The organism is Streptomyces sp. NPDC058469 (assembly GCF_042721125.1).
Taxonomy (GTDB): domain Bacteria; phylum Actinomycetota; class Actinomycetes; order Streptomycetales; family Streptomycetaceae; genus Streptomyces.
On sequence record NZ_JBHXME010000038.1, the window covers coordinates 1 to 56,180 of the forward strand.

The 56,180-nt window shown below is 70.8% G+C and carries 50 protein-coding genes and 3 pseudogenes (1 of these 53 running past the window's edge); 34 read left to right on the forward strand and 19 right to left on the reverse strand.

Annotated elements, in window-relative coordinates:
• The 4 genes from ACFWP5_RS18585 to ACFWP5_RS18600 form a co-directional block, all read left to right on the forward strand.
• A partial coding sequence (locus ACFWP5_RS18585) for an alpha-glucosidase C-terminal domain-containing protein (protein WP_384157100.1) occupies nt 1–637 on the forward strand: 637 nt, incomplete at its 5' end.
• Between the two features lie 28 nt (nt 638–665).
• Nucleotides 666–2,033, forward strand: coding sequence for a maltokinase (locus ACFWP5_RS18590; protein WP_384157103.1), 1,368 nt, complete (start codon nt 666–668; stop codon nt 2,031–2,033).
• A 5-nt stretch (nt 2,034–2,038) separates the two neighbouring features.
• A complete protein-coding gene (gene glgB / locus ACFWP5_RS18595) occupies nt 2,039–4,234 on the forward strand; it encodes a 1,4-alpha-glucan branching enzyme (protein ID WP_384157106.1) in 2,196 nt (731 codons plus the stop codon).
• Nucleotides 4,235–4,246: 12 nt separating this feature from the next.
• Nucleotides 4,247–5,929, forward strand: a complete 1,683-nt coding sequence (locus tag ACFWP5_RS18600) for an ATP-binding cassette domain-containing protein (protein WP_384157109.1) — start codon at nt 4,247–4,249, stop codon at nt 5,927–5,929.
• A 108-nt stretch (nt 5,930–6,037) separates the two neighbouring features.
• Here ACFWP5_RS18600 and ACFWP5_RS18605 read toward each other — a convergent pair whose 3' ends face one another.
• On the reverse strand, nt 6,038–7,423 hold the full coding sequence (locus ACFWP5_RS18605) for an aminotransferase class V-fold PLP-dependent enzyme (RefSeq protein ID WP_384157112.1): 1,386 nt from the start codon (nt 7,421–7,423) through the stop codon (nt 6,038–6,040).
• A 167-nt stretch (nt 7,424–7,590) separates the two neighbouring features.
• On the opposite strand from ACFWP5_RS18605, the gene ACFWP5_RS18610 reads away from it, so the two are divergent.
• The gene (locus ACFWP5_RS18610) at nt 7,591–9,495 is read left to right on the forward strand and encodes an AMP-dependent synthetase/ligase (protein WP_384157115.1); all 1,905 of its coding nucleotides are present in this window, start codon (nt 7,591–7,593) and stop codon (nt 9,493–9,495) included.
• Nucleotides 9,496–9,510: 15 nt separating this feature from the next.
• Here ACFWP5_RS18610 and ACFWP5_RS18615 read toward each other — a convergent pair whose 3' ends face one another.
• A complete protein-coding gene (locus ACFWP5_RS18615) occupies nt 9,511–10,335 on the reverse strand; it encodes a methyltransferase domain-containing protein (protein ID WP_384157118.1) in 825 nt (274 codons plus the stop codon).
• 249 nt (nt 10,336–10,584) lie between these two features.
• Here ACFWP5_RS18615 and ACFWP5_RS18620 point away from each other — a divergent pair, with 249 nt between their 5' ends.
• The 4 genes from ACFWP5_RS18620 (at nt 10,585) to ACFWP5_RS18635 (ending at nt 15,171) form a co-directional block, all read left to right on the forward strand.
• Complete coding sequence (locus tag ACFWP5_RS18620) at nt 10,585–11,961, forward strand: NAD(P)/FAD-dependent oxidoreductase (RefSeq protein WP_384157121.1); 1,377 nt, start codon at nt 10,585–10,587, stop codon at nt 11,959–11,961.
• Nucleotides 11,962–12,008: 47 nt separating this feature from the next.
• On the forward strand, nt 12,009–14,264 hold the full coding sequence (locus tag ACFWP5_RS18625) for an FUSC family protein (RefSeq protein WP_384157124.1): 2,256 nt from the start codon (nt 12,009–12,011) through the stop codon (nt 14,262–14,264).
• A 28-nt stretch (nt 14,265–14,292) separates the two neighbouring features.
• Nucleotides 14,293–14,472, forward strand: coding sequence for a hypothetical protein (locus ACFWP5_RS18630; protein ID WP_384157127.1), 180 nt, complete (start codon nt 14,293–14,295; stop codon nt 14,470–14,472).
• Between the two features lie 249 nt (nt 14,473–14,721).
• Nucleotides 14,722–15,171, forward strand: a complete 450-nt coding sequence (locus ACFWP5_RS18635; protein ID WP_384157129.1) for a cyclic nucleotide-binding domain-containing protein — start codon at nt 14,722–14,724, stop codon at nt 15,169–15,171.
• 2 nt (nt 15,172–15,173) lie between these two features.
• Here the strand turns inward: ACFWP5_RS18635 and ACFWP5_RS18640 are convergent, their stop codons facing one another.
• Together ACFWP5_RS18640 and ACFWP5_RS18645 are read right to left on the reverse strand one after the other, a co-directional pair.
• Nucleotides 15,174–16,484, reverse strand: a complete 1,311-nt coding sequence (locus ACFWP5_RS18640; RefSeq protein ID WP_384157132.1) for an MFS transporter — start codon at nt 16,482–16,484, stop codon at nt 15,174–15,176.
• 79 nt (nt 16,485–16,563) lie between these two features.
• Nucleotides 16,564–17,175, reverse strand: coding sequence for a LysE/ArgO family amino acid transporter (locus ACFWP5_RS18645; RefSeq protein WP_384157135.1), 612 nt, complete (start codon nt 17,173–17,175; stop codon nt 16,564–16,566).
• A gap of 69 nt (nt 17,176–17,244) precedes the next feature.
• Between ACFWP5_RS18645 and ACFWP5_RS18650 the strand changes: the two genes are divergently transcribed.
• Nucleotides 17,245–18,144, forward strand: coding sequence for a LysR family transcriptional regulator ArgP (locus tag ACFWP5_RS18650; protein ID WP_384157268.1), 900 nt, complete (start codon nt 17,245–17,247; stop codon nt 18,142–18,144).
• On the opposite strand, the gene ACFWP5_RS18655 is transcribed toward ACFWP5_RS18650, so the two are convergent.
• A complete protein-coding gene (locus ACFWP5_RS18655; protein ID WP_384157138.1) occupies nt 18,110–18,835 on the reverse strand; it encodes a TetR/AcrR family transcriptional regulator in 726 nt (241 codons plus the stop codon). The two genes, ACFWP5_RS18650 and ACFWP5_RS18655, sit on opposite strands and share 35 nt — an antisense overlap.
• A 149-nt stretch (nt 18,836–18,984) precedes the next feature.
• On the opposite strand from ACFWP5_RS18655, the gene ACFWP5_RS18660 reads away from it, so the two are divergent.
• Nucleotides 18,985–20,205 carry a saccharopine dehydrogenase family protein gene (locus ACFWP5_RS18660; protein WP_384157141.1) on the forward strand — a complete coding sequence of 407 codons (1,221 nt, stop codon included), beginning with the start codon at nt 18,985–18,987 and terminating at the stop codon, nt 20,203–20,205.
• A gap of 78 nt (nt 20,206–20,283) precedes the next feature.
• Here the strand turns inward: ACFWP5_RS18660 and ACFWP5_RS18665 are convergent, their stop codons facing one another.
• The 5 genes from ACFWP5_RS18665 to ACFWP5_RS18685 form a co-directional block, all read right to left on the reverse strand.
• Nucleotides 20,284–22,110: a sensor histidine kinase gene (locus ACFWP5_RS18665; RefSeq protein ID WP_384157143.1), complete on the reverse strand. Its 1,827-nt coding sequence runs from the start codon at nt 22,108–22,110 to the stop codon at nt 20,284–20,286.
• Nucleotides 22,107–22,805, reverse strand: coding sequence for a response regulator (locus ACFWP5_RS18670; protein WP_384157146.1), 699 nt, complete (start codon nt 22,803–22,805; stop codon nt 22,107–22,109). The genes ACFWP5_RS18665 and ACFWP5_RS18670 overlap by 4 nt, the downstream gene beginning before the upstream one ends.
• Nucleotides 22,806–22,823: 18 nt before the next feature.
• The gene (locus tag ACFWP5_RS18675) at nt 22,824–23,570 is read right to left on the reverse strand and encodes a L,D-transpeptidase family protein (RefSeq protein WP_384157149.1); all 747 of its coding nucleotides are present in this window, start codon (nt 23,568–23,570) and stop codon (nt 22,824–22,826) included.
• 41 nt (nt 23,571–23,611) lie between these two features.
• Entirely contained in the window at nt 23,612–25,069 is a 1,458-nt protein-coding gene (locus tag ACFWP5_RS18680) for a M1 family metallopeptidase (RefSeq protein ID WP_384157152.1), read from the reverse strand.
• 87 nt (nt 25,070–25,156) lie between these two features.
• Nucleotides 25,157–25,633: an RrF2 family transcriptional regulator gene (locus tag ACFWP5_RS18685; RefSeq protein WP_384157155.1), complete on the reverse strand. Its 477-nt coding sequence runs from the start codon at nt 25,631–25,633 to the stop codon at nt 25,157–25,159.
• A gap of 227 nt (nt 25,634–25,860) precedes the next feature.
• Between ACFWP5_RS18685 and ACFWP5_RS18690 the strand changes: the two genes are divergently transcribed.
• The 6 genes and pseudogenes from ACFWP5_RS18690 to ACFWP5_RS18715 all read left to right on the forward strand — a co-directional run bounded on the left by ACFWP5_RS18690 (nt 25,861) and on the right by ACFWP5_RS18715 (nt 30,770).
• Nucleotides 25,861–26,337 (forward strand): nuclear transport factor 2 family protein, encoded by a 477-nt coding sequence (locus tag ACFWP5_RS18690; RefSeq protein WP_384157158.1) that lies wholly within the window; start codon nt 25,861–25,863, stop codon nt 26,335–26,337.
• A gap of 187 nt (nt 26,338–26,524) precedes the next feature.
• Nucleotides 26,525–26,872, forward strand: a pseudogene (locus ACFWP5_RS18695) (NADPH-dependent F420 reductase); the annotation flags it as partial.
• Nucleotides 26,872–28,374: pseudogene (locus tag ACFWP5_RS18700) on the forward strand (tetratricopeptide repeat protein); the annotation flags it as partial. The pseudogenes ACFWP5_RS18695 and ACFWP5_RS18700, both read left to right, overlap by 1 nt.
• 19 nt (nt 28,375–28,393) lie before the next feature.
• Nucleotides 28,394–28,696: pseudogene (locus ACFWP5_RS18705) on the forward strand (PP2C family protein-serine/threonine phosphatase); the annotation flags it as partial.
• Between the two features lie 23 nt (nt 28,697–28,719).
• Entirely contained in the window at nt 28,720–30,063 is a 1,344-nt protein-coding gene (locus tag ACFWP5_RS18710) for a hypothetical protein (protein ID WP_384157161.1), read from the forward strand.
• A gap of 119 nt (nt 30,064–30,182) precedes the next feature.
• Nucleotides 30,183–30,770: an FHA domain-containing protein gene (locus ACFWP5_RS18715; RefSeq protein ID WP_384157164.1), complete on the forward strand. Its 588-nt coding sequence runs from the start codon at nt 30,183–30,185 to the stop codon at nt 30,768–30,770.
• A gap of 39 nt (nt 30,771–30,809) precedes the next feature.
• Here the strand turns inward: ACFWP5_RS18715 and ACFWP5_RS18720 are convergent, their stop codons facing one another.
• Nucleotides 30,810–32,780, reverse strand: a complete 1,971-nt coding sequence (locus ACFWP5_RS18720; protein WP_384157167.1) for a potassium transporter Kup — start codon at nt 32,778–32,780, stop codon at nt 30,810–30,812.
• Between the two features lie 225 nt (nt 32,781–33,005).
• Entirely contained in the window at nt 33,006–34,124 is a 1,119-nt protein-coding gene (locus tag ACFWP5_RS18725; RefSeq protein WP_384157170.1) for an FAD-dependent oxidoreductase, read from the reverse strand.
• 53 nt (nt 34,125–34,177) lie between these two features.
• Here ACFWP5_RS18725 and ACFWP5_RS18730 point away from each other — a divergent pair, with 53 nt between their 5' ends.
• Both ACFWP5_RS18730 and ACFWP5_RS18735 read left to right on the forward strand, forming a co-directional pair.
• A complete protein-coding gene (locus tag ACFWP5_RS18730) occupies nt 34,178–34,870 on the forward strand; it encodes a TetR/AcrR family transcriptional regulator (protein ID WP_384157173.1) in 693 nt (230 codons plus the stop codon).
• 278 nt (nt 34,871–35,148) lie between these two features.
• Nucleotides 35,149–35,547, forward strand: coding sequence for a VOC family protein (locus ACFWP5_RS18735; RefSeq protein WP_384157176.1), 399 nt, complete (start codon nt 35,149–35,151; stop codon nt 35,545–35,547).
• Between the two features lie 310 nt (nt 35,548–35,857).
• On the opposite strand, the gene ACFWP5_RS18740 is transcribed toward ACFWP5_RS18735, so the two are convergent.
• Nucleotides 35,858–40,114, reverse strand: a complete 4,257-nt coding sequence (locus ACFWP5_RS18740) for a CHAT domain-containing protein (protein ID WP_384157179.1) — start codon at nt 40,112–40,114, stop codon at nt 35,858–35,860.
• Nucleotides 40,115–40,157: 43 nt separating this feature from the next.
• Here ACFWP5_RS18740 and ACFWP5_RS18745 point away from each other — a divergent pair, with 43 nt between their 5' ends.
• Together ACFWP5_RS18745 and ACFWP5_RS18750 are read left to right on the forward strand one after the other, a co-directional pair.
• Nucleotides 40,158–40,502, forward strand: coding sequence for a hypothetical protein (locus tag ACFWP5_RS18745; RefSeq protein WP_384157182.1), 345 nt, complete (start codon nt 40,158–40,160; stop codon nt 40,500–40,502).
• A 4-nt stretch (nt 40,503–40,506) separates the two neighbouring features.
• Nucleotides 40,507–41,418, forward strand: a complete 912-nt coding sequence (locus tag ACFWP5_RS18750; RefSeq protein ID WP_384157185.1) for a hypothetical protein — start codon at nt 40,507–40,509, stop codon at nt 41,416–41,418.
• A gap of 121 nt (nt 41,419–41,539) precedes the next feature.
• On the opposite strand, the gene ACFWP5_RS18755 is transcribed toward ACFWP5_RS18750, so the two are convergent.
• Entirely contained in the window at nt 41,540–41,710 is a 171-nt protein-coding gene (locus tag ACFWP5_RS18755) for a hypothetical protein (protein ID WP_384157188.1), read from the reverse strand.
• A gap of 289 nt (nt 41,711–41,999) precedes the next feature.
• Here ACFWP5_RS18755 and ACFWP5_RS18760 point away from each other — a divergent pair, with 289 nt between their 5' ends.
• Nucleotides 42,000–42,944: a serine protein kinase RIO gene (locus ACFWP5_RS18760; RefSeq protein WP_384157191.1), complete on the forward strand. Its 945-nt coding sequence runs from the start codon at nt 42,000–42,002 to the stop codon at nt 42,942–42,944.
• Here ACFWP5_RS18760 and ACFWP5_RS18765 read toward each other — a convergent pair.
• On the reverse strand, nt 42,826–43,350 hold the full coding sequence (locus ACFWP5_RS18765) for a helix-turn-helix domain-containing protein (RefSeq protein ID WP_384157194.1): 525 nt from the start codon (nt 43,348–43,350) through the stop codon (nt 42,826–42,828). The two genes, ACFWP5_RS18760 and ACFWP5_RS18765, sit on opposite strands and share 119 nt — an antisense overlap.
• Here ACFWP5_RS18765 and ACFWP5_RS18770 point away from each other — a divergent pair.
• From ACFWP5_RS18770 to ACFWP5_RS18790, 5 genes are all read left to right on the forward strand, one after another.
• Nucleotides 43,339–43,620, forward strand: a complete 282-nt coding sequence (locus tag ACFWP5_RS18770; RefSeq protein WP_384157271.1) for an FAD-dependent monooxygenase — start codon at nt 43,339–43,341, stop codon at nt 43,618–43,620. The two genes, ACFWP5_RS18765 and ACFWP5_RS18770, sit on opposite strands and share 12 nt — an antisense overlap.
• A 55-nt stretch (nt 43,621–43,675) precedes the next feature.
• On the forward strand, nt 43,676–43,801 hold the full coding sequence (locus tag ACFWP5_RS18775; RefSeq protein WP_384157197.1) for a hypothetical protein: 126 nt from the start codon (nt 43,676–43,678) through the stop codon (nt 43,799–43,801).
• Between the two features lie 189 nt (nt 43,802–43,990).
• The gene (locus ACFWP5_RS18780) at nt 43,991–44,575 is read left to right on the forward strand and encodes a dihydrofolate reductase family protein (protein WP_384157200.1); all 585 of its coding nucleotides are present in this window, start codon (nt 43,991–43,993) and stop codon (nt 44,573–44,575) included.
• Entirely contained in the window at nt 44,572–44,985 is a 414-nt protein-coding gene (locus ACFWP5_RS18785) for a VOC family protein (protein WP_384157203.1), read from the forward strand. Before ACFWP5_RS18780 ends, ACFWP5_RS18785 begins: the two co-directional genes overlap by 4 nt.
• A gap of 325 nt (nt 44,986–45,310) precedes the next feature.
• Nucleotides 45,311–45,661 carry a DUF488 domain-containing protein gene (locus tag ACFWP5_RS18790; RefSeq protein WP_384157205.1) on the forward strand — a complete coding sequence of 117 codons (351 nt, stop codon included), beginning with the start codon at nt 45,311–45,313 and terminating at the stop codon, nt 45,659–45,661.
• 47 nt (nt 45,662–45,708) lie between these two features.
• Here the strand turns inward: ACFWP5_RS18790 and ACFWP5_RS18795 are convergent, their stop codons facing one another.
• Entirely contained in the window at nt 45,709–47,382 is a 1,674-nt protein-coding gene (locus ACFWP5_RS18795) for an FAD-binding dehydrogenase (protein ID WP_384157208.1), read from the reverse strand.
• A gap of 88 nt (nt 47,383–47,470) precedes the next feature.
• Nucleotides 47,471–48,109: a TetR/AcrR family transcriptional regulator gene (locus ACFWP5_RS18800; RefSeq protein WP_384157212.1), complete on the reverse strand. Its 639-nt coding sequence runs from the start codon at nt 48,107–48,109 to the stop codon at nt 47,471–47,473.
• Between the two features lie 153 nt (nt 48,110–48,262).
• Here ACFWP5_RS18800 and ACFWP5_RS18805 point away from each other — a divergent pair, with 153 nt between their 5' ends.
• The 3 genes from ACFWP5_RS18805 to ACFWP5_RS18815 all read left to right on the forward strand — a co-directional run bounded on the left by ACFWP5_RS18805 (nt 48,263) and on the right by ACFWP5_RS18815 (nt 51,030).
• A complete protein-coding gene (locus ACFWP5_RS18805; RefSeq protein WP_384157215.1) occupies nt 48,263–48,892 on the forward strand; it encodes an alpha-ketoglutarate-dependent dioxygenase AlkB in 630 nt (209 codons plus the stop codon).
• Between the two features lie 143 nt (nt 48,893–49,035).
• Nucleotides 49,036–49,785 (forward strand): MBL fold metallo-hydrolase, encoded by a 750-nt coding sequence (locus tag ACFWP5_RS18810; protein ID WP_384157218.1) that lies wholly within the window; start codon nt 49,036–49,038, stop codon nt 49,783–49,785.
• Nucleotides 49,786–49,794: 9 nt separating this feature from the next.
• Entirely contained in the window at nt 49,795–51,030 is a 1,236-nt protein-coding gene (locus tag ACFWP5_RS18815; RefSeq protein ID WP_384157221.1) for a DUF4032 domain-containing protein, read from the forward strand.
• A 6-nt stretch (nt 51,031–51,036) separates the two neighbouring features.
• Here ACFWP5_RS18815 and ACFWP5_RS18820 read toward each other — a convergent pair whose 3' ends face one another.
• Nucleotides 51,037–52,074, reverse strand: coding sequence for a LacI family DNA-binding transcriptional regulator (locus ACFWP5_RS18820; protein ID WP_384157224.1), 1,038 nt, complete (start codon nt 52,072–52,074; stop codon nt 51,037–51,039).
• Nucleotides 52,075–52,250: 176 nt separating this feature from the next.
• Here ACFWP5_RS18820 and ACFWP5_RS18825 point away from each other — a divergent pair, with 176 nt between their 5' ends.
• Both ACFWP5_RS18825 and ACFWP5_RS18830 read left to right on the forward strand, forming a co-directional pair.
• Nucleotides 52,251–53,036 (forward strand): TIM barrel protein, encoded by a 786-nt coding sequence (locus ACFWP5_RS18825; protein WP_384157227.1) that lies wholly within the window; start codon nt 52,251–52,253, stop codon nt 53,034–53,036.
• Nucleotides 53,037–53,093: 57 nt separating this feature from the next.
• Nucleotides 53,094–54,116, forward strand: coding sequence for a Gfo/Idh/MocA family oxidoreductase (locus tag ACFWP5_RS18830; RefSeq protein WP_384157230.1), 1,023 nt, complete (start codon nt 53,094–53,096; stop codon nt 54,114–54,116).
• Nucleotides 54,117–54,127: 11 nt separating this feature from the next.
• Here ACFWP5_RS18830 and ACFWP5_RS18835 read toward each other — a convergent pair whose 3' ends face one another.
• Entirely contained in the window at nt 54,128–55,009 is an 882-nt protein-coding gene (locus ACFWP5_RS18835; protein WP_384157233.1) for a universal stress protein, read from the reverse strand.
• 61 nt (nt 55,010–55,070) lie between these two features.
• Between ACFWP5_RS18835 and ACFWP5_RS18840 the strand changes: the two genes are divergently transcribed.
• Nucleotides 55,071–55,424 (forward strand): VOC family protein, encoded by a 354-nt coding sequence (locus ACFWP5_RS18840; protein WP_384157236.1) that lies wholly within the window; start codon nt 55,071–55,073, stop codon nt 55,422–55,424.
• 389 nt (nt 55,425–55,813) lie between these two features.
• On the forward strand, nt 55,814–56,180 hold the 5' portion of the coding sequence (locus ACFWP5_RS18845) for a hypothetical protein (RefSeq protein ID WP_384157238.1). Its footprint extends 8 nt past the window's final position; the window shows 367 of its 375 coding nt (coding positions 1–367); its start codon is at nt 55,814–55,816; its stop codon lies beyond the right edge, outside the window.

Sequence of the window (56,180 nt, forward strand, 5' to 3'; positions counted from 1 at the left end):
CCGACGGGGGCTGGCCCCCCTGCTGGACAACGACCGCAACCAGATCGAGCTGTTCACAGCCCTGCTCCTCTCCCTCCCCGGCTCACCGATCCTCTACTACGGCGACGAGATCGGCATGGGCGACAACATCTGGCTCGGCGACCGCGACGCCGTCCGCACCCCGATGCAGTGGACACCCGACCGGAACGCGGGCTTCTCCTCCTGCGACCCCGGCCGGCTCTTCCTGCCGGCCACCATGGACCCCGTCTACGGCTATCAAGTCACCAACGTCGAGGCGTCGATGTCGTCGCCCTCCTCGCTGCTGCACTGGACCCGCCGCATGATCGAGATCCGCAAGCAGAACCCGGCGTTCGGGCTCGGCTCGTACACGGAGCTCCAGTCGTCGAACCCGGCGGTGATCGCGTTCCTGCGCGAGTACGAGGACGACCTCGTCCTGTGCGTGCACAACTTCTCGCGGTTCGCGCAGCCCACCATGCTCGATCTGCGGGAGTTCGACGGCCTGCATCCCGTGGAGCTGATCGGCGGGGTGCGTTTCCCCGCCATCGGTGAACTGCCGTATCTGCTGACGCTCGCGGGGCACGGCTTCTACTGGTTCAGGCTCTCGCGAGCCGCTTCCCGCATCGGCCGACGACTTTGAGGATGTGCCGGCGAAAGGACGCGTCACCATGTCGAAGACCGCACCCCTCCGACTGAGCAGCCCCGGCGTCGACAGGCCTCCGGCCACGCTCGCCGGGCTGCTGCGCGAATGGCTGCCCGGGCAGCGCTGGTTCGCCGGCAAGGACCGGCCGGTGGCCGACCTCGACGTGCTGTCCACGACAGAACTCTTCCCGGGCTGCCTTCACTTGCTGGTCCACGCCTCCCACAACGGGGTTCCCGCACCGGGCGGCACTCCCCCACCCGGCGACTGCTACCAACTCCTGCTCGGCGTACGGGAACACGTCTCACCGCGCCTCGCCCGGGCCTTCATCGGCCGTGTGCAGGAAGGTCCGTTGGCCGGTCTCGCGGTGTACGACGCGTTGCAGGACCCGCGGTCGGCGGAGCTGTTGCTGGAGCGGTTGCGGCATCCCGGTACGACGGGTCCCCTGCACTTCGAGGCGGACCCGTCGACATCCGTGCCCGCCGGACTCGCGCCTCGGCTGCTGGGCGCCGAGCAGTCCAACTCCTCACTGGTGTACGGCGATCGGTTCATTCTGAAGGTGTTCCGGCGCATCCAGCCCGGCGTCAACCCGGACCTGGAGCTGCCGGGCGCGCTGGCCGCGCAGGGTTGCAAGCGGGTCCCGGCGCCGGTCGCGTGGTTCCGGACGGCTGAGCCGCGGGCCGCGACGCTCGGTGTGCTCCAGCCGTTCCTGCCGGACGCCTCCGACGGCTGGGCGCTCGCGCTGCGCGCACTCGCCGACGGTGACGCATTCACCACCGAGGCCCACGAGTTGGGGCAGGCCACCGCCGATGTCCATCTCGCGCTGGCCGCGGCCTTTCCGTCCGGCAGCCAACCCGCCGCCGAGAACGAGCGTACGGCGGCGGCGATGACCGAGCGTCTGGAGGCCGCCGCACACTCCGTGCCCGCGCTGCGCCCGTTCGTACCGGGGCTGCGGACCGCGTTCGGCGCGCTCATCGGCCGCGATGCCGGGCCGCCCGCCCAACGCATCCACGGCGATCTGCATCTCGGTCAGGTGCTGCGGGCCGGCCGCGACTGGTTCGTCATCGACTTCGAGGGCGAGCCGTCCAAGCCGCTGGCCGAGCGGCGCTCCGCGCAGTCCCCGGTGCGGGACATCGCCGGCATGCTGCGTTCCTTCGACTACGCGGCCCGGCAGCGCCGCCCCTGGCGCCCGGAGTGGGCGCGCCGCTGCCGGGAGGCCTACTGCGCGGGCTATGCGGCCCGGGCGGGCTGGGACCCCCGCACCAAGCACGCCCTGCTGCGCGCGTACGAGACTGACCGCGCTGTGTATGAAGTGCTGTACGAGGCCAGACACCGTCCGGACTGGCTTCCCGTACCCATGGCGGCGATCGAGCGTCTCGCCGTCCGAGGAGGCTGAACTCCGTGGCCCTGCGCGACACTTCACCTCAGGAGGCGGGTGGTCCGTCCACGACCGCTCCCCTGGACCCGGCCGACCGCGACCGCCTGCTCGCGGGCGCCCACCACGACCCGCACGCGCTGCTCGGCGCGCATCCGGTGCCGGGCGGGATCGTCTTCCGGGCGCTGCGTCCGTACGCCCGTGCCGTGAGCGTCGTGACCGACGGAACGCGCAGCCCGCTCACCTCGGAGGGCGGCGGCCTCTTCTCCGCCGTACTCCCGCTCGACGCGCTCCCTGCGTACACGCTGCTGGTGTCGTACACCGAGGGTGACGAGCACGAGGTCCACGACCCGTACGGCTTCCTCCCCGCCCTCGGTGAACTCGACCTGCACCTCATCAAGGAGGGGCGGCACGAGGAGTTGTGGAAGGCGCTCGGCGCGGAGCCGATGACGCACGGCGGGGTGGCCGGCACCCGCTTCACCGTGTGGGCGCCGAACGCCCAAGGGGTGCGCGTCGCCGGGGACTTCAGCTCCTGGGACGGTACGGCCTTCCCGATGCGGTCGCTCGGCTCGTCGGGCGTGTGGGAGCTGTTCCTGCCGGGTGTGGGCGAGGATGCCCGCTACAAGTTCGAGATCACCTCCCGGTACGGTGAGCGCTTCCTCAAGGCCGACCCGATGGCCCGCCGTACGGAGGTGCCGCCCGCCACGGCGTCCATCGTGACGGCCTCGCACTACGAGTGGGGCGACGAGGACTGGCTCGCACGGCGGACGGAAGCCCCGGTCCACGAGGCGCCCTTCTCGGTCTATGAGGTCCACCTCGCCTCCTGGCGACCGGGCTTGACGTACCGTCAGCTCGCCGCCGAGCTCCCCGCCTACGTGAACGAACTGGGCTTCACCCACGTCGAGTTCATGCCGGTCGCGGAGCACCCCTTCGGCGGTTCCTGGGGTTACCAGGTCACCGGGTTCTACGCACCGACCTCCCGCCTGGGCACGCCGGACGACTTCAAGTTCCTGGTCGACGCGTTCCACCAGGCCGGTGTCGGCGTGATCATGGACTGGGTTCCGGCGCACTTCCCCAAGGACGACTGGGCGTTGGCCCGGTTCGACGGGGAGCCGCTGTACGAGCCCGGGGACACGCGGCGCGCCGAGCATCCGGACTGGGGGACGTACGAGTTCGACCTCGGGCGGACCGAGGTACGCAACTTCCTTGTGGCGAACGCCGTCTACTGGTGCCAGGAGTTCCACATCGACGGCCTGCGCGTGGACGCCGTCGCCTCGATGCTCTACCTCGACTACTCACGCGACTCGGGCCAGTGGACCCCGAACGTCCATGGCGGGCGCGAGGACCTGGACGCGATGGCCTTCCTCCAGGAGATGAACGCGACCGTGTACCGCAGGGTGCCCGGAGTCGTGACGATCGCCGAGGAGTCCACCGCCTGGGACGGCGTGACCCGGCCGACCGACACCGGCGGGCTGGGCTTCGGCTTCAAGTGGAACATGGGCTGGATGCACGACTCGCTCGACTACATGTCGCACGAGCCCGTCCACCGCAAGTTCCACCACCACGAGATGACCTTCTCCATGGTGTACGCCTACAGCGAGAACTACGTCCTGCCGATCTCCCACGACGAAGTCGTCCACGGGAAACAGGCGTTGGTGTCGAAGATGCCGGGCGACTGGTGGCAGCAACGCGCCGACCACCGCGCGTATCTGGGATTCATGTGGGCCCACCCCGGCAAACAACTCCTCTTCATGGGCCAGGAGTTCGCCCAGGGCGCCGAGTGGTCCGAATCCCACGGCCCCGACTGGTGGCTCGTCGACCCGGCCTACGACGCCGCGCCCGACCACCAGCGCATCCAGGACCTCGTCCGCGACCTCAACACGGCCTACCGCGCGACCCCCGCCCTCTGGCAGCGCGACACCGACCCCGGCGGCTTCCGATGGGTGGTTGGCGACGCGGCCGAGGACAACGTCTTCGCGTTCTTGAGGTTCGACGCGGAGGGCTCCCCTCTCCTCGCCGTCAGCAACTTCTCCCCAGTCGTGCGCCATGACTACCGTCTCGGTGTCTCCGACGAGATCCCCGCCTGGCGGGAAACCCTCAACACGGACGCCGCGGTCTACGGCGGAGGCGATGTCAGGAACCCCGACCCGATCAAACCCGAAGACGGCCACATCCGGCTCACGCTCCCGCCCCTCTCGACAGTGTGGCTGACACCGGGGTGACATCCTGCTCGTATGTCTACGCCCATACGCCCTGACACGACCACCGCACCTCAAATCGACGGCCTGCACCTGACGTTGCGGGACGTCACACAGGAAGTGCGGGGCGCCGGGCGGGTGTTGGACGACGTGTCGTTCGAGGTCGAGGCCGGGCGGCTGATGGTCATCGCGGGGAGCAGCGGCGCGGGCAAGACGGTGCTGTTGCAGACCCTCGCGGGGCTCCAGAGCCCGACCTCGGGGGACGTACTGCACGACGGCGCCCAACCGGGGCCGCCGGGACCGGAGTTCGGGTTCGTGCCGCAGGAGGACGTGATCCACCGTGAGCTGCCGTTGCGGCGCACGCTGGAGTACGCGGGACGGCTGCGAATGCCGGGCGAGACGGTGTCGGCGCGGGTGTCAGAGGTCCTCGACGCCCTCGGTCTGGCCCAGTGTGCCGACACGCCGGTGCGGGCGCTGAGCGGCGGGGAGCGCAAACGGGCGTGCATCGCCGCCGAGTTGCTGACCCGGCCCCGAGTGCTCTTCCTCGACGAGCCCACGTCCGGGCTCGATCCGGTGACGGGCGCCGCCCTGCTGGCCACCCTGCGGAGCCTGGCCGAGACCGGCACCACCGTCGTCCTCACCACCCACGTGCTGGCCGATCTGCCGCGCTGCGACCAGGTCGTGTTCCTGTCGCCGGGCGGGGCGGTCGCGTTCGTGGGGGCGCCGGACGCGCTGCTCGGAGCGTTCGGGGCACAGACGGCGGAGGACGTGTACGCGGCGGTGGCGGAAGGGAAGCGCGCCGAGCGGACCGCCCCGGTGCCGCGCGCGGAGCGGGTCCCGGCGCCTGTCGCGCACCGTCCGCCGCGCGTCGGCGCCGTACGCCAGTGGGCGCTGCTGACCCGTCGTACGACGGCGTTGTTGGTGCACAACCGGCTGTCGGTCGCCGTGTTCGTGGGGTCGCCGGTGATGATCGTGGCGATGTTCGCGGTGTTGTTTCGGGCGGGTGCGTTCGATCGGGCAGCGCCCGATCCGGGGTCCACGGCGATGATCATGTTCTGGATCGCGTTCGGGGCGTTCTTCTTCGGGCTGACGTACGGACTGCTGCAGATCTGCACGGAGTTGGCGGTGCTGCGCCGCGAGTGGCTGGCCGGGGTACGGATCGGACCGTATGTCGCCTCGAAGTTGACCACCGTCCTGCCGGTGCTGGCCGCGGCGGACGCGCTGCTGCTGGCGGTGCTGCGCGCGCTGGACCGGTTGCCGGCGGCGGGCTGGGACACGTACGCCTCGCTGTTCCTCACCAGTGTGCTGGCCTCGGCCGCCGCGCTCGCCCTCGGGCTGCTCACCTCGGCGGCGGTCACGGACCCCGGGCAGGCGACCCTGATGCTGCCGCTGCTCTGCTTCCCCCAGGTGCTGTTCTCGGGGGCGTTCGTGCCGGTGCCGAGGATGGCATCGGCCGGGGAGGCGATCAGTTGGGCGATGACCAACCGCTGGGCGTTCGAGGCACTGGGCAGCGCGATCGGCCTGGAGAGCCTGTGGCGCGACGGCAACTCCCCTGCGGGACCACCACTGTTGCGCTCGTACGGCGACTCGTTCGCGCATCCGGCCGGACGCGGCTGGCTGATCCTGGCGGGCTTCACCGTGCTGTTCCTGGCGGCGACTTGGGCGGTGCTGGTACGCAAGTGCCGTCAGGGGGTGGCTGCGGCGCGCTCCGGGCGGTGAGACGCGCCGGCCGTCCTGCCGGTCCCGGCGACCCGGCAGGCTACCGTCCCGCCGTCCCGCCGTGCCGCTCCGCCTCCCAGCCATCACGCCGTCACGTCGTCACGCCGCTCAGCAGCCCGCCCGGTCCGCGAGGCCGGCCACCGTTGGTACGCGGTCCCGGTAGGTGTCCGCGACGAACTCCAGAAACGTTTCCACGTCTTTGGGTTGTGAGGAGACACCGACCGAGACCCGGACCGCGCCGGCGGACGGCAGCCCCAGCACGTCCAGGTACTCCTCCAGAGAGCCCAGGGGTTTGCGGGCCGCCGAGCGCAGGCTGCGTAGCGGCAGGGCGAACGCGGCTTCCCCCGCGCCCGGGTTGCAGAAGCAGCCGAAGCGGAGCGATATGCGGCGCTCGGCGCTGTCCTGGGAGACGACCCGTTCGTCGATCACCCGGCCGTCCGCGCCGAGGAGGTTGAGCGCGACGGTGCCTCCGCGTGCGGGTCCGCTGTCGGTCGGGCCGTAGACCCGCGTCATCGGGGAGCCGTCGCCGTGCCGTAACTGGGCGACGCCCGCGAGGAGTTGGCCGGTCAGTCGGGCCACGTGGTCGTGGACCCGGTCCATGCCGATGGTGTCGATCCACTCCAGGCCGGCCGTGATGTCGGGTATGGAGAGGAAGTTGACGGTGCCGTCCTCGAAGGCCGCCTCGCCGTCGGCGAGGACGTGCCACTGTGCCTGGGCGCTCGCGGCGTAGATGGTGCCGCCGGAGAACCAGGGGCGGCGCAGCCGGGCGAGGGCCTCGCGGCGGACGATCAGGCTGCCTATGCCGGTGGGGTAGCCGAACACCTTGTACCAGCTGACCACGGTGAAGTCCGGGTGGTACCGGGACAGGTCGAGGGGGTTGGTCGGCACGAACGCGGCGGCGTCCAACAGGACGTCGTAGCCGTGTTCGTGGGCTGTGGCGATCCAGTCCAGGGAGTGCCGTACGCCGGTGAAGTTGCTCTGCGCCGGGTAGGCGAGGAGTCCGCGTCGGCGCCTGCGGGCGGTGAGCGCGGTGCGCAGTCGCTCCTCGTCGATCGCCAACTCCCGGCCGTGGACCGGGACATACTCGGTTTTCGCGCCGCCGGCCCGCGCGTACTCCCGTAGTCCGTTCACGGAGTTGTGGTTGTCGAGGAGCATCACGAGCCGGCTGCCGGGGGCGAACGGGTACGACTCGCCGACCAGGCGCAGCGCGGCCGTCGCGTTCGCGGTGAACACCACCGTGTACTCGGCCGGGTCCGCGTGGAAGTGCCGGAGCACCGCGGCGCGGGCGTGGGTGAGCAGGTCGCCCGAGGCGCGGGAGGCGGGGCTCTCCGAGTGGGGATTGCCGAAGACGCTTCCGGTTATGCGCTCGGCGCTGGCCCGGACCAGAGAGGTCGGGGCGAGTCCCGCGCCCGTGTAGTCGAGATACGTGTGTCCTTCGGCGTCCAGGTAACCGAAGTCGTGCGCCCTCAACTCGCCGAGATCCACCGCGCTCATGTACTCGTACCCCCCGCTTTGTCAGATCGGTCCCACTCAACCATCAAACTCCGCAAGGGCACTTCCCGGTTCCCCTCACCAAACGCTCACACCTGGGCTACATTCGAGCACCGTCGATAACAGCAATGATCGGCAGAGTCACGCCCCGTACAACCCAGGAGCAGCGCATGCGCGACTTCGCCGTCGCTCCACCCCCCACCTCCACCCTCAACGGCGGCCTCGCCGACAGCATCTTCGAGACCGCGGTCCTCAATCCCACCCTTCCGCTGATCGCACGCAAGCCGGACCCGTCCTCCACGTTGTGGGAGGAGGTGACGGCCGTAGAGCTGCGGGACGAAGTCGTCGACGTGGCAAAGGGGTTGATCGCCTCCGGGATCTCACCGGGCAGCCGGGTCGCGATCATGGCCCGCACCCGGTACGAGTGGACCGTGCTCAGCCACGCCCTGTGGGCGGTCGGTGCCGAGGTCGTGCCGGTACATCCGACGTCCTCGCGCGACCAGGTCGAGTGGATGCTGCGGGACGCCGGCTGTGTGGCCGTGGTCGTGGAGGACGAGCAGGGCATCATGACGGTCGGCACGGTGTGTGCCGCGCTGCCGCTGCTGCGGCACGTCTGGCAGCTGGACTCCGGGGCGCTGGCCCAACTCGTGGAGCGGGGCACGTACATACCGCAGACCACGGTGGACTCGCTGCGCCGGATCGTGATGCCGGACTCGACCGCGGTCGTCGCCTACACCTCGGGCACCTCGGGCCGCCCCATGGGCTGCGCGCTGAGCCACCGCAGTCTCGCCAGCCCTTGCGACACGCTGCTCGCGGGCTGGTCGCACACGGCGGCGCCCCCCGGGGAGCAGCCGGCCGTGCTGGCCTTCCTGCCCTTCTCGCACGTGTACGGGCTGATGATCCAGGGGCTGTGCATGCGCGGCGGCTGGGTGATGGCCCACGAGCCGGAGATGACCGAAGCGGCGCTGGTGTCGGCGCTGCGGTCCTTCCGGCCCACGTACCTGTACGCCGTGCCGTCCGTCTTCGAGAAGATCTACAAGAACTTTCTCCGTACGGCCCAACAGACGGGCCGCGGCGCCCTGTTCGAGCGGGCCGCCGCGACCGCGCGGGACTTCGCGGCGGCCGAGGAGCGGCAGAGACTCGGCCGGGGTTCGGGCCCCGGTTTCGATCTTCGGCTCCAACACGCCGTGTTCGAGCGGACGGTGTACCGCAAGCTGCGTTCGGGGCTCGGTGGCCGGGTGGTCCGTGCGACGTCGGGCGGCTCTCCCCTGAACCGTGAACTCTCCTTGTTCTACTCGGGTATCGGCATCTTCGTGCACGACGGCTACGGGCTGACGGAGACGGCCGGCGGTGTCACGATGCAGCCGCTGGGCCGGGAGAAGATCGGTACGGTGGGGCAGGCGCTGCCGGGCACGGAGATCCGGGTCGCGGAGGACGGGGAGATCCTCGTGCACGGGCCGTCGGTGTTCCAGGGCTACATCCACGACGACCGGGCGACCCGGGCCGCGGTGCACGCGGGCTGGCTGGCCACCGGGGACATCGGGCGGCTGGACACCGAGGGGTATCTGACGATCACCGGCCGCAAGAAGGACATCATCATCACCAGCAGCGGCAAGAGCGTCGCGCCGGCCGCGCTGGAGAACCGGCTGCGGATGCATCCGCTGATCCATCAGGCGGTGGTCGTCGGCGACGACCGTCCCTGTGTGGGGGCGCTGCTCACCCTGGACCCGGAGTTCGTGGCGCACTGGCGGGCCGGGCTGGCGCTGCAGAGCGACGCGCGGGGCCGGGAGGCGCGGGAGGAGAACGCGCTGCGGGAGGAGATCACGCGGGCCGTGGCCGCCGCCAACAGCCCTGTGGGGCGCGCCGAGTCGATCCGGGTGTTCCGGGTGCTCCCGCAGCCGTTCGACGTCGTCAACGGGATGCTGACGCCGTCGATGAAGCTGCGCAGGGACGCGATCGTGCGGCACTACGCGTTCGAGATCGACGCGATGTACCAGGCACGCGCGCGTGCCCCGCAGCAGTCGGCGGAGGAACAACTCGCGGGCTGGGACGACGCGGACAACGTGTTCCGCTAGGTCACCGGCCGGGGGTCACTCCGGGCGGTGGGCGACGACGGCGAACATCGTCACGGACATGTGCAGCGCGCCCCGCTCGGCGGCCTCGGCGAGGTCGGCGTAGGCGCGGTCGCGCTGGTCCTCGGTCAGCGCGCCGCGGCGCACCGCGGACTCGCCGAGCATGCGGATCAGCGGCCAGGCCACCGACCGGTGGTCCTGGAGCAGTGCCTGCGAACCGCGGTCGTCGACGACGAGTCCGCCGGCGCTGAGCTGGCCGACGAGCCGGCGTCCCGAGTAGGGGTTGGCCGCCCCGGTGAGGGCGCCGGAGGTGAACGCGGCCGTGACCTCGGGGTCGCCCGGGTGCAGGATCGTGGTCGCCCAGTCGGTGTCGAGGAGGGCCACGCGCCCGCCGGGGCGCAGTACGCGGGCCATCTCGGCGACCGCCTTGTCCGGTTCCGCGAGGTGCTGGAGCACCCGTTCGCACCAGACGACGTCCACGGAGGCGTCGGGCACGGGCAGGGACAGCGCGTCGCCGTCCGTGAAGCGGGCCGGGCTGCCGGCCGCCGCGGCGCGTTCCTCGGCGACCGCGCGCAGTCCGGGGTTGGGTTCGACGCCGAGCGCCGACCCGTTCGAGCCGACGGCCGCGGCCAGTTCACGGGTCGTCGAGCCGGTGCCGGCCCCGACGTCGAGGGCGTGTTCCCCGCTGCCCGGGGCGAGTGCCTCGTGCGCCCACGCGCGCAGTCGTCGTACGCCTGGATTGGCTTCCTGGATGTCGAGCGCGGCCACCAGCCGCGTCACGTTGCCGGCGTCGATGTTCTGGGTGCGGAAGCCTGACCCCGGATCGGGCTGAGTGTGCGACATGGCGTGCACTCTACGGTCCACAGCGATCGTCGACGGGGTGGTCAAAGGTCATTCAGGGACGCCATTTGTTCACGCGTCCGCGGCGTACGGAGGGCGTCGGCGGGGCATGCTGGTGCTCCACGCGTACGTCTGCCTGCCGCGCTCAGCTGGCGGAACGGCTCCCGGCACGGTGGGATCGATTGTGGTGCGAAGCAGCGATCCAGGGCAGGCGTACGGCGTCGAGGCAAACCGCCTGGAGCCGCAGAAGGGATGAACACCGTGACACGACCGAGGATCCTGGTGGTTGGCGCAGGCTTCGCAGGAGTGGAGTGCGTTCGCCGCCTGGAACGGAAACTGACCCCGGAGGAAGCCGACGTCACGCTGGTGACGCCGTTCTCCTACCAGCTCTATCTCCCCCTGCTGCCCCAGGTCGCCTCCGGCGTCCTGACCCCGCAGTCGATCGCCGTCTCGTTGCGCCGCAGCAGCAAGTACCGCACCCGGATCCTCCCGGGCGGCGCGATCGGTGTGGACATCAAGGCCAAGGTCTGTGTGATCCGCACGATCAACGACGAGATCGTCAACGAGCCCTACGACTACATCGTCCTTGCCCCCGGCAGCATCACCCGCACCTTCGACATCCCCGGGCTGACCGATCACGCCTTCGGGATGAAGACCCTCGCGGAGGCCGCCTACATCCGCGACCACGTCATCACGCAGCTGGACCTCGCGGACGCGAGCGACGACCCGGTGGAGAAGGCGTCGCGGCTGCAGTTCGTGGTGGTGGGCGGTGGTTACGCCGGTACGGAGACGGCCGCCTGTCTGCAGAAGCTGACGCACGCCGCGGTCAAGCGCTACCCCCGGATCGACCCGGGTCTGATCAAGTGGCACCTCATCGACATCGCGCCGAAGCTGATGCCCGAGCTGGGCGACAAGCTCGGCCGCAGCGCGCAGGAGATCCTGACCAAGCGCGGTATCGACATCTCCCTGGGCGTCTCGATCGCGAAGGCGGGCCCGGAGGAGGTCACCTTCACCGACGGCAGGGTGGTGCCGACCCGCACGCTGATCTGGACGGCCGGTGTGGTCGCCAGCCCGCTGATCGCCACGCTCGGCGCGGAGACGGTGCGGGGGCGGCTCGCGGTCACCGCCGACATGAACCTGCCCGGACACGACGGGGTCTTCGCGCTCGGTGACGCCGGCGCGGTGCCGGACGAGGCCAAGGGCGGGGACGGCGCGATCTGCCCGCCGACCGCGCAGCACGCCATGCGGCAGGGCAGGGTGGTCGCCGAGAACGTGATCGCGACCCTGCGCAACCAGCCCCTGAAGCCGTACGTGCACAAGGACCTCGGGCTCGTCGTGGACCTCGGCGGCAAGGACGCGGTGTCCAAGCCGCTGGGCATCGAACTACGCGGTTTTCCCGCCCAGGTCGTGGCCCGCGGCTATCACTGGTCGGCGCTGCGCACCGGCGTCGCCAAGGTCCGCGTCGCGACGAACTGGACGCTCAACGCGCTGGCCGGCGACGACTTCGTGCGCACCGGCTTCCAGGCCCGCAAGCCGGCCACGCTGAAGGACTTCGAGTACACCGACTCGTATCTGTCGCCGGAGCAGGTACGGGACCGCGTCGAAGGGGCCGGGACCCAGGAGCCGTAGCATCGGTCTCACGGATCTTGGTGTGAACCTGGGGAGAGTACGGCGGCGTGAGGACAGCGGGACGGGCGGCGTGGGCACGGGTGTGGGATCGCGTCGCGGCGTCCGATCCCGGACTGCTGCGGCTGGCGGCCGGGCTGCGGACGGTGTGCTCGATCGCGCTCACGCTGGCCGTGCTGTCCCTGTTTCAGGCCTCGGTGCCGCATCTGGTGGCCGGGGCGATGTCGGCGATGGTGTCCACGTTCGCCATCCGCGAGAAGCAGCGCGCGCAGCAGGCGGTGACGCTCGCGCTGGGTCTGCCGGTGGCGCTGGCCTCGGTGTCGCTGAGCGCGCTGCTGAACTCGCGGGTGGTCGCCGGTGACGTCTTCTTCGTCCTGCTGATCTTCGGCGCGGTCTACAGCCGCCGGTTCGGCGACCGCGGCACGGCGCTCGGCCTGATCGGCTTCCAGATCTACTTCCTGTCCCTGTTCGTCGGCGCGACCGTCTCCGCGCTGCCGCGGCTGTACGGCGTGATCGGCGTGGCCTTCGTGTGCAGTGCGCTGGTGCGGTTCGCGCTGGTGCCGGAGACGCCCACGGGGACGCTGGACCGGCTGCGGCGGGCGTTCCGGGCGCGGTTCGCCCAACTGGTGACCGCGCAGCTCGCGTTGCTCGACGCCGGCCCCGACGACATGGAGAAGGCCCTCGACGACGTACGCGAGGGCACCGCGCGACTGCACGAGACGGCACTGCTGATCCAGGGACGGCTGGAGGACGGGACCTCCGACGAGACCGTGGCGCGGCTCGTGCAGCGCCGTATCGCCGACGCCGAGGTCGCCGCCGAACGGCTCGGGCTCCTGCTGCTGACCGCGCGCAGCACCGAGCGGGGCCACACGCTCACCCTGCATCTGCCGGGCGCTCCCGTGCCCTCCGGCGACCGGTTGCCGGTGCGGGACGAGACGACCGACACGCTGCACCGCGACCTGGAGGCACTGCGCCTGCTCGTCCTGCGGCCGTCGGGCACGGACTCGGGCACCGGGCTGGCCCATGTGCGCAACCGGCTGCTGGGCTACCGCGAGGAGGAGAACCTGCCGCCCGCCTCGGACGCCGTCCAGGACGTGTTCCGGGGCATCGGGGAGGCCGGGCGTGCGGTGCTGGGGCTGCGGATCGCCGTGGACGGGCCGCAGGACGAGTCGGAGGACACGCCCGCGACGACCCGCTCGCGCGAGGAGCTGGACGCGGAGGACGTCGCCATCGCGGGCAGCGGGGAGAGCGAGTCCGAGGACGCGGAACGCACCGGACTGCGGCGCCCGACGACACGGGCCGCGGTGCAGGTGGCGGTGGGGTCGTCGCTGGCCATCATCGGCGGCGAGTTCCTGTCGAGTCAGCGCTGGTACTGGGCGGTGCTGACCTGCTGGATCGTGTTCCTCAACACCTCGTCCACCGGCGAGATCCTCGTCAAGGGCTACCGGCGGCTGCTGGGCACGGTCCTGGGTGTCGTGGCCGGTATCGGTCTCGCGGGCCTTGTCGGGCACCACACGTGGACGGCGTTCGCGCTGGTGCTGCTGTTCATCTTCGCGATGTTCTACACGGCACCGCTGTCGTACACCCTGATGTCGTTCTTCGTCACCGCGATGCTGGGCCTGCTCTACACGCTGCTGCACACCTACAGCGCGTCGGTGCTGGTGCTGCGGGTCGAGGAGACGGCGCTCGGCGCGGTCTGCGGGGTGGTCGCGGCGGCGCTGGTGCTGCCGGTGCACACGGACCGCCGTACGAACGAACTGCTCGGCACCGTGCTGGAGCGGCTCACGGACGTCACCGAGGCCGCCGTGGACCAGCTCAGCGGCGGGGCCGCGGCCGAACTGCTCGACAAGGCACGGGACTTGGACCAGGCGCTGGCCGACCTGAGCGCCTCGACGCAGCCGCTGACGCATCCGATCACGCCGTTGCGGGCGCGCCGGGACACGGCCCGGTACGTCGTCGCGCTGCTGGAGACCTGCGCGTATCACGCGCGGTATCTGGCGGCGACCGCCGAGCTGCTGCCCACGCATCCGTCGATAGCGGCCGATCCCCGGCTGCGTGAGGCGGGTCGCCGGATCGTGCACAACATCGGGGTGATCGGCGCGTACGTCGCCGACGGGGACGGGGATGGCGTCGGCGAGATCGAGACCGGGCCGAGTATCGCGTCCCTGCTGCGGCCCGGGACGCCCGGGACCCCGCGCTACGGGCGGGTCACCGACCGCGTGCTGCGGCATCTGCAGCGCCTCGACGAGGCCGTGGTCGGCCTGGCCCGGCCGCTCGACGTACCGATCGCGGCACCGGCGCGGTGAACTCCGCACGTCGGGGTAGGTGAGAGACATGGCTGATGTCGTGGATTCGGACGAACTGTTGCGGCGCATCCAGCGGGCCCGGGCCTTCGCCGCCCAGGAGGTGCACACGTGGTCGCAACAGGGCGACGCCGTGAGGGAGGTGGCCTACGAGGTCGTCCTGCGGGTGCTGGACGAGATCGTGGACCCCGGTCGGCATGTCACGAAGTGAAACCGGTCACGCGACCGGTTGAGTTGGGTACGAAATGCCCGTGGATGGTTTACGGTTCATTCATACGTGGTCTCGGAGTCGACCGTACCGTCCTCCGGCGCCACCGCTTACGGCCCTGGCTGGTCTCCCCCGTCCAGCCAGGGCTTTTTCATGCCCGATTCCGGTCCCCGAGGTGCCCGGGACGTCGGCAGAGGCTGAAATGGGCGTAGGGAGAATTCCGGATCCGCTGCCGGCGAGGAGCCCTGTGTCATGACCCAAGCGATAAAACTGCTGACCGCCCTGCCCCAGACCCAGCGCGAACGGCTGATGGAGCTCGCGCAGGAGGTCTCGTTCGCCGAGGACTCCAGGATCTTCGAGGCGGACGGCACGGCCGACCGCTTCTGGGTCGTCCGCTCCGGCGCCGTCTCGCTCGACCAGCAGGTCACCCCGCAGCAGCGGGTCACCGTGGCCACCCTCGGCGCGGGCGACCTGCTCGGCTGGTCGTGGCTGTTCCCGCCGTACAAGTGGGACTTCGGCGCGGAGGCGTTCAGTGCCGTGCGGGCCTACGAGTTCGACGCGGCGGCCGTCCTCGCCCTGTGTGTGGAGGATCCACTGCTCGGGCTGTCCCTGGTCCGGATCGTCGCGGAGATCCTCGCGCACCGGCTGGCGATGACCCGCAGCAAGCTGATGGAGCACTACGCGCTCCATCGGCCCGTCTGAGGTCAGATGCGGTAGCGGCGCAGCGCCGGGACCGTGGCGGCCAGGGTCAGCATGATGACGATGACCAGGATGCCGCCGCCGGCGACCGCCGTACGCGGGCCGAGGGCCGACCCGGCCGTGCCGTGCAGGACGTCGGCGAGCCGTGGGCCGCCGGCCACCACGACGGTGAAGACGCCCTGCATACGGCCGCGCATCTCGTCGGTGGCTGCGGACAGCAGGATCGCCCCGCGGAACACCATGGAGACCATGTCGGCGACTCCGGCGGCGGCCAGGAACACCACGCCGATCCACAGATTGCTGCTCAGCCCGAAGCCGGTGATGGCAGCGCCCCAGGCGACGACCGCGCCGATCACCATCCAGCCGTGCCGCCGCGCCCGCGAGAAGGTGCCGGAGAACAGTCCGCCGACCACCGCCCCGATGGGGATCGCCGCGAACAGCATGCCCAGCGCGAGGCCCTCGCCGTAGGGCGCGTAGGTCTGGGCGGCGAGCTGCGGGAACAGGGCGCGGGGCATGCCGAAGACCATCGCGATGATGTCGGCGAGGAAGGACAGCAGCAGGACCTTGTGCAGCGAGATGTAGCGGAAGCCGGCGGCGACCTCGCGCCAGCCCGCGCGGCGCGGTGTCGCGGACGCCAGGGGCGGCAGCGAGGGCAGCCGGACGACCGCCCAGAGCGTGACGCACAGGGCCAGCGCGTCGATGAGATACAGCTCGGGCAGGCCGATGACCGGGATGAGGGCACCCGCGAGGAGCGGCCCGAGGACCTGCCCCGTCTGCATGACGGTCGAGCCGAGGGCGTTGGCCGCGGGCAGCTGCTCGGCGGAGACCAGGCGGGCGATGGAGGCGTTGCGGGCGGGCGCGTTGAGGCCCCAGAAGGCCTGCTGCATCGCGAGCAGCACCATGAGCGCGGTCACCGAGTTGAGCCCGGTGGCCGCCTGGACCCAGAACAGCACCGAGGTCACGGCTATGCCGCTGTTGGTGATCAGGAGCAGTTTGCGGCGGTCCATGCTGTCGGCGATCGCGCCGCCCCACAGCGCGAACACGATGAGCGGCAGCAGGCCGGCCATGCTGGCGGCGCCGACCCAGGCGGAGGAGCCGGTGATGTCGTAGATCTGCTTGGGTACGGCGACGGCGGTGAGCTGGCTGCCGACGGCCGTGACGATGGTCGAGGACCACAGGCGGCGGTAGGCGGGGATGCGCAGCGGGCGGGTGTCCATCGCCCAGCGTCGCCAGCCGCGCCGGGGGCCTGTCGCCGGTTCCCGGTCCTTCTCCGACTCGGGTTCCGTGCCGCTGTCGGTGCTCTCGCTCGTGTCCACTGGCGTCCTGGTTGCTCGCTACATCTTTCGGCCGGGGTTCACTATCGCAGCACCGGCTGTGCCTGCCGAATCCGCCATCTCACGCTCCGGCCACGAGCGTTGCGCCGAGACCGATCATCGTCGCGGCGACCAGACCGTCCAGGACCCGCCAGGCCGAGGGCTTGGCGAGGAAGCGGCTGAGCAGGCGGGCGCCGAAGCCGAGCGCGGTGAACCAGCACAGGCTGGCGCAGACGGCGCCGAGTCCGAAGGTCCAGCGCAGCGGGCCGCGGTCGGCGGCGATGGAGCCGAGCAGGAACACGGTGTCCAGGTAGACGTGCGGGTTGAGCCAGGTCATCGCCAGGCAGGTGAGGACGGCCCGGCGGCGCGAGCCGACCGCCTCGCCCTCGGCGTGCAGGGCGGCGGGGCGGAAGACCCGGCGGGCGGCGAGGACGCCGTAGACGAGCAGGAACGCGCCGCCGATCAGGCCGACCGCCTTGAGCGCGCCCGGCCAGGCGACCACGACCGCGCCGACCCCGCCGACGCCCAGCGCGATGAGGAGCGCGTCGGACAGGGCGCAGATGCCGACCACGGCGAGGACCGCGTCGCGGCGGATGCCCTGGCGCAGGACGAAGGCGTTCTGGGCGCCGATGGCGACGATGAGCGAGAGGCCGGTGCCGAAGCCGGCGGCCGCGGCGGAGAGAGCGTTGGTCACGCCCTCGACGCTAGGGACACCGGGATCAGGAGTACAGCTAAAGATTCTTACGTAACATTAGCGCTCGTGATGGTTTCGGAGCTTCCCCTCGATCAGGTACGGACGCTGCTCGCGGTGGTGGACGAGGGCACGTTCGACGCGGCGGCCTCCGCGCTGCATGTGACGCCCTCGGCGGTCAGCCAGCGCGTGAAGGCCCTGGAACAGCGCACCGGCCGGGTCCTCCTGCTGCGCACCAAGCCGGTGCGGACGACCGAGTCCGGCGAGGTGGTCGTACGGTTCGCCCGCCAGCTGGCCCGACTGGAACGGGACGCGCGCGCCGAGCTGGGGCTGAGCGGGGCCGGCGAGCCGACCCGGGTGTCGGTCGCGGTGAACGCCGACTCGCTGGCCACCTGGTTCCTGGGCGCGCTCACCCGCGTCCCGCGCGAACTCAGGGTCTGCTTCGAGCTCCGCCGCGAGGACGAGGACCACACGGCCGCGCTGCTCCGCGAGGGCCTGGTGATGGCGGCGGTGACCTCGTCACCGGACGCCGTGCCGGGCTGCTCGGTGCGGGCGCTGGGGCGGATGCGCTATCTCCCGGTCGCGAGCCCGGAGTTCAGGGAGACATGTCTCGGAGGCCCGCTGCGGGACGCGCTGACCGAGGCGCCGGTGATCACCTTCGACCGGCGGGACGACTTCCAGGACGCCTTCGTACGGCGGCTGGGGCGGGGGCAGGGCGGCGCGAGTGCGGTACGGCATCTCGTGCCGACCTCGGAGGGGTTCGTCGAGGCCGTCGCCGCCGGGCTGGGGTGGGGCATGGTGCCGGAGATGCAGGCCGCCGAGCTGCTGAGCGCCGGGCGGCTGGTGAACTTCGCGCCGGAGCGGTCGGTCGACGTACCGCTGTACTGGCAGCAGTGGAAGCTGGACTCGCCGGCGCTCGCGGCCGTGGCGGCGGCGGTCACGGGGACGGCGGCGGAGGCGTTGCGGGGTTAGCCAGTCGGAGGGCGGCGCTGTCCAGCAGCATCTCCAGGGCCGTCGGATACGCGCTGTCGACCATGCGGGCCGCCAGGAGCGGGGCCGCCTCGGCGATGCGGGGGTGGGTGGTGCGGGGCAGGCGGGCGTAGGTCGAGCGCCACATGTCCTCGTCGGCGCGCAGGGCCGCGCTCGGCAGGGCCAGGGACGCGGCGTCGAGGGCGGCGAAGGCCAGGGTCTGGTCGATGAACGCGTGGTAGATCCGCACGGTGTCCGGCAACGGGAACCCGGCCGTGCGCAGGACGTCCAACACGGCCTCGTCGGCGGCCAGTTCGTTGGCCCGGCCGGTGACCCGGCTCGCGGTGAGCTGGGCGGCCTGCGGGTGGGCGACGTACGCGGCGTGGATGCGCAGGCCGATCGCGCGCAGGTCCGCCCGCCACTCCCCCGTCGGCTGCCAGCCCCGCAGCGCCTGCCCGACGAGGGCGTCGCCGATGGCCAGGGTCAGCTCGTCCATGCCGCGGAAGTAGCGGTAGAGCGTGCTGGGGTCGGCGTCGAGCGCGAGGCCCAGGCGGCGGGCGGTGAGACCGGCGCTGCCGTGTTCGCGCAGCATGCGCAGGGCCGTGTCGACGATCAACTGCTCGGACAGGACGGTGCCGCTCTTGGTGGGACGGCGCCGTCGCCGTTTCTCCTCGGACACCACCGGTTTCGGCATCGCGGGCCTCCTTGAGCGTCCCTGTGCGTCCATGCGCGTCCTTATGCCAACGACATTGACCTTATCCGCGCGACCGGCGTTGTATCTCGGGCAGGGTCCGCTGACGTTCGTAGTTCGGCAGAGATATCGGCAGTGAAGGAGTTCTTGCCATGCGTGTACTGCTCGTGGGAGCCGGTGGCGTGGGTACCGCGGTCACCCGGATCGCGGCCCGGCGTCCGTTCTTCGACGCGATGGTGGTCGCCGACTACGACCTCTCCCGGGCCGAGGCCGCGGTCGCCGCGCTCGGGACGGACGGCGCCCGGTTCCGCGCCGAGCGGCTGGACGCGAGCGACGAGGGGGCCGTCGTGGCGGCGCTGCGCGCGCACGAGTGCGATGTCCTGCTGAACGCGACCGACCCGCGCTTCGTCCTGCCCCTGTTCCGCGCGGCGCGTGCCGCCGGGGCCGACTACCTCGACATGGCGATGTCGTTGTCCCGGCCGCATCCCGAGCGGCCGTACGAGGAGTGCGGGGTCAAGCTCGGGGACGCGCAGTTCGCCGAGGCGGCCGACTGGGAGAAGGCGGGTGCCCTCGCGCTCGTCGGGATGGGTGTGGAGCCGGGACTCTCGGACGTGTTCGCGCGGTACGCGGCCGACGAACTCTTCGACGAGATCGAGGAGATCGGCATCCGCGACGGGGCGAACCTCACCGTCGACGGCTACGACTTCGCGCCCTCCTTCAGCATCTGGACCACGATCGAGGAGTGCCTGAACCCGCCGGTCGTCTACGAGGCCGACCGCGGCTGGTTCACCACGGAACCGTTCAGCGAGCCCGAGGTGTTCGACTTCCCCGAAGGCATCGGCCCGGTCGAGTGCGTGAACGTGGAGCACGAGGAGGTGCTGCTGGTGCCGCGCTGGGTCGACACGCGCCGCGTCACCTTCAAGTACGGCCTGGGCGGCGACTTCATCGAGACCCTCAAGACCCTGCACCTGCTGGGCCTGGACCGCACCGAGCCGGTCACCGTGCCGAGCACGTCGGGCCCAACTGCCGTATCGCCGAGGGATGTTGTCGCCGCCTGTCTGCCCGACCCCGCGACACTGGGCGACCGTATGCACGGCAAGACCTGCGCGGGCACGTGGGTGCGCGGCACGAAGGACGGGGCGCCGCGCGAGGTGTACCTCTACCACGTGGTCGACAACCAGTGGTCGATGGCGGAGTACGGCTCCCAGGCGGTGGTCTGGCAGACGGCGATCAACCCGGTGATCGCCCTGGAGTTGCTGGCCACGGGGGCGTGGACCGGCTCGGGCGTGCTGGGGCCGGAGGCGTTCCCGGCCGGTCCGTTCCTTGATCTGCTGACGGCGTACGGGTCGCCGTGGGGCCTCCGGGAACAGTGACAGCGCTCAACTCACATGCGACGGCGGTGAGTTGAGTGAGCGTCAATTATCCTCCGACAGCGGGGCGTTGAACAGGCGTCAATCCCCCTCCGGCGCTCCGGAGTTGGGCAGGCGCAGCGTGAACACGGAACCGGCGCCGGGTTCGCTGGCCGCCTCCACCGTGCCGTTGTGGGCGGCGATCAGGTCGCGGACGATGGACAGGCCGAGGCCGCTGCCTCCGGTGCGGCGGCTGCGGGACTGGTCGGCGCGCCAGAAACGCTCGAAGACGTGCGCGAGGTCCTCGGGCGCGATGCCCGTGCCGGTGTCGGCGACGGTCAGGACGACGTCGTCACCGTCACGCCACGCGGCCAGCGTGACGGTGCCGTCGACGGGCGTGTGGCGCAGGGCGTTGGACACGAGGTTGCCGAGGACCTGGCGCATGCGGACCGGATCCGCCTCCAGCCAGAGGGAGCTGTCCGTCCTGCCGGTCAGGGCGACCCCGGCCGTGTCGGCGGAGACGCGGTACGCGGCGACGACCTGGTCGACGAGGTCCTCGACGCGCACGGGTTCACGGTGCAGGCGCAGGGTGCCGGCGTCGGCGGCGGCGAGGTCCTGGAGGTCGTCGATGACCCGCTGGAGGACCATCGCCTCCTCGTGCAGGGAGCCGAGCAGTGCCGGGTCGGGTTCGACGAGGCCGTCCCGGGTGACCTCCAGCCAGCCGCGGATGTTGGTGAGGGGGCTGCGCAGTTCATGGGCGATGTCGCTGACCATGGCCTTGCGCTGGGCCTCCATGCGTTCGCGGCGTTCGGTGAGGTCGTTGAACGCCTCGGCCAGGATGCCGGTCTCGTCCCTGGTCTTCACCGGCACCCGGACGTGCAGCTCCGGCGGCTGCTGGGCCGCCTCGGTCAGCGCGCGCAGGGGTCGTACCAGCCGGGTCGCGACCACGGCCGTGACGAGGACGGTGAGGGCGAGGACCGCGGCGGCGGCGCCGACGACCTTGGCCTTGTTCGCTGGGGAGACGTCGAAGCGGGGGGCGGTGGTGTCCCCGCCGCCCAGGAACAGTTCGGCCACCGGCGCGACGTAGGGGTCGAGTTGGGCACGGCGGGCGCTGTCGGTGCAGGCCTGCGCCTTTCGTATGTCGGCCGCGTCGCCCAGCTTGTTGTACGCGCCCGTGATGTAGCGGGAGCCGAGGCTCTTGTCGGAGATGTCGACCCCGAAGTACGGGACCTTGAAGTTCACGCCTCCCCGCACCATGCAGGGTTGGGCGCTCACGATCAGGTTCTTCAACGCCTTCTCTTCGGTGATGGTCGGGGTGTTGAGCTTCCCGTCGGCGCACGGCTCCGGCACAGAGTCATTGGCGTTGTTGCCGTCCGCGTCGGTGAGGACGGGACGGCCGCTCGGCGTCATCGTGATGGTCGTGTCGATTCCGCTCTGTCTGAAGCACGCCTGGCGGTCCTTGGCCAGCTTCGCCAGCCGGGCCCGCTCGTTCGCGGTCAGCCGGTACGGCCCGACGACCCGGGGGTCGAGGCCGCTGAGCTGAGCGCCGGGCTCGGTGTACGTGTCGGTGTGCAGGGGGTCGACGTTCGCGGCGGCGCGGGGCGGCAGTGAGGTGCCGTGCGGTGCGGAGTCGGCGATGAGGGTGCGGTCGGAGGTGGTGAGGGCGATGCGGCGGCCCATCTTCTTCGACAGTGCGCGGACGGCGGGTGCGACGCCCTTCCACTCGGGGTGCGTCGCGGCGTATCCGCTGAGCTGCGCGAGGATGCGCATGTCGTCCGCGAGGTCCTGGCCCTGTTCCTCCTGGATGGCCCGGGTGGTGGTCTCCACCGCCAGCCAGGCCGTCGCCCCGACCGAGCAGAGCGCGATCAGCACGGTGGCGACGAGCAGCCGGACCAGGAGCCGCTTGCGCAGCGGTATCCGGGGCCTCACGCGCGACCGCCGCGCAGCTTGTAGCCGACGCCGAACACGGTCAGCAGCCGGACCGGCCGCCGCGGGTCGGCCTCGATCTTCCGGCGCAGGTTCATGATGTGGACGTCGACGGCCCGTTCCGTGGACGCCCGGTCGAGGCCCCGGGTGTACTGGAGCAACTGCCGCCGGGAGAAGACCCGTTCGGGCTCGGCGGTCATCGCCAGCAGGATCTCGAACTCGGCCGGCGTGCAGTCCACCGGCGCCCCGTCGCAGCGCACCTCGTGCCGTACCGCGTCGACGGACAGTCCCGCCGCCCGTACGACGGTGTCCTCCTGCCGGTCCTCGGTGGTCCGGCCGCTGCGCCGCAGGACCGTGCGGATGCGGGCCATCAGCTCGCGCGGGCTGTAGGGCTTGGTCATGTAGTCGTCGGCGCCGAGTTCCAGGCCGAGCAGGACGTCGTCCTCGGTGGAGCGGGCGGTGAGCATCAGGACGGGGATGTCGTCCTCGCCGCGCAGCACCCGGCACACCCCGAAGCCGTCGATCACCGGCAGCATGAGGTCGAGCACCACGAGGTCGGGTCTGAGTTTCCGGGCCGCCGCGATGGCGGCGGCACCGTCATGGACCACGGTCGCGGTGTGGCCTTCCGTCAGCAGGGAGCGTCGTATCAGCTCGGCCTGCATCTCGTCGTCCTCGGCGACCAGCACATGTGCGCACACCTGGCGGATCCTAAGCGGTCAGTGGCCGAGGGCGGCGGCGTCGCCCATGACGACGACCGGATGCCGGGCCGGGTCCAGGGTACGCAGGAGTTCCTCCATGTGGTCCTCGGCGATGCTGACGCAGCCGTGGGTGGGGCCGCCGTGGTCGACGTGGATCCAGATGCCACCGCCGCGCGAGGAGCCGAGGGGGCGGGTCCAGTCGAGGGGTGAAGTGCCCGGCTGCCGGTTGTAGTTGATGGCGATCACGTAGTCGAAGGACCCTGCAAGGGGTTCGCCCTCGAAGCCGGTGCCGGGTGAGACGAAGCCCGTCCCTTGGTCGTACGACAGCTTGGTGCCGGGGTCCTTGAGCAGTCCGCCCGCGTCGGTGAGCGAATAGACACCGATCGGCGAGCGCAGGTCACCGGCCATGTGGTGGTTGGACCAGCCCTTGAGCGCGTTGTGCGCGGCCCAGCTGGCGGTCTGCTCCCAGCCGTCGTCGGTGCGCTCGTACAGGGCGACGGTGGAGAGGGGCGAGTCCTCGCCCCGGCCGGTGACCAGGACGACCTGCTCGGTGCCGGCCGGTATGCGGGCCAGCATCTTGGGCCCCACGCCCGGCAGTTGCCGGGGAGCCGCCTCGGCGGATATCTCCGACGAGGGCGACGGCGCGGACGAGGAGGCGGGAGAGGGGGCGGACGCGTGGTCCGTCGCCGCCACCGCACCGCCGCCGCATCCCGTGAGAAGAAGGGATGCGGCGACCAGTGCGACCGAGGGAATACGAGTGATCATGAGTCGACGATGACCGACACATGTGAGGAACTCGTCAGCTCCTACGGCTTGGCCGGCTTGCCTTTCGTGTAGAGCCAGTTGTGGAAGAGGACGTCCAGCTTCTTCCCCGACTTCTGCTCCGCAAGGCTGATGAACTGTGCGGTGGTTCCGTGCCCGTAGCGGTGTGCGCCCGCCCAGGCCCGCAGGACCGCGAAGAAGGTCTTGTCGCCTACGGCCAGGCGCAGTTCGTGCAGCGCCATGGCCCCGCGGGCGTACACCGGGGTGCCGAAGATGTTGGCGCCGCTGCCCGGGTCGCCGGGCGGGAACGCCCACAGGCCGTCGGTCGCCTTGCGGGCGTACAGCGCGTCGAAGGTCTGCTGGGCGGTCTTGCCACCGTGCTGCTCGCTGTAGAGCCACTCCGCGTAGGTCGCGAAGCCCTCGTTGAGCCAGATGTCCTTCCAGGCGGTGAGGGACACGGAGTCCCCGAACCACTGGTGGGCGTTCTCGTGCACGAGGGTGCTGAGGTCCGGCGCCGAGTCGTAGATCGGCCGCCCCTGCGTCTCCAGCGCGTACCCCACGTCCGGCGCGTGGTCGACGATCGACCCGGCCGAGCGGAACGGATACGGCCCGAACAGCTTGCTCTCCCACTCCAGGACGGAGGGCAGCTTCTTCAACACGGGCGCGGCGGCGGCGACTTCACGGGGGTCGACGGCGTTGTACACCTTGACGCCGTCGCGGGTGGTGTACTGCTCGACCTTGAACTTCCCGACCGTCGCCGTGGCGAGATAGGCGGCCATCGGCTCCGGCGCGTGCCAGCGGAACGTGGTCTTCCCGTGGACGGTCTTCTGCCCGAGGAGCACGCCGTTGGCGACCGCGGTGCGCCCCTGCGGGACCGTGATCGTGAAGTCGTACGACGACTTGTCCTTGGGGTGGCTGTTCGCCGGGAACCAGGTCATCGCGCCCTGCGGCTCGCCGGCCACGAAGGCGCCGTCGTCGGTGGTGATCCAGCCGTCGGCCGAGCCGTCCGGGTCGGTGACCTGCTTGGGGATGCCGTTGTAGGTGACGGTGACCTGGAACCGCTCTCCCTTGCGCACGGCCCGGCGCGGGGTGACGACGAGTTCCTGTCCGTCGCGGCGGAAGTCCGCCTTGGCACGGTCGACGGTGAGACCGGTGACCTTGAGGCCCTTGAAGTCGAGGTCGAAGCGGGTGAGTTTCTCGGTGGCGCGCGCGGTGAGGACCGCCTTGCCGTCGAGGTGGCGACTCGTCGGGTCGTAACGGAGCGTCAGACCGTAGTGGGCGACGTGGTAGCCGCCGTTCCCGGAGAGCGGGAAGTACGGGTCTCCCGCGCCGGCCGAACCGATCGTCGTGGCACCGGCGGGCGCGGCGGACGCGAGCAGGGCCGCGAGGGCGACGGGGACGGTGGCCACGACTGCGCTGCGGCGGAGGACAGCGGTGCGTCTTGTGGACTGCTGCCGGACTTGCGTCACATGCGCTCCTACAGGGTGAGGGGGGTTGATCATCCGCCTCAGAGACTAGGCCGCGGACTCCCTCGAAATCCCTCTTGTTACAGCAAACTTGTCAAGCGGGGGAATGTACTGAGGAATGTACTAACGGGACGTGAGCAGCGGCCGTTCGGGAGCGGGAGCACCACCGGCCCGGTCGATGGCACGCAGCTCGTCGAGGCTGTCGGCGAGGGTGCGGCCCGCCAGCGCGTGGAGGACGGCCGCCTCGGTCTCGTCGGTGAGCCTGAGGAAGTACTCGGCGGAGTGGTTGGTGACCAGGCACTCCCGGGGCCCCTCCGCCCGGGGGGCCCAGAGCGGCTTGTCGCCGATGGACGAGCGGTAGATCTCCTCCAGCGTGATCCGGTCCGCGGGCCGGCCGAGGCGGACACCTCCGCTGCGGCCCTTGATGGACGTGACGAGAGCGTCCTGCACCAGCGGGACCATCAGCTTGCGCACCAGGCTCGGGTTCGTGTCCAGACTCCTGGCGAGCTGGGTCGAGCTGAGGACGGGGCTGCCCGCTTCCTCGGCATGGCCCAGCAGGAGCATGGCCTTCAGCGCGCTGGAGAACCGCACGTCCAGCATGGTCGTACCCCTTTCGTCCACCGTTCGGTCCGGGTGACTCCCGGCGCCTCCATATTAGCAACTCTTACAGTTGCACTTCCGTCGAAGGATATGTACTTTTCACACATGCAGATTGCGACGCCCGAGGGGCCCGTCTGCACGAGGGCTCATCGCGCCGGCGACCGGTCGCCCGTCTGCCGTACGAGCCCGGAATCCGACAGGCATCACAGAGAGAACCGGAGAACGCCATGAGCACCGAGACCGAGATCAGGCAGATCGTTTCCCGATACACCCGGGCCGCGGACCAGCGCGACGGCGAGGCGCTGGCACAGCTCTACGACGCCGACGCGGTTGTCGAGGTCCACTACCACCGCGGGCCCGACGGGACGGAGCTGCTGGGCAAGCTCTCCGGGAGCGCGCAGATCGCGGCGGCCATGTCCACGGCCATGGCGCCGCACCCGCCCCTGGGCTGGAGCCACCACACCACCTACGACCACCTGGTCTCCGTCGACGGCGACGAGGCCAGCATCGACACCCAGTTCATCACCTTCGACGTCGTCGGAACCAGGAAGCCCGAGGGCGGCTGGCCCGCCGGCACCTTCGGCGCCCAGGGCACCATCAAGCCCATCGAGTCGGGCTACTACCGCTTCACCTTCCGCCGCACCGATGGCGTGTGGCGCATCCGGCACCAGGACGTCATCCACGACATCCCGTACGTCTTCTGAATCCCGTACGTCTTCTGATACGTGTTCGGATCACCCGGCGGCCCCCTGCGACCCGTCCCCGACACCCGTGCAGCGCGCTGCGGAGGGGGCTGCCGAACCGAACCTGAGCCGGAACTCCGGTCCGCGGTTCTTCATCGATGTCGGCAATCACCGCTGACCGGCACTCAATCGGGAGGTTGTCCCAAGCATGGCGACACTGGGACTCATCGGCAGTGGAAACATCGGTGGCACGCTTGCCCGGCTGGCGGTCGACGCCGGACTGGACGTCGTGCTCAGCAACTCGCGGGGGCCGCAGACGCTTTCCGACCTCGTGGCCGAACTGGGGCCGCAGGCCCGTGCGGCAACTCCCGCGCAGGCGGCGGCCGTCGGGGACTGGGTCGTCGTGACGATCCCGGTCGGCGCCGTGGGGGCGGTTCCCCGGGAACCCCTCGTCGGCAAGACGGTCATCGACACCGGTAACTACTTTGCCCCGCGCGACGGCACCATCCCGGAACTGGAGGCGCAGGAGCTCACCGACAGCGAACTGCTCCAGCGGCGCCGGAGGTAGCCGAGTTCGGCCCGTCCGTCGCCTCGGACCTCTATACGGTGGCCCGCGCCCTCGCGATCCTCACCTTCGACTTCCAGGGATACACGACCGTCTTCGTCGACAGCCTCCCCGGTCCCGACAAGATCCCCGTCTTCGCGCGGTACGAGTTCTTCCACCGGCTCCTCGTCCGGGCCACCGACCCCGACCCCGGCAAGCGCTTCGGTTCCGCCGAGGAGATGGCGGACCAACTCCTCGGCGTCCTCCGCGAGATCGTGGCCGCGCAGACCGGCAAGCCCCGCCCCGCCCTGTCCACCGTCTTCGGGCAGGAACTGCGGGTCGTCGAGGACAAGTTGGTCGAGCCCCTGACCGGCGACGCGTCCGCCCTCGGCGGGCACACGCTCGCGACGCGGCGCGGCGCCCTGCGCCGGTCGGCGAACAGCGCTCTGCCGGGGCTCCCTTCGGCCGAGGAATCCGCGTCCGGTTCCGGCCCGACGCCGGACGGCGCCTTCGCCGGCAACACCCCGGCCCCGCCCAGTACGCCATACGCCGAGCCGGCGCCAACTCCCGGGCCCGCAGTCACCGTTGCGCGCCTCGACGCACGGGCCGCCTCCCTCGCGCTGCCGGTGCCCCTGGTGGACCCTGCCGACCCCAACGCCAAGTTCCTCGCGGGCCTGGCGGCAGCGGCCCCGGCGGAGGTGGTAACTGCCCTGCGGTCGGCACCCGTCGACTCCGTCGAGATACGGCTGCGGGACCTGAGGGCGCGGCTGGAGACGGACGACACCGACGCGGCCGCCCGCATGCTGACAGCACTGGCCGACGACGACCTCGACGACTGGCGCGTGGTGTGGCACCGGGGTCTGACCGCGCTGGCGACCGGCGACCACGAGACGGCCGCGCTCGCCTTCGACGCCGTGTACGACGCGTTCCCGGGCGAGTCCGCGCCCAAGCTGGCGCTGGGCATCTGCGCCGAGACGCTGGGCCGGCTGGACAAGGCCGGCGAGTACTACCGACTCGTGTGGACCACCGACGAGCGCTATGTCAGCGCCGCGTTCGGTCTCGCCCGCGTCCTGCTGGCCTCGGGCGAACGGGCCGGTGCCGTAACGGCGTTGGAGTCGGTGCCGGAGGTCTCGATCCACTTCACGGCGGCCCGGGTCGCCGCGATCCGCGCCCGACTGCGCGAACGGCCGCCGCGGGAACCGCTGTTGGGCGACCTACGGGCGGCCGTCGCCCAGGTGGAGGAGCTGCGGGAACTCGGTATCGACACCGACCGGCGCTAACAGCTCGCCGCCGAGGTACTGGGCAGCGCACTCGACTGGGTACTCTCCGGCAGCCCCGGCGCAGGTCCGGAGGCCACCGGCACCAGACTGCTGGACTGCGCCCTGACCGAACGGGAGTTGCGCTTCGGCATGGAGCGCTCCTACCGCGTACTGGCCCGCCTCGCCCATCAGGCCGGCTCGGCGACCGAACTCGTGGAACGCGCCAATCGCTTCCGCCCCTGGACGTGGGTGTGACATGCCGCAACCGACCGCCTGCCGTGCCCATGCCATCACCGCCTGGCTCGGCGCGGACTCGCCCGAACTCGCCCCGCACACCGTCTCCTTCGAGCCGGACGGACCAGGGGTCGTGGTGGTGTGCACCGACGGCCTGTGGAACTACGCCGAATCCGCGGAGGAGTTGGCGTCGGCGGTACCGGCGGACGCCGGCACGCACCCACTGCGGTGCGCGCGGGCGCTGGTGAAGGTGGCGCTCGACGGAGGCGGCCACGACAACGTGACGGTCGCCGTCCTGCCGATCCCGACGCCTGCCGGGCGGACCGAACACGAACCTGCCTGAAACAGGCGTAAGGAGCACAAGCGATGGCTGTCTTCTCCAAGTCGGACGTGCCGCAGTTCGCCGTCGACATCTACCAGAACGAGTACCTGCCCGAAGGCGGACACGAGGTCAACGCGATCGTCACCGTGACCGCGACCGGCGGCGGCACCCTCGGCGGCCGACCACTGGGAACCGGGGACCCGACCTCACTACCCGCTCCGGACGCGGCCGTTGTCATCATGGTCGACTGCTCCGGCTCGATGGACAACCCGCCGGCCAAGATGCGCAACGCGCGCGACGCGACCGCCGCCGCGATCGACACCGTCCGCGACGGCGTGGCCTTCGCCGTGATCGCCGGCACCCACGCGGCCTACGAGGTCTACCCCGCCGACGGCCGGCTGGCCGTGGCCGATCCCGCCACCCGGTATCAGGCCAAGCAGGCCGTGGGGAAGCTGAGTGCGGACGGCGGTACCGCGATGGGCAGTTGGCTGTGGCTCGCCGACGAGCTGTTCGCCACGACCGACGTCCCGATACGCCACGGCATCCTGCTCACCGACGGCCGTAACGAGCACGAGGCACCCGGGGCGCTACGGGCCGTACTCGACGCCTGCGCCGGACGCTTCACCTGTGACGCCCGGGGCGTGGGCACCGACTGGGAGGTCAAGGAGCTCACCGAGGTCGCCTCGGCGCTGCTCGGCTCCGTGGACATCGTCGCCGACCCCTCCGGTCTGGCCGACGACTTCCGGCAGATGATGGAGAACGCGATGGGCAAGGGCGTCGCCGATGTGGCGCTGCGCGTCTGGACCCCACAGGGCTCCACGGTCAAGTGGGTCAGGCAGGTCGCCCCCACGGTCGAGGACCTGACCCTCCGCCGTACCGAGGTCGGCCCGCGTGCGGGTGACTACCCCACCGGTTCCTGGGGCGACGAGTCCCGCGACTACCACGTCTGTATTCAGGTCCCCCGCACAGAGGTCGGCGAGGAGATGCTGGCCGCCCGGATCTCCCTGGTGGTGCCCCAGCCCGACGGTACGACGCAGGCGGCCTCCCAGGGTCTCGTACGTGCCTGTTGGACCGACGACATGGTCGCGTCCACCCGCATCAACCCCCAGGTCGCCCACTACACCGGGCAGGCCGAACTCGCGCAGGTCATCCAGGAGGGCCTGGAGGCCCGCAAACAGGGCGACTTCGGCTCCGCGACCGCCAAGCTGGGCCGTGCCGTCCAGCTCGCCGGCGCCTCCGGCAACGACGGGACCTCGAAGTTGCTGGCCAAGGTGGTGGATGTCGTCGACGCGGCGAGCGGCACCGTGCGGCTCAAGGCCCGGGTGGCCGACGCGGACGAGATGACCCTGGAAACACGCTCGACGAAGACTGTGCGGGTCAAGAAATAGCGCACCGCGCACCCGCACCGCGCACCTAGACGGGCGAACAGAGAAAGAGCGACATGTCGACCTGTCCGAACGGACACCCGTCCGAAACCGACGACTGGTGCGAGGTGTGCGGCCACCGCATGTCCACCGCACCGGCGCCTTCCGCCGCCGAGCTCTGCCCCAACTGCGGTACGCCCCGCGAGGATCTCGCCCGGTTCTGCGAGGGGTGCCGCTACAACTTCGTCACCCGGACCGGCACCGTCTCCGTCCCCCAGTCACTGCCCTCGCCGTCCTCTCCCCGCGCGGAGGTTCCCACGGGCTCGCCGACCTGGACGGCCACCGTCCGCGTCGACCACGACTACTTCGCCAAGGTGATGGCCCGCAGCGAACCCGAGGACCAGGGGCTCTACTTCCCCGCCCACTCCCCCGACCTCCACATCCCGCTCACCCGCATCGTGATCACGATCGGCCGTCGCCACCGGTCCACGGGCGAGCCCCCTTTCATCGACCTCGACAGCGACCCCGAGGACCCGGGCGTCTCCCACGAACACGCCATCCTCGTCCAGCAACCCGACTCCAAGTGGTCCCTCATCGACAAGGGCTCCACCAACGGCACCACGGTGAACGGCGCCGAGGACCCCATCGCCCCTCACGTACCGGTGCCGTTGAAGGACGGTGACCGCGTACACGTAGGCCTCTGGACGACGATCACCATCCACCGGGACTGAACCGCGCCCGCTGGGCCGGGCCGTAGGCGACAAGCGTGTCTACACCTCGATGTGCCAGCCCATGATGATCGTCCGGTCGCGGGGCAGGCCGAAGTGCTCGGCGGCGTCGGCCGTGATGTGGGAGGTGGCGATGAACAGGCGTTTACGCCAGGGAGCCATCGTCGGCGCCTCGCCGCGCCGGAGCTCGATCGTCGACAGGAAGTAGGACGCCTGGTCGAGCAGCAACGGCCCCTCGGTGTCGGCCGGGTCGAGCATCGCCAGCGTGGCGGGCACGTCCGGCGTCTCCATATAGCCGAACCGGGCGGTGACGTGGATGATCCCGTCGTCGGCGTAGCCGAGGCCGTCGACGACGATCCGCCGGTCGGCCGGGACGCGGGGCACGGGCTCGGTCTCGATGGACAGGATCACGACCTGCTCGTGCCGTACGTGGTTGAGTTCCGCGTTGGCCCGCATGGCCAGGGGCGCCGTCTGTTTGCTCCGGTTGAGGAACACGGCCGTGCCGGGGACCTGGAGCACCGGCCGCTCCCCACTGCGGAGTTGGTCGACGAACTCGCGCAGGGAACCCTCGTGGTCCGCGCGTTCCGCGGTGACGACCTCGCGGCCCCGCTGCCACGTCGTCATGACGGTGAACGCGGTGAGGCCGATCAGCAGCGGCAGCCACGCGCCATGGACGAGCTTGGTCAGGTTGGCCGCCACGAACAGCAGGTCGACGGAGAGCAGCAGGGTCGCGCCGGCGGCGATCAGCCACACGGGCGTGCCCCATTTCGCGCGGGCGACGTAGAAGAACAGCAGCGTGGTGATGGTGATGGTGCCGGTGACCGCCATGCCGAACGCGAAGGCCAGCGCCGCGGAGCTGCGGAACGCGAAGACGAGGGTGAGGACCGAGACCATGAGCAGCCAGTTGATCCAGGGGACGTAGATCTGGCCGATGGTGGACTCGGAGGTGTGCGCGATCCGCAGCCTCGGCAGGTAGCCGAGCTGGGCCGCCTGGGAGGCGACCGAGTACGCACCGGTGATCACGGCCTGGGAGGCGATCACCGTGGCCGCCGTGGCCAGCAGGACCATCGGCCACCGTCCCCAGTGGGGCACCAGCAGAAAGAACGGGCTGCTGATGTTGGACGGGTCGTCGAGGATCAGCGCGCCCTGGCCGAAGTAGCTCAGGATGCAGGCGGGGAAGACGAGGAACATCCAGGCGCGGGTGATGGCCCGGCGGCCGAAGTGCCCCATGTCCGCGTAGAGGGCCTCCGCGCCGGTGACCGCGAGCACGACGGCGGCGAGCGCGAAGAAGGCGGTGCCGAAATGACCGAACAGAAAGCCCAGGGCATAACTAGGCCACAGCGCCCGGAGAATGGCCGGGTGATCCGCGATGCCCACGACGCCGCACGCGCCGATGGCCACGAACCAGAGGATCATGATCGGCCCGAACACCCGCCCCACCGCCGCCGTTCCCCGACGCTGCACCAGGAACAGCAACACAATGATCACCGCGGTGATGGGCACGACCGCGCTGTCCAGCGACGGCTCGACGACCTTGAGCCCCTCGACCGCGGACAGCACCGAGATCGCCGGGGTGATCATGCTGTCGCCGAAGAACAGCGACGCACCGAAGATGCCCAGGCCGGTCAGCACGACGGCGGCCCGCCGCCCCCGCTGTGAACTCCATTGCCGCACCAGCGTGATGAGCGCCATGATGCCGCCCTCACCCTCGTTGTCGGCGCGCATCGCCAGCAGCACATAGGTGACCGTGACGATGACCATCACCGACCAGAAGACCAGCGACACCACCCCGTACACGTTCTGCGTGCTGACCGGGACCGGGTGCGGGTCGCTCGGGCTGAACACGGTCTGGAGGGTGTAGATCGGGCTGGTCCCGATGTCACCGAACACCACGCCGAGAGCACCGATCACCACCGCGAGCCGCACCGTCTCCCGCGCACTCGCACGACGAGCCTCCGGCGGCCCCGCCGCGGGCCCTTCGTCCGCCGCGGCCCGGTGCCCACGATCGGCCATGGTGATCCTCCTCCTCATGGACCGCGGTACCGCAGGCCCGGTGCATCGGGGCGGACACTACCCATGCCCCGGCGCAATCGCCCGCAGGCGCCCGCCACTTCGCCCGGAACCGTGTCGCGTCACAAAGGAGGAGGCGATCCGGGCACCCATGGACCGCCTCGTTCGCGGGGAACTCCTGCCGGGCGCGTGGCGAGCTGTCGGTGCAGGTGCTCTCACGCTTGGCGATCAGGATGGCTGGACTTGGTCGAAGAGTGCGAGGGCTTCGGCGGGGTCCGGGCTCACGAGGCGTTCCAGACCGGCCGTCGTGATCTTCGCCCACTTGCCGGCCCGTGCCCACATCTGTTTCTCGAAGGCGCGGACGGTCTCGTCCAGGTCTTCAGGGGCGGTGGCGATTGACTCGGCGAGTTCGGCGCCCTCCAGCATCGCGAGGTTCGCGCCCGCCCCCAAGGGGGGCATCAGATGGGCGGCGTCGCCCAGGAGCGTCACCCCGGGGACGTGGGTCCAGGTGTGGGACACGGGCAGGGCGTAGAAGGGGCGGTGGACGAACGCGGTGCCGTTGCGGAGGAGGTCGAGGACGGGAGCGGCCCAGCCGTCGAACAGGGCCAGCAGGCCCGATCGCACGGCCTCGACGTCGGCCAGGTCCAGGTTCGTGTGCCAGTCCAGCGGCGCGCGGAACTTGGCGTACACCTTGACGTGGCCGCCGCTGTTGCGCTGGGCGACGAGGGAGCGGTTCACGCCGTACGCAGCCACGGAACCGTCGCCGATCAACCGGGCGAGGTCGGGGTGGCGGGTGTCGACGTCGTCCAGGGAGGTCTCGATCGAGGTGACGCCGGTGTAGTGCGGCGTCACCGACGAGAGGGCCGGGCGGATCCGGGACCAGGCGCCGTCCGCGCCGACCACGAGGTCGAACGTCTCCTGTCGCCCGTCCGCGAAATGGACCCGTGCGCCGTCCCGGGCCCCCGGCACCACCTGTGTCACGCCCCGGCCCCACTGGACGTCGAGCGGGCCGAGCAGCAGGTCGCGGAGTTGCCCGCGGTCGATCTCGGGATTGGCCCGGTCGTCCGGGCGGGGTGGCCAGTCGCGCAGGACGGTCCCGTCCGGGTCCAGGATGCGCATGGCCTGCCCCTCGGGACGGGACAGCGCCTGGAAATCCGCCAGCAGCCCCGCCTTGTCCAGCGCGAGCTGGCCGAGCCCTTCGTGCAGGTCCAGCGTGCCGCCCGGGGGACGGACGTCGGGGGCGGGATCGCGTTCGAAGACGGCGACAGGGTAGCCATGGCGGTGCAGGACACGGGCGAAGGTAAGGCCGGCAGGGCCACTGCCGACCACGGCGATGCGATATCTCATGGCGATACACCGTATTTCCTCAATACAGTGCATCGCAACAGTACGATGTGGCCATGACTGTGTGGGACCGGCCGGAGCCGCCGACCAACCCTGTGCCGCTCGACCGGGAGCGGATCGTCACCGCCGCCATCGCACTGGCCGACGAGGGCGGGCTGGAGGCGGTGTCGTTGCGCAAGGTCGCCGCCCGGCTGAACGCCGGCCCGATGCGGCTGTACGGATACATCTCCACCAAGCAGGAACTGTTCGACCTCATGGTGGACGAGGTCCAGGCCGAGATTCTCCCCGCGGAGCAGCCCGGTGACTGGCGGGAGGCGCTGCGCATCCTCGCCCAGCGCACCAGGCAGGCAGCTCTCCGCCACGAATGGCTGGCCGACCTGCTCGGCGGCCGCCCGACCCTGGGTCCGAACGGCCTCGCGGTGACCGAGGCCACGCTGGCCGCCCTCGACGGCCTCGCCGACATCGACACCGTCATGCGCGCCGTGGAGACCGTCAGCGCCTACTTCACCGGCGCGATCAGGCGCGAGATCGCGAACCTGCGGGCCGAGCGCGCCACGGGCCTGTCCAAGCGCGACTGGCAGCGCGCCTCAGGCCCGCATGTGACGAGAATGCTGGCCACAGGTCGCTTCCCGGCGCTGGCCAAGGCCGTGCACGACGGCACGGACGTGGACGCCGAGACGTCCTTCGCGACCGGCCTGGACTGGGTCCTCGACGCCGTGGCCACCAAACTCACCCGGCCGCCGACGTGACGCTCAGTTCTTGCCCTCGAGATCGACGGCAACTTCGTCTCCGCCCTCTGCGCCGCCGACGAGCGCGGCACCCTCCCGGTCAAACCGTGATCACCCAGGAGCCCCTGACCCACGAATACGTCGACCGAGTCCTCCACGCCCTCTTCACCGGCATGGGGAAACCCTCGTAAAGCCCGTCGCCGGACTCCGATCGGTACCCGAACAGCAGCTTCGCGAGGGCCCGAGTACCCGAGAACCGTTCCGCGCGGACCTGCACCTATCTGGGAGAGTGGAGAGTCATGCCAAGTAGGTTCACCGAGTTGATCGTTGACTGCCGTGATCCGGAGAGACTCGCGGCCTTCTGGTGCGCGGTCCTGGACTTCAAGGTGATCGACCGGAGCGAGGGCAGGGTCGAGATCGGCTCCTGGGTACCGACCGTCGAGGAAGTCCGGGCCCGCCAGACGCCGCCCACCCTGCAGTTCATCCAGGTCCCCGAGGACAAGACCGTCAAGAACCGGCTCCACCTCGACGTCAGCCCGATCGACGGCAGCACCGAGGACGAGGTGACCAGACTGCTCGCCCTCGGCGCCACCACGACGGATGTAGGCCAGGGCCCAGACCGGAACTGGGTGGTCATGGCCGACCCCGAGGGCAACGAGTTCGACGTCCTGCGCAGCCTGGCACCGCGGCGGAACTAGGAGCCGGCCACCCACCGCCCACCGACTCGACAACCAGCCTTTCTGGAGGGCTGTCTGGTGCCGCATCGGACAGCGTTCGCCCCGCTGTCGGCCGACGGTGCCAGTCCCTGCCGAGTAACACTGCCCGCCCGGCGTCGAGTTGGTGGTTGCCCCACCGCTCCAAGGACTGCTGTCCGAGATCGAGTGGCTCTTTCCGGCGGTCGTCCGTCCCGCCCGGGCAGCCGAGACGACGAGCCGCCGTACGGCCCGATGTTCGCCGGCACGGTGGCGGATCCGTCGTAGCGGACGCTGAGTTCGGGGTCGGTCCGGGCTATGGCCCGCTGTGGATCAGGGACGCCCACAGGTGTGGTCGGCCGGAGTGTTCGGCGCGCAGGTGCCGGATGACGCGGTGGAGCACGGTCGCCGCGTCATCGGCGGACGGCGTGTCCGGCATCAGCCGGTAGAAGTGGTCGGCCGCGCCGGCCGCGACGTGGTCGTCCAGCGGCCAGAGACTCGCGACGACGTGCCGGAAGCCGGCCAGTTGGAACGCGGAGGCGAGGTGGATCGACTCGTCCGCGTGCCGCCTGCCGACGTGTCCGGTGGAGCACGCGGACAGGTAGGCCAGTTCGGCCTCGTGGAGGTCGAGGCGGCCGATCTCCGCGATGGACAGCACGCCGTCGTGGAGGTGGAGCCCGCCCTCGGACGGCGCGTCGGGGTCGGTGCCCGCGTGGCAGGCGAAGTGGGCCCAACTCGCCCTGGGGAGCGCGCCGGTCACCTGGGTGGCGGTGGCCTGCTCGTTGGTGAGGAGCGGCATGTCGGGATGAGCGGCGTGCAGGCTCGCCGCCTCGGCGGCGGTGGCCGGCAGGTCCGGCAGACCCGGGGTCCGGTCGAGGGCGACCGTGAGCCGGCGCTGGGCCCTCGCGGCCGGGCGTCCTTGTGCACGGGCCAGGGTGCGCATGGTGGGCGTGTACGACGAGATCACCCGGTCGAGCGCCCCGGCGCCACCGGGGTGTCCGGCCGCGTGCAGCGGCAGCAGCGCGAGCGGCCCGGTCGGCGTCCACCACACGCGGGGCAGTTCTCCGTCGGCCGGGCGGAGCCGCTCCTCAATGGCGTCGAGGACCGGCTCGACCGTCGTGTCCCACAGTCGGCCGAGCAGTTCCGTCAGCACGCGTTGGCAGCGCAGCTCGCCGGTGAACGAGCCTGCGTTGTGCGTCACTTCCGTCAGCTCGGCGGCCCACGACTCGACGTCGGACAAGCGTAGTTCGGGCAGCGGCACCGGCAGCAGGGGCCCGTCGGCGGTGACGACGACGGCGTCGCACCGCTGCAGGCCGGCGTTGAGCAGCACGACCGCCTCACCGGCGCCGGTCGGCCGCAGCCGGGTCCACCTCTGCGGGAGCAGGAACCGGTCCAGTCCCGGCAACCGGCGGATCTCCGCCAGTACGGCGTCGTGCTCGGCCCACAGCCGTTTGCGCCGGTCGATGTGGTCGACGTCCTGACCGTCGGGCGTGGCCATGGCGGGGGGTTCCGGCGCGTTGAGGGCATCGCGGACCCGGCTCAGCCGGCCGGCCAGTGCCGGGTGCTCGGCTTCGAGGTCGCCAATGGGTGTCCGCAGGGCCAGCCGGGACGTCAGCAGGATCGACCGGCCCAGCTCGGCGGTCTGGACCGCGCCGCCCGGATCGTCGAGGGCGCAGTGCACGGCGATCGTCTCGCCGACCAGTCCGTGGATCGCGCCGAGGTGGTACTCGTGGTCCGCCGAAGAGGTCTCCCGTGCCGCGACCAACGGCAGCAGCTCCACCGCGGTGTCGAACAGCAGCCGGGCGATGTGCGGTTCGTCCAGTACGTAGGCGAGCCGGCCGACCACCCAGCAGGCGCGGAGCCGCTCCAGCGGAGGCGATGTCGTGGCCGCGAGCGCCTCCTCCGCAAGCCGGATGATCCGCGGCCGGTCGACGGTGCTGCCGCTGTCCCACCTCCTCGTGTGACAGATCGCGAGGAGGTAGATGCGTGAGGCCCGCCGGGGATGGTCGACGGGGGTTACCGCGACGGTCCGTTCCGCGGCGTCGACGGCACGGTCGAGGTCCGACGGGTCGCCGGTCCGCTGGAACCGCAGCCGGTGGGTGTTGCCGAGGTTGAACAGATGCTGCGGGAGGAGCGGATCGTCCACGGGGACGGCGTCGGCCGCCTCCCGCGCCAGGTCGACCGCACGGTCCAGGTCGGCCGGATCGCCCGAGCGCTCGTACCGCGCCTGATAGGACCGTCCGAGGTTGTACAGGCGCAACAGTCGGTCGGGGTGGTCGGCGGGGGTGGCCGCGAGAGCCAGGAGCGTGCGGTCGATGGCGCTGTCGAGATCGGCGCCGCCGGCGGTGCGGCCGGACCGCGACTGGTAGGCGGTTCCGAGGTTGGACAGGTGCATCGCCCGGTTCGGGTGGTCGTCGGGCGTGGCGGCCACGGCCTGTTGGTGATGCGCGACGGCACGGTCCAGGTCGTGAATGCTGCCGCTGTGCTCAAACCGTTGATGGAGGGCGGTGCCAAGGTTGGACAGGCGCATCGCACGGTCCGGGTGATCGGCCGGCGTGGCGGCCACCGCGCGTCTGCTGGCGTCGATGCCCGCGTCCAGGTCGGACATGTCTCCGGTGCGGGTGAGCCGGGACCAGAGGGCGACACTGAGGTTGGACAGGTGGATCGCCAGGTTCGGGTGGTCGTCGGGCGTGGCGGCCACGGCCTCTTCGTGAAGCGCGATCGCCCGGTCCAGATCGGCCACGTCCCCCAGCCGGTCGAACCGCCCGCGCAGGGTCGCCGCCAGATTGGACCGGGCCATCGCGCGAAAGGGGTGATCGGCCGGCGTGGCGACGACGGCCCCTTCCAGGCTCGCTACGGCGCGGTGCACGTCGGCGAGGTCCCCCTTCCGGTCCGACCGCGCGTCGTACGCGGCGCCCAGGTTGGACAGCCGGAGGGCGAGATCCGGGTGGCCCTCGGGCGTGGCGGCCACGGCCTGTTCGTAGTGGCCGATCGACCGGTCCAAATCGGCCACGTCCCCCCGCCGGTCGAACCGCGCCCCGTACACGATGCCGAGGTTGGACAGGATCGTCGCGAACTCGCGGTGCCCCCGCGGCGCCGCAGCGGCGGCACGATCGAGGTGGCCGATCGCCCGGTCCAAGTCGGCCTGCTCCCCCAGCCGTTCGAACCGAGCGTGGTACGCCATGCCGAGGTTGGACACGTAGGTGGCGCCGTCGAAGGCGTTGTCCGGAGCGACGGCCACCACCTGTTCGTAGTACCCGATCGCCCGCTCCAGGTCGGCCAGGTTCCCCGTCCGCTCGAAGCGGTCGGTGTAGGCGGCGGCGAGGTTGGACAGGGCGGTCGCTCGGTGCGGGTTGCCGGTGTCGGCGGTGGCCTGTTCCCCGAAGCCGATGGAGCGCTCCAGGTCCGCCGGACGGCCCGCCCGTCCGAACCGTGCCCAGTAGGAGGTGGCGAGGTTGGTCAGGGTCGTCCCCCGGTAAGGGGAGTCGACGGGGGTGACAGCCATCGCCTGCTCACCACTGTCGATGGAACGGTCCAGATCCGAGACCTGCCCGGTTCCCTCGAACCGCCGCAGGCAGCCCAAAGCGAGGTTGGACAGGATCGTCGGCCGGTCACGGGAATCGACGGGAGTGACGGCCAACGCCCGCTCACCGTTGCCGATGGAACGGTCCAGGTCCGAGGCGTGCCTTGTCTGCTCGAACCGCAGCAAGTAGCTGGTGCCGAGGTTGGTCAGGACGGTCGGCCGGTGCGGGAAATCGGCGTCGGCGACAGCCATGACCTGCTCGCCTCTGTCGATGGAACGGTCCAGATCCGAGACCTGCCCGGTTCTCTGGAAGCGCAACAAGCACCCCGTGGCGAGATTGGCCAAGGTTGTCGACCGGTGAGGAAACTCGGCAGAGGCGACAACCATCACCTGCTCGCCTCTATAGATGGAACGGTCCAGATCCGAAAGCTGCCCGGTCCGCTCGAAACGCAGCAAATAGCCCGAGGCGAGATCGGACAAGGCTGTCGTCCGGTGAGGCGAATCGGCGGAGGCGACAGCCATCACCCGCTCACCACTGTCGATGGAACGGTCCAGATCCGGGAGGTGCCCTGTTCGCTGGAACCGCAGCAAGTAGCCCGTGCCGAGGGTGGCCAGGTGGAACGCGAGGTTCGGGTTGGTGCCGGGCACGCCGACGGTCCGCTCCCCGAACTCGACGGCCCCGTCCAGGTCCTCCGGGTGCCCGACCCGCTGGAACCGCAGGAGATGGGTGGCGCTGAGATTGCCCAGGATCAGTGCGGTGTTGGGGTCACCGTTGTGCAGGGCTGCTACGGCCTGTCGCCCGATGCCGATCGACCGGTCGGCGTCGTCCACCTGTCCCGTCAGCGCGTACAGCGCCCGATGGGATTCGGCGAGGTTGTACAGGCGGATGGCGAGGCGCGGATGGTGGTGCGGTGTCAGGGCGATGATGCCCTGGAACAACGAGACGCAGGAGCCCAGTTGTGCCGTGTCACCGGCCCTGGTGGCCCGGTTCAGCAGGTCGACCGCCTGCTGGTTGAGCAGCTCCGGATCGGGCTGGTGGTAGGAGGACATCACCCATGAGACTATCGGCCAACTGGCGGAAGGAGGAGCCCGGGTGGACGCCGAACGATCGGCCCTGACCACGCTGTGCCAGGAGTTCGAGGCGCTGATCGGCGAGACCGGGCTCCACTCCACGGAACGTCAGGAACTGCTGGAACGGATCGTGGCCGAGGCGCGGGCCCGGCGTCCGGTGCTCACCCTGCTGGGCCAGTTGCTGAACACCGACCGTGAGACCACCCTGCGCACGCTCGCGTCAGGGCTGCCGGGAGCCGGACTGGGCATCGCCCGTCAGGAAACCTTCCGCTGCCCAGACCGTGCCTGCGACCGGACGGCGGTACCGCTCCCGGCAGGTGCGATCCCGCGCTGCGCCGTCATGGGTCGCCCCTTGGAACGGGTATAGGCAAGTGGGCGGTTTCTTCGAGCAGTTGGCCAAGACGCTCGCCGACCGGTGGATCAGCCTGCTCGTGCTGCCCGGTGCGTTCTTCCTCGGCGCGGTGTGGCTGTCCGTCGCCCTCGGCCATACCGACGCGTGGAACGTCGAGTTGTTGACCCGGCAGGTCGAGAACACCGCCGACACGGTCGCGGACCTGCCGAGTGGGGCGCAGGCACTGCTCGTGGTAACCGTACTGGCGGCCGCCTCCGGTGTGGGCTTCGTCGTGCAGGCGCTGGCCGGGGTCACCCGGCGCGTCTGGCTGGGGCAGTGGCCCCGCCCGTTCGTCGCGGTCGCGGCGGCGCGGACGGCGCGCCGGCGCGCGCGGTGGCACCGGCTCGTGGAGGAACGCCGGGCGCTCGAAGCCGCGAGCCCGGGCACACGCACCCGCGGGCAGCAGGACCGGATCGACACCGTGGCCGACAGCGTCACTCGGCTGGCCATGGCCGAACCGGGCAGGCCGACCTGGATGGGCGACCGGATCCACGCCGTGGAGTCGATCGCGTACCACCGCTACGGACTCGACCTGACCTACGGCTGGTCCCGGCTCTGGCTGGTCCTCCCCGACCCCGCACGTGCCGAACTCACCGCCGCGCACTCGGCGTTCGCCGCCGCGGTCGCCACCGGAACCTGGGCGCTGCCCTACCTCCTGCTCACCGTGGTCTGGTGGCCGGCCGTGCTGGTCGCCGCGGGCATCGGCCTGACCGGGTGGGTCCGCGCCCGCGCCGCCGTAGCCGATTTCACCACCCTGACCGAGGCCACCCTCGACCTGCACGGCCGTACGCTGGCGGTCGCGCTGGGGGTCGGCGACCCAGCGGAGAGAACCGGCCCGCTCACCATCGGCGAAGGCGAGCGCATCACCGATCTCGTACGGAAGGGCCGCTAGCAGGACTCCGCCAGATCCGCCGGTCTGTGCTCATGAGGAGCGTGTCGGAGACCGCGGACATGCGGCGGGCTGTGTGGGTCCGCCGAGTGACTTGGCGGAGTTCGTGGCAGAGGTGTCCGCCTCAGTTCTGCGGAAGGGCCAGTGGGCCAAGGGCGACAGGCCCTGGGGCGCGCACATCGAGGGCGGTCCGGCCGTGCGGCCGCTCGCTGCGGAAGGAGCAGCCGTCCCGCACGCCGTAGTGCAACCCGTCGATGCCGCCGTTGCCGTCCTGTGAAAAGTACGCCTCTCCCATCCCATTTCGGCCACCGCGGATCCGCCCGACAACGACCCGGCCGACGTCAGCCCCAGCAGGGCCGGGACGAGCCCGGCACGGAGGACCACGCCGGAGACCTACGGCAGCGCTGGGGCCGCTCGACGCGGGTCGGCTTAATTCGGTTGCCGCTCCCCGTGCCCGCCCCTCACCATGGGCGGGCCACCGGGAGCTGCCCGGTGCTCCACGAGAGGAGGCACGACTGTGACGACGACTGTCCTCGGCCTGCCCGCAGCCCGCCTCCCTCTCACCTCATGGAGCACCTCCAGCGATGTCTCGCGACGATCTCCCGCAGCACCCTCAACACCCGGCATTTCCTGACGACTTCATCACCGACCCCTACCGCTACGCCCCGCCGCCTGGCGACGCGGTACCGGGCGACGTCGACGACCGGTTCGTCTTCGACTTCCGTCCCTACGACGACCTCGCCGACGGCCAGCGCTGGTCGACCTGGCTCAGCGTCGAACCCCTCAGCCGGGGCCCCGAGCCGCTCCCGGACTGGGTGGTGACCTCCCAGGGCGCGATCGACACCGAGCTCGGCGTCCTCAAGACCGGCAAGGAGGCCGACGTCCACCTCGTCGAGCGCGCCGACCCGCTCGACCCCACCGCCGGCGTGGTCATGGCGGCCAAGCGGTACCGCTCCCCCGAACACCGGACCTTCCACCGCGCCGCGTCCTACACCGAGGGCCGCTCGATGAAACGCTCACGCGACGAGCGGGCCCTCAAGCGGAAGAGCACCTTCGGCCGGCAGGTCGCGGCCGGCGAGTGGGCGGTGTCCGAATGGGCTGCGCTGGTACGGCTCTGGAACCTCGGGCTGCCGGTTCCCTACCCGGTCCAGATCGACGGCACCGAGATCCTCATGGAGTGGATCACCGTCGTCGACGAGGACGGCACCGTCCAGACCGCACCCCGGCTCGCCCAGACCCGCCCCTCACCCGAGCTGCTGGCGGCGTACTTCGAGCAACTCACCGACGCGCTCGCGACGATGGTGCAGAACGGCGTCGTACACGGCGACCTCTCGGCGTACAACATCCTGGCGGCGGGCGAGCGGCTGGTCGTCATCGACCTGCCCCAGATCGTCGACCTGGTCGGCAACCTCAACGGGATGACCTTCCTCCAACGCGACTGCGCCAACATCTGCGGCTGGTTCCGCTCCCGGGGCCTTGATGCCGACGAACACGCACTGTTCGCGGAACTGTTGGCCCACGCCTTCTGAACCGGGCCGCCAGTGCCGTATCAGGCAACGTCCGCCATGTCGACGACGGCACGTGAGTGCCGTCCGTCGGCATGGCGGCTCCGCCGGACGATGTTACGGCGGACAAATGCCGCCCTGTTCCCGGTGATTGGCGTGGTCGGTGCCGTCGATGGTGAAGCAGCGCGGGGCCGTGAACCGGGCCGCGATCCGGTTCAGCCACCATCTGGTGTTCCAGGTCATCCAGGTCCAGGCCGGTCAGCACGGCGGCCTTGCGCACCAGGGAGCGCAGGGTGTTGGAGTGATTGTTCAGGGCCTTCGACGCCTCGGAGACGTCACCGAAGGCGTCAAGGCAGCGCGGCAGCGACTCGCCCAGCTGACCGAACTGGCCGAGGCCCCCGCCAACCGCCAGTCCATGATGGCGATCCACGACCGGGGCTGTGCCGGGTGGACGGACGAGCTTGTCCGGGAGGAGATCGAGGCGCGTTTCGGCGAACCGGTCGGCGTGAAGGGACGGATCTCCAGCAAGACGCTTGTGCCGCTGCGCAGTGTGGTCCACGACCCGATGAGCTACGGCCGCCCGTACCTGCTCGGAGACGCCGCGCACCTTGTGCCTCCCATGAGCGCGAAGGGCATGAACCTGGCCCTGCATGACGCCGACGTCTTCGCCGCGGCCGTCCTGAAGCAGATCCAACAATGAGCCGCAGCTGCGGGAACGGTTCGCCCACCCGCAACGCAACGGCAGGATCCTGATCGTGTTCGACCAGCCGGCCTCGATCAGGCGGGCCGTGAACGCACCCGACCTAGTCGCCCTGGCCCGTGCCGGAGCCCGCTTCGAGCGCGGTCACCTCGTCGAGCGCTCCGAGAGCCACGCGGCCTGAACGACCGCGAATGATCCACAGCTCATGACTCCTACCCCCTCAGAGGCCCGGCGGCAGGGCCGGCGGGTCGGGTCGGGTCGGGTCGATGAGTTTGCCGGTTTCCTGAAGTCTTCCTTGTGACATTCCCGCCCCGTCGGCGGATCAGGACACGCCGGATCCCGGTGTCATGCAGGAGAGAGGGAAGCCAGGATGAACAATCCGATTCGGCTGTACATGTCGATGTCGCTCGACGGCTATATCGCCGGCCCGGACGATCGGCCGGGGCAGGAGCTCGGACGCGACGGTGGACGGCTCTTCAACTGGCTCGACGACCGGGAGTCCGACGGTCCGAGCGGCCAGGTCTACCGCGAAGCGACGGCGACCGGCGCGGTGATCTCCGGCCGTCGCACCTTCGAACTCGCCGGGCGCTGGCAGGGCGACCACCACGACGGCGTGCCGATCTTCGTCCTGACCCACCAGGTGGACGATGGGGACGTACCACCCGGCCACGCGCGTTTCGTCACCGATGTCGAGGACTGTGCCCGTCAGGCTCGCGCAGCCGCAGGGGACCGGCCGATCATGGTCCATGGGGCGGGGGCGGCCCAAGCGCTTCTCCGAGCCGGGCAGGTGGACGAGATGGAGATCCACCTGATTCCGGTCCTCCTCGGGGACGGCCGACGGCTGTTCGACCACCTGAGTAGCGATCACATCGAACTCGACCTCGTCCGACGGCTTGAGGACCGAGACGTCACGCACCTCCGCTACCAGGTGCGTCGCCCCGGGGAGGCCGCGTGAAAACGCTCTTCGTCTCCTACCGCGTCACCGATCTGGACCGCTCGCTCGGTTTCTACACCGCCTTGGGCTACGTCGAACTGGGCAGGGTCGAGGCCGGCGACGGGGCTCGCCTCGTGATCCTCAAGTTCCCCGACGAACCGGCGGCCTCGCTCGAACTGGTCCACCGCCCCGCCGACGGACCGGTCGACGTGGGCAGCGGTTTCGACCACCTCGCGATCCAGGTGGAGACGCTCGCCAGCACCCTGGAGACGCTGACCGAAGCCGGCCTGGGGCCCGAACCCCTCCAGTACCCGGGCGGCCCTCACGGCCCGAAGACGTCGTGGCTCACGGACCCGGACGGTTACCGGATCGAGTTGGTGGAGTGGCCGTCCGGACATCCCGACGGCCTCACCGCAGCAGACTTCACCTGACGCGGCCACGGTCTGTGGAGTGACGAAGCTCCCCCTCGACGCGACCGCGACCGCGGCGCAACGCGAGGCACATCCCGCCCTGGCGGGAACATCCGGTAGAAGCCCCAGGGGCCTTGGGGCTCGCTCAGCCGTGCCAGTGCGCCAAGTCCCACTGACGCACAGAGATCGACCCCACCCAAGCAAAAAGCCCAGGTCAAAGCCTCCCCGGCAAGCAAGTCGCCCCACACCCCTCCCCCAGGTCAACTTACGCCGCGTCACCCCCACCCTCCACCCCCACCCGGGACGTAGGCTCGCGACACCACCGCCACCCGAGGGAGCCCCGCCCGTGACCGTTCGTGTGCGCCGTGTCTACGATCCGCCCGAGTCGGAGGACGGGGTGCGCGTCCTGGTCGACCGGCTGTGGCCGCGTGGCCTGTCCAAGGACGCGGCCCGGGTCGACGAGTGGCCCAAGGAACTCACCCCGTCGACCGAACTACGCCGCTGGTACCACGCCGGCGAGGGCACCTTCGACGAGTTCGGCAGCCGCTACGAAGCCGAGCTCGCCGAACCCGAGGCGGCTCAACTCCTGCACACCTTGCGGAACTTGGTCCGTATGGGGCCGGTGACCCTGGTCACGGCGGTCAGGTCGCCCGAGCAGAGTCACGCCTCGGTGCTGGCCCGTCTCCTGGAGGGGTGAGAGGGGTGAGGAGACGGGCCGCGGCGCCTGCGAGAAGTGCCGCTCGGTCAGGCCGTCTGCTTGGCCGCCGCACGTCCCGCCGCGCGGCCCGAGAAGAGGCAGCCGCCGAGGAACGTGCCTTCGAGCGCGTTGTAGCCGTGCACTCCCCCGCCGCCGAAGCCGGCGACCTCGCCCGCCGCGTACAGTCCGCCGATCGGCTCCCCGTCGGCGGCCAGCGCCCGTGAGTCGAGGTCCGTCTGGATGCCGCCGAGCGTCTTGCGGGTCAGGACGTGCAGCTTGACGCCGATCAGGGGGCCGGCCGCCGGGTCCAGGATGCGGTGCGGGGTGGCCACGCGGCCCAGGCGGTCGCCGATGTAGCGGCGGGCGTTGCGGATGCCCTGGATCTGGGAGTCCTTGCTGTAGGGGTTGGCCATCTGGAGGTCGCGGGCCTCGATCTGGCGGCGCACCACGGCCGCGTCCAGGAGGGGCTTGTCAGTCAACTGGTTCATTTTCTCGACCAGTTGCTCAAGGTTGCCGGCGGTCACGAAGTCCGCGCCCTTGCGCAGGAAGGCGTCCACCGGGCCCGGGGCGCCCTTGCCGAGCAGCCGGTCGCGCAGCACCGCCTTCTTGTCCTTGGCGGTGATGTCGGGGTTCTGCTCGGAGCCCGACAGCGCGAACTCCTTCTCGATGATCTTCTGGGTGAGGATGAACCAGGAGTGGTCGTGGTCCGCCAAGTCCTCGGTGGTGCGCAGGTACTTGAGGGTGCTGAGGGTGTCGTAGCCCGGCAGGCACGGGTCGGGCAGGCGGCGGCCGAGGGCGTCGAACCACAGGGAGGACGGGCCGGGCAGGATGCGGATGCCGTGGCCGGGCCAGACCGGGTCCCAGTTCTGCAGGCCCTCGGTGTAGTGCCACATGCGGTCGCGGTTGACGAGTCGTACGCCCGCCTCGGCGCTGATGTCGAGCATCCGGCCGTCGACGTAGGCCGGTACGCCGGTGACCATCTCGGCGGGCGGGGTGCCCAGGCGCTCCGGCCAGTACTGGCGGACGATGTCGTGGTTGGCGCCGATGCCGCCGGTGGTGACGATCACGGCCTGCGCGGTGAGTTCGAACTCGCCGATCGCGTCGCGGCTGGAGGAGACGCCCCGGGCCGCGTTGTCCTCGGCGAGGACCGTGCCGCGGATGCCGCGCGTCTCGCCCTCCTCCACCACCAACTCGTCGACCTGGTGGCGGTAGTAGAAGGTGAGCAGTCCGTCGCGGGCGGCCTGCCTGGCGTAGTTCACGAAGGGTTCGACAACTCCGGTGCCGGTGCCCCAGCTGACGTGGAAGCGCGGGACGGAGTTGCCGTGTCCGTGGGCGCGCAGGTCGCCGCGTTCCGCCCAGCCGACCGTGGGCAGCAGCTTGATGCCGTGCCCGTCGAGCCAGGTCCGCTTCTCGCCGGCCGCGAACTCGACGTAGGCACGCGCCCAGCGCACCGCCCACGAGTCCTCGTCGTCGACGCGGTCGAAGCCGGCGCTGCCCTGCCAGTCGTTCCAGGCCAGGTCGAAGGAGTCCTTGATGCCGAGGCGGCGCTGTTCCGGCGAGTCGACGAGGAACAGCCCGCCGAAGGACCAGAACGCCTGCCCGCCGAGGTTGGCCGCGTTCTCCTGGTCGACGAGCGCGACCCGGCGCCCCCGGCTGGTCAGTTCATGGGCCGCGACCAGACCGGCCAGACCGGCTCCGACGACGATGACGTCCGCATCCATGGCGACCGTTGCCCTTCTCGTTGAGGATTCAGTTGAGAAATCAGTTGGGGATTGAGTTGGGGATTGAGTTGGAGGTTCTGCTGGAAGTTCAGTTGAGGATTCGCTCGGGGGTGCCGCTGCCGTCGGTCAGCAGGGCGGTGAGCAGTTGCTTGAGCCAGACGCGGGCGTGTTCCACGTCCTTGTCCAGCAGCAGTTGGGTGGTGACTCCGTCGTACGCGGCCACCACGGCGTGTGCCGCCGCGTCGACGTCGCCGAGCACGGCGGGCAGTTCGGCCAGGCCCCGCGCCCGGGTGAACCGGTGCGCGATCGCCCCGCGCAACCGCGCCCGGTGCCCCAGCAGGGTCTGCGCCACGGCGCTGTCCCGGGCCGCGTGCACCAGGAAGTCGGTCTTCACCAGGAGCCAGTCCAGGTCGAGGAGCAGCACGTCGGTGACGCGGTCCACGGCGGCGGGGACGTCGAGGTCGGGACCGTCGAGGGCGAGCGCGCCCGCCACCTGCTCGGCGATCAGGTCGGCCCGGTCCTGGTAGAGCGCGAAGAACAGCTCGTCCAGGCTGCCGAAGTTCGAGTAGAAGGCGCCCCTGCTGTAGCCGGCGGCCTCGCAGACCTCCTCGATGGAGACCCGGCCGAAGCCTTTCGCGGCGAACACGGCGAACGCGGCGTCCAGCAGATTGGCGCGCGTGCGCACCCGGCGTCTGGTCACACGCTTGGCCGTCGCCTCCGCCATCATGTCCGGACCTCCGCGTCCTTCGTTCGATACGCGAATGTATCCGATACACCGGTGTATCCAAAGAGGTGGGACCTGAGATGGCACCCGAGATGCCACCCAAGACGGCCACAACCGAATGGGAACAGATATTCGAATAAGGGGTACGCTGGTTCCATGACCGCGCACCACCTCCAGGGCTCCCTCTTCGACCAGACCGACCAGCTCCGCCTCGGCCCCCTCGACGGGATACGCCGTACGGCGCTGGGGCTCGGCGCCTGGATCGACGTGCTGCCCGGATGGCTCGGCGGCGCCGACGCCCTGTTCGAGGAACTGGCCGCCGAGGTGCCGTGGCGCGCCGAGCGCCGTCAGATGTACGACCAGGTCGTGGCCGTACCGCGACTGCTCGCCTACTACGGCTCGGACGACGCGCTGCCGCACCCGGTGCTGGCCGAGGCCCGGGACGCGCTCTCGGCGTACTACGCACGGGAGTTGGGCGAACCCTTCACCACGTCCGGGCTCTGCTACTACCGGGACGGCCGGGACAGTGTCGCCTGGCACGGCGACCGGATCGGGCGGGGTGCCCGTGAGGACACGATGGTGGCGATCCTCTCCGTGGGCGCGCCCCGCGATCTGCTGCTGCGTCCGCTGCGCGGCGGCGAGTCGGTGCGGCGCCCGCTCGGGCACGGCGACCTGATCGTGATGGGCGGCTCCTGTCAGCGGACCTGGGAGCACTGCGTCCCCAAGACCACCCGCGCCGCGGGACCGCGCATCAGCGTGCAGTTCCGCCCGCACGGCGTGCACTGAGGCGGAGAGGCGGCCGCTTCGGATGCGCGCGGGGGCCGCCCCCGGCGGACGGCGCCGGAGGCGGCTTCCCCCGCTCGCGTCCGGCCCTTGGGCGTCTGGTTGGCTGTCTTCCGTCGAACATCGCTGCGGTCGAGGGGACGGTCATGCGGGCAGAGGTACGCCAAGTCGCCGACGGCACCTATCTGGTGCACGGCAGCAACACCAACTGGGTGATCCTCACGGACGGCGACGCGGTCACGCTGGTGGACACCGGGTATCCCGGGGACCGCCCGCTGGTGCTCGACTCCCTTGAGCAGGTGGGGAGTTCACCGAAGGCGGTCACCGCGGTGCTGATCACCCACGCCCACAACGACCATCTCGGTTCGGCGGAGTACCTGCACAGCACCTACAGCACTCCGGTCCTGCTGCACGAGGCCGAAGTGCCGCACGCCCGCCGGGAGTTCCTCCAACAGGTCACCGTCGGGGACGTGCTGAAGAACGCCTGGCGTCCGGGAGTCCTGCCGTGGATGGTGCACGCGCTGCGCTCCGGAGGCACCGAACAGCATCCGGTCGCCGCGGCCGAGGCGTTTTCGGGCACGGGTGGCCCGCTCGACGTGCCCGGCCGGCCCGTCCCCGTGCACACCCCCGGCCACACGAGCGGGCACTGCGTCTTCCATCTCCCGGACCGCGGGATCGTGATCTCCGGGGACGCCCTGGTGAGCGGCCACCCCACCTCGCGGATCAAGGGGCCGCAGCTGCTGCCCGACATGTTCCACCACGAGCGCGACCGTGCCGTGGCCTCGCTGGACATCCTCGAAACGCTGGACGCCGAGACCCTGTTGCCCGGCCACGGCCCAATGCACACCGGTCCAGTCCGTGAAGCGGCGCGGCGCGCACGCGAACACGCGCTCTAAGGTCACCCCATGGCACTGCAGATCAACGCGACCAACCCGGAGCATCCCGTCCTCCTCCTGGAACTGCCCTGGGATGTTCCCCTGGAGGAGTGGCCCGACGAGTACCTGGTGCCGCTCCCGCGCGGTATCTCCCGCCACGTCGTGCGCTACGCCCGCGCCGGCAGCGAGGTCATAGCCGTCAAGGAGCTCGCGGAACGGCCCGCGCTGCGCGAGTACGAGCTGCTGCGCGACCTGGACCGGCTCGGCATCCCTGCGGTGGACCCCCTCGCTGTGGTCACCGGGCGCGCCGACGCCGACGGCGAGCCGCTGGAACCGGTGCTGATCACCCGGCACCTCGGCGGCTCGATGCCGTACCGCTCGATGTTCGAGACGACGCTGCGGCCCGCCACCATGCACCGGCTGATGGACGCGCTCGCCGTCCTCCTGGTGCGGCTGCACCTGGCCGGGTTCGCGTGGGGCGACTGCTCGCTGTCGAACACGCTGTTCCGGCGGGACGCGGGCGCGTACGCCGCGTATCTGGTGGACGCGGAGACCGGGGATCTGCACCCGACGCTGAGCAACGGGCAGCGCGAGTACGACCTCGACCTCGCCCGCGTCAACATCAGCGGGGAACTGCTCGACCTGGAGGCGTCCGGGGCGCTGCACCCGTCCGTCGACCCGATCGAGTTCGGCATGGAGATCTGCGCCCGCTACCAGGGTCTGTGGGACGAGCTGACCCGCGTCTCGGTGTACCCGGCGGGGAAGTACCACTTCATCGAACGCCGGATCAGGCGCCTGAACGAGCTCGGCTTCGACGTCGCCGAGATGCAGATCGAGCACTCCTCCAACGGCGACACGGTCACCTTCGTGCCCAAGGTCGTCGACGCCGGCCACCACCAGCGTCAACTGCTGCGCCTGACCGGCCTGGACGCCGAGGAGAACCAGGCGCGGCGGCTCCTCAACGACCTGGAGTCCTGGATGGCCACCCAGGACGACTACGCCCCCGGAGATCCCCTCGCCGCCCGGCCCGAGGTGCTCGCGCACCGGTGGGTGCGGGACGTGTTCCGGCCCACCGTGCGCGCCGTACCGCTGGAACTGCGCGGCTCGATGGACCCGGCCGAGATCTATCACGAGTTGCTCGAACACCGCTGGTACCTGTCCGAGCACGCCCAGCACGACATCGGCCTGGACACGGCGGTGGACGACTACCTCAAGAACATCCTGCCGAAGGTGCGCGAGACGCTGGAGCCGACCACACCGGAGTGACCCGGGTCAGCCCGCGGCAGGTGGGGCCGTCGTGCCGCGGACCACGAGGTGGGGCGGGACGACGCTCTCGCCGTCCGGTACGGCCTCGCCGTCGAGGCGGGCGATGGCGCGGCCGACGGCGAGTTCCGCGAGGCGCGGGATGTCCTGGGCGACGGTGGTGAGGTCGATGTGGGCGAGCCGGGACAGGCTGGTGTCGTCGAAGCCGACCACGGAGATCTCGCCGGGGACGGACACGCCGGACCGCAGGAAGGTGTCGAGGACGCCCGTGGCGCAGCGGTCGTTGAAGGCGAGGACCGCGCTCGGCCGGGAGGTCCGGGCCTCGGCGAGCAGGGTGCGGGCGGCCCGCGCGCCGTCGTCCTCGGTGAGCCCGCCGGGCAGCACGCGGACGTGGTCGTCGAGGCCGTGGCGGTGCATCGTGGTGCGGTAGCCGCGTCGGCGGTCGGCGGCGCCGGGCGCCCGGCCGCCGTCGATGTGCGCGATGGCGCGGTGGCCGAGCGCGACCAGGTGGTCCACGGCCTGGCGGGCACCCTCGTCGTCGGCGGTGCGGACGACGTCCACGGCCTGTGGGATGGGCCTCAGCCTTCGGGCCACCGAGACCACCGGCACCTGGGTCGCGAGGTGCGCGAGGCGGGCGGCCGGGACCTCGGGGCCGAGCAGGACGAGTGCTTCGCACCGGTCGGCGAGCAACGCCTCCATGGCCTGCCGCTCACCGCGCGACGGCGCGACGGCGCTGAGGGCCACCTGGTAGCCGGCGGGCTCGGCGGCGGCGTAGATGCCCTCCACCAGGTCGGTGTGGAAGGGATGGCGCAGCCCGAACTGCACGCCGAGGAGGCGTGAGCGGTTGCTGCGCAGCACCCTGGCCCGGGTGTCGGGGCGGTAGCCGATCTCCTCGGCGGCCTTGAGCACCCGCTCACGGGTGGTGGCGCTCGCGCCGTAGGCCCCGCGCATCACGATGGAGACCAGCGCGACGGACACGCCCGCCCGGGCCGCCACATGGGCCAGCGTCGGCCGCTTGCCGTCGGGGACCGCGGGGATGGCCGGCACGGATGTCCTTCCGATCGAGGTGTCGTTCCCTTCCGGGATCGTAGCCGCTTCAAAGGTGCTGGTCCGACGGTACTGCAACGTTCTAGACGCATCCTCCGCGAAGTCTTGACAGAGGCATCGGGCGGTGGCGTACTACTGAAATCTAGAACGTTCTAGAAGAGGGTGAGTGAGTAGTCATGTACACGTTGGCGGTCTGTGCCGAGATGGTCTTCCGGGGCCTGCCGATCCACGAGCGGGCCCGGCGCATCCACGAAGCCGGTTTCCAGGTCGAGATCTGGGACTGGACCCGGCACGATCTGGACGCGCTCACGCGGACCCCGGCCGAGTTCTCGTCGATGACGGGCTACATCCGGGGCAGCCTCACCGACGAGTCGGGCGCCGCCGAACTCCTGCGCACCGCCGAGGAGTCGGTGAAGGCCGCCGATCAACTGGGCTGCCCCCGGCTGAACTTGCACGGCACCGGACTGGACTCCGAGGGCCTGCCGGTGGTTCCGGTGACCGGGGTGCCCACGGGCGCGATGTGGATCGCCGCCCACCGCACCCTGACCCGCCTGGCCGAGCTGGGCGAGAGCGCCGGGGTCACCTTCACGCTGGAGAACCTCAACGCCGCGGTCGACCACCCGGGCGTACCGTTCGCGACGGCAGCCGACACCCTGGCGCTGGTCAAGGCGGTGGACCGGCCGGGCCTGCGCATGAACCTGGACCTCTACCACGCGCAGATCGGCGAGGGGAACCTCATCGAACTCGTCCGCAAGGCCCATGAGTTGGACCTGATCGGCGAGATCCAGGTGGCGGACGTACCCGGCCGCCAGGAGCCCGGCACCGGCGAGATCAACTACCCGGCCATCGCCCGCACCCTCGCCGACATCGGCTACGACGGCACGGTCGCGATGGAGGCCTGGGCCTCGGACGGCGACAGCGAACGCGCTCTGGACCGCTTCCGCACCGCGTTCACCCTCTGACCCGCCACGCATCCACACGGCTTCACACCGCTTCACCCGGCTTTACGGAGAACCCGCATGACCACCCGACTCCCCCTGAACATCGGCCTCGTGGGCGCCGGCCGCATGGGTTCCTTCCATGCCGAGACCCTCGCCCGCCGCCTCCCCGGCGTCCGCCTCGCCGCCGTGGCCGACCCGGCCCCGGGCGCCGCACGGCGCCTGGCCGACCGGCTCGCCTGCCCCACGGCGTACACCGAGATCGGCGACCTGTTCGCGGACCCCGAGGTCGACGCGGTGGTGATCTCGACGCCGGCCCGCACCCACGCCGACCTGGTCGAGGCCGCGGCGCGCGCGGGCAAGGCCGTCTACTGCGAGAAGCCGATGGCGACCACCCTCGCGGACGCCGACCGTGCCATCGCGGCCGCCGCCGAGGCGGGCGTACCGCTCCAGATCGGCTTCAACCGCCGCTACGACACCGGGTTCCGCACCGCGCACGAGAAGATCGTCGACGGCGCGATCGGCACTCCGCAACTGCTGCGCTCGCTCACGCGCGACCCGAAGCTGGCCGACCCGGCCCCCATCCCGCCGTGGACAATCTTCCTCGAAACCCTCATCCACGACTTCGACACCCTGCGCTACCTCAACCCCGGTTCCGAACCGGTCGAGGTCTTCGCCATGGCCGACGCCCTGGTCCGCCCCGACTTCAAGGACCGCGGCCTGCTCGACACGGCCGTCGTCACGATCCGCTTCGACAACGGCGCCCTCGCCACCGCCGAGGCCAACTTCCAGGCGGTGTACGGCTACGACGTACGCGGCGAGGTCTTCGGCTCGGCGGGCATGCTGACGATGGGCGACATCCGGCGCACCCATCTGACGTCCTACGGCGCGGACGGCATCGCGGCCGAGACCGTCACCTACGACCAGGATCTGTTCCACGACGCGTATGTCGCCGAGCTCGCCGACTTCGCCGACAGCGTCCGCACCGCGCGCACCCCGTCGGCCACCGGCGAGGACGCCCGCGCCGCGCTGAGGATCGCGTTGGCATCCATCAGCTCGGTAGAAAAGGGCGTCCCCGTACACATCGAGGACATCCAGGCCTAGGCCGTCTGAGGTCAGGAGACCTCCGGAGCCGGCACCACGGCGACCGGGCACTCCGCGTGGTGCAGCACCCCGTGTGCGACCGAGCCGATCCGCGCGCCCACCGCCGTACGGTGGGCGCGCCGCCCGACGACCATCAACTGGGCGCGCCCCGCGAGGGACAGCAGCACCTGCCCCGCGCTGCCGATCTCCACGTGGTCGACCACGGGCACGTCGGGGAAGCGCTTCCGCCACGGTTCCAGCGCCTCGGCCAGGCCCTTCTTCTCGTACGGTTCCAGGCCGCCGGCCTCGTCGAGGAGCTTCATGGAGCCGGGGCTGTAGGCGAACACCGGCGGCAGGGTCCACGCCCGTACGGCGCGGACGGTAGCGCCACGCGCCGCCGCCGTCTCGAAGGCGAAACCCAGCGCGGCGGCGCTGTCCTCGGGGTCCCCGTGCTGACCCACGACGATCTCGCGCCCGGCGGCCTCCCCGGCGGCTTCGTCCCCGGCGCGCACCAGCACGACGGGTCGTACGGAATCGGCGATCACCTGCTGGCCGACGGAACCGAGCAGGAAGCCGACGACGGTCCCGTGGCCGCGTGAGCCGAGCACCAGGAGTCCCGCGTCGGCAGCGGCGGCGGTCAGCGTGTCGACGGGGTCGCCCTCCAGGACGTCGGTGGTCACGTCCAGGCCGGGGTGGCGTTCGGCGACCGTCCGGGCGGCCTCGGCCGCCGCGTCCCGTACCCAGCGGTCCTGGGTGTCCCGGTCCCCCGCGTCGAGGGCCTGGTGCGGCTCGTACCGCCAGACATGCACCACACGCAGCGCCAGCCCCCGCCGTACGGCCTCCCGGCCCGCCCAGGCGAGTGCGGCGAGGCTCTCCGCCGATCCGTCGACCCCTGCGGTGATCGGTCGTGTCATGCGGTGGCCTCCCGGTGGTGCGGTCACGTGCGTCGGCCCCAGTCTTCACTACGGTGCCCGCATGACCTTGGAGTGGGAGCAGGTAGTGGTGGACTCGGCCGACCCCGTCGCGCTGGGGCACTGGTGGGCCGAGGCGCTCGGGTGGGTGGTGGTGGGCGAGGCGCCGGACGAGTTCGAGATCCGGCCGGAGCCGGAACGGCTGCCGGGGCTGCTGTTCGTGCCGGTGCCCGAGGGCAAGACGGTCAAGAACCGGCTGCATCTGGACTTCCGGCCCGACGACCAGGAGGCCGAGGTGATCCGGCTGCTGGCCCTGGGGGCGCGGACCGCGGACGTCGGGCAGGGCGAGCAGTCGTGGGTGACGCTGATGGATCCGGAGGGGAACGAGTTCTGCGTGTTGCGCTCCCGGCGCCCCTGAGGCCCCCGTCTCGGGTGTAGCGGAGCGCTGCGCGGCGATCGACCATACGATGGTGGGGAGCCGGCGCGGTGACAACAGCGCCGCCGTGCCGTGAAGCCGACCACTCGGGGTGGGAGACGTATGGCACAGGCCGCCGAAGCCGCGGGGACCGTCATCATGACCGTGGCTACTACGCAAGGGCATTGACGTCGCTCGTGTAGCTCTCCGGTGGCCGGCCGCTGATCCGGGTCATCTAGCACCTCGCGGCTCCCGTCGCGGCGCCTTGTTGTCGTGGACGCACGGTCTTTCGAAGTGCCGGTGCGGGGCTGGTCGTACCAGCCTCGCACCTGCCGAAAACTCATCCGTCCTGGTGGGGGCTGGTGTACGGGTGGCGTCGAGCGCGGGCGCTTGTGTTCGGCACCCTGCCGTGGATCGCGTGGCGGGGCGCATGGGCGGTCGTCCTCGCCGCGCTGCTCCTGTGCGAGATCTCGATCACCCTGGCCGACTTCATCGTCGAGGACCAGGTGCGCAAACCGATGGGCGGACTGCTGCCCGGCGAGCGTGTCACCCACACGATCATGGCGATCGTCTACGGGGCGCTGCTGGCCCATCTCATCCCGGTGATCCTGCACTGGCGGCACCTGCCCAGCAGGCTGGCCATCGACTTGGCGCCGGTGCCGTTGTGGTTGCGACTGGGCCTGTCGGCAGTCGCTGTGGGTACCTTCGCCTCCGCGACACGCGACGCGTACGCCGTCATCGGATTTCCGCGCCCACTGG

Coding starts and splice junctions, on each gene's coding strand:
- ACFWP5_RS18590 (WP_384157103.1), top strand. CDS start 666: ATGTCGAAGACCGCACCCCTCCGACTGAGCAGCCCCGGCGTCGACAGG.
- ACFWP5_RS18600 (WP_384157109.1), top strand. CDS start 4,247: ATGTCTACGCCCATACGCCCTGACACGACCACCGCACCTCAAATCGAC.
- ACFWP5_RS18605 (WP_384157112.1), bottom strand. CDS start 7,423: ATGAGCGCGGTGGATCTCGGCGAGTTGAGGGCGCACGACTTCGGTTAC.
- ACFWP5_RS18610 (WP_384157115.1), top strand. CDS start 7,591: ATGCGCGACTTCGCCGTCGCTCCACCCCCCACCTCCACCCTCAACGGC.
- ACFWP5_RS18615 (WP_384157118.1), bottom strand. CDS start 10,335: ATGTCGCACACTCAGCCCGATCCGGGGTCAGGCTTCCGCACCCAGAAC.
- ACFWP5_RS18620 (WP_384157121.1), top strand. CDS start 10,585: ATGAACACCGTGACACGACCGAGGATCCTGGTGGTTGGCGCAGGCTTC.
- ACFWP5_RS18630 (WP_384157127.1), top strand. CDS start 14,293: ATGGCTGATGTCGTGGATTCGGACGAACTGTTGCGGCGCATCCAGCGG.
- ACFWP5_RS18635 (WP_384157129.1), top strand. CDS start 14,722: ATGACCCAAGCGATAAAACTGCTGACCGCCCTGCCCCAGACCCAGCGC.
- ACFWP5_RS18650 (WP_384157268.1), top strand. CDS start 17,245: ATGGTTTCGGAGCTTCCCCTCGATCAGGTACGGACGCTGCTCGCGGTG.
- ACFWP5_RS18655 (WP_384157138.1), bottom strand. CDS start 18,835: ATGCCGAAACCGGTGGTGTCCGAGGAGAAACGGCGACGGCGCCGTCCC.
- ACFWP5_RS18660 (WP_384157141.1), top strand. CDS start 18,985: ATGCGTGTACTGCTCGTGGGAGCCGGTGGCGTGGGTACCGCGGTCACC.
- ACFWP5_RS18675 (WP_384157149.1), bottom strand. CDS start 23,570: ATGATCACTCGTATTCCCTCGGTCGCACTGGTCGCCGCATCCCTTCTT.
- ACFWP5_RS18680 (WP_384157152.1), bottom strand. CDS start 25,069: ATGATCAACCCCCCTCACCCTGTAGGAGCGCATGTGACGCAAGTCCGG.
- ACFWP5_RS18685 (WP_384157155.1), bottom strand. CDS start 25,633: ATGCTGGACGTGCGGTTCTCCAGCGCGCTGAAGGCCATGCTCCTGCTG.
- ACFWP5_RS18690 (WP_384157158.1), top strand. CDS start 25,861: ATGAGCACCGAGACCGAGATCAGGCAGATCGTTTCCCGATACACCCGG.
- ACFWP5_RS18710 (WP_384157161.1), top strand. CDS start 28,720: ATGGCTGTCTTCTCCAAGTCGGACGTGCCGCAGTTCGCCGTCGACATC.
- ACFWP5_RS18715 (WP_384157164.1), top strand. CDS start 30,183: ATGTCCACCGCACCGGCGCCTTCCGCCGCCGAGCTCTGCCCCAACTGC.
- ACFWP5_RS18720 (WP_384157167.1), bottom strand. CDS start 32,780: ATGGCCGATCGTGGGCACCGGGCCGCGGCGGACGAAGGGCCCGCGGCG.
- ACFWP5_RS18725 (WP_384157170.1), bottom strand. CDS start 34,124: ATGAGATATCGCATCGCCGTGGTCGGCAGTGGCCCTGCCGGCCTTACC.
- ACFWP5_RS18730 (WP_384157173.1), top strand. CDS start 34,178: ATGACTGTGTGGGACCGGCCGGAGCCGCCGACCAACCCTGTGCCGCTC.
- ACFWP5_RS18735 (WP_384157176.1), top strand. CDS start 35,149: ATGCCAAGTAGGTTCACCGAGTTGATCGTTGACTGCCGTGATCCGGAG.
- ACFWP5_RS18740 (WP_384157179.1), bottom strand. CDS start 40,114: ATGTCCTCCTACCACCAGCCCGATCCGGAGCTGCTCAACCAGCAGGCG.
- ACFWP5_RS18755 (WP_384157188.1), bottom strand. CDS start 41,710: ATGGGAGAGGCGTACTTTTCACAGGACGGCAACGGCGGCATCGACGGG.
- ACFWP5_RS18760 (WP_384157191.1), top strand. CDS start 42,000: ATGTCTCGCGACGATCTCCCGCAGCACCCTCAACACCCGGCATTTCCT.
- ACFWP5_RS18770 (WP_384157271.1), top strand. CDS start 43,339: ATGGCGATCCACGACCGGGGCTGTGCCGGGTGGACGGACGAGCTTGTC.
- ACFWP5_RS18780 (WP_384157200.1), top strand. CDS start 43,991: ATGAACAATCCGATTCGGCTGTACATGTCGATGTCGCTCGACGGCTAT.
- ACFWP5_RS18795 (WP_384157208.1), bottom strand. CDS start 47,382: ATGGATGCGGACGTCATCGTCGTCGGAGCCGGTCTGGCCGGTCTGGTC.
- ACFWP5_RS18800 (WP_384157212.1), bottom strand. CDS start 48,109: ATGATGGCGGAGGCGACGGCCAAGCGTGTGACCAGACGCCGGGTGCGC.
- ACFWP5_RS18805 (WP_384157215.1), top strand. CDS start 48,263: ATGACCGCGCACCACCTCCAGGGCTCCCTCTTCGACCAGACCGACCAG.
- ACFWP5_RS18810 (WP_384157218.1), top strand. CDS start 49,036: ATGCGGGCAGAGGTACGCCAAGTCGCCGACGGCACCTATCTGGTGCAC.
- ACFWP5_RS18815 (WP_384157221.1), top strand. CDS start 49,795: ATGGCACTGCAGATCAACGCGACCAACCCGGAGCATCCCGTCCTCCTC.
- ACFWP5_RS18825 (WP_384157227.1), top strand. CDS start 52,251: ATGTACACGTTGGCGGTCTGTGCCGAGATGGTCTTCCGGGGCCTGCCG.
- ACFWP5_RS18830 (WP_384157230.1), top strand. CDS start 53,094: ATGACCACCCGACTCCCCCTGAACATCGGCCTCGTGGGCGCCGGCCGC.
- ACFWP5_RS18835 (WP_384157233.1), bottom strand. CDS start 55,009: ATGACACGACCGATCACCGCAGGGGTCGACGGATCGGCGGAGAGCCTC.
- ACFWP5_RS18840 (WP_384157236.1), top strand. CDS start 55,071: ATGACCTTGGAGTGGGAGCAGGTAGTGGTGGACTCGGCCGACCCCGTC.